Annotated in this window: 40 protein-coding genes, 1 tRNA gene, 1 rRNA gene, 3 pseudogenes and 1 riboswitch; of the genes and pseudogenes, 43 read left to right on the top strand and 2 right to left on the bottom strand. The window is 41.6% G+C overall.

Going from position 1 to position 55,868, the window contains the following annotated elements; genetic code table 11:
- The 26 genes from ACTQ1L_RS13340 to ACTQ1L_RS13215 form a co-directional block, all read left to right on the top strand.
- Positions 1–102 (top strand): 23S ribosomal RNA (locus tag ACTQ1L_RS13340); the annotation flags it as partial.
- A gap of 287 nt (positions 103–389) precedes the next feature.
- A complete protein-coding gene (locus tag ACTQ1L_RS13335; protein WP_441367646.1) occupies positions 390–1,805 on the top strand; it encodes a uracil-xanthine permease family protein in 1,416 nt (471 codons plus the stop codon).
- A 185-nt stretch (positions 1,806–1,990) separates the two neighbouring features.
- Positions 1,991–3,016, top strand: coding sequence for a lysylphosphatidylglycerol synthase transmembrane domain-containing protein (locus ACTQ1L_RS13330; RefSeq protein ID WP_441367645.1), 1,026 nt, complete (start codon positions 1,991–1,993; stop codon positions 3,014–3,016).
- Between the two features lie 126 nt (positions 3,017–3,142).
- Positions 3,143–4,183 (top strand): GGDEF domain-containing protein, encoded by a 1,041-nt coding sequence (locus tag ACTQ1L_RS13325; protein ID WP_441367643.1) that lies wholly within the window; start codon positions 3,143–3,145, stop codon positions 4,181–4,183.
- A 183-nt stretch (positions 4,184–4,366) separates the two neighbouring features.
- A tRNA-Leu gene (locus ACTQ1L_RS13320) sits at positions 4,367–4,449 on the top strand.
- A 198-nt stretch (positions 4,450–4,647) separates the two neighbouring features.
- Entirely contained in the window at positions 4,648–6,564 is a 1,917-nt protein-coding gene (locus tag ACTQ1L_RS13315) for an LTA synthase family protein (protein ID WP_441367649.1), read from the top strand.
- The gene (locus tag ACTQ1L_RS13310) at positions 6,564–9,152 is read left to right on the top strand and encodes a YfhO family protein (protein WP_441367642.1); all 2,589 of its coding nucleotides are present in this window, start codon (positions 6,564–6,566) and stop codon (positions 9,150–9,152) included. The genes ACTQ1L_RS13315 and ACTQ1L_RS13310 overlap by 1 nt, the downstream gene beginning before the upstream one ends.
- Positions 9,153–9,194: 42 nt before the next feature.
- Positions 9,195–9,752, top strand: a complete 558-nt coding sequence (locus ACTQ1L_RS13305) for an FKBP-type peptidyl-prolyl cis-trans isomerase (RefSeq protein ID WP_441367640.1) — start codon at positions 9,195–9,197, stop codon at positions 9,750–9,752.
- Positions 9,753–9,770: 18 nt separating this feature from the next.
- A complete protein-coding gene (locus ACTQ1L_RS13300; protein ID WP_321110364.1) occupies positions 9,771–11,714 on the top strand; it encodes an SUV3 family DEAD/DEAH box RNA helicase in 1,944 nt (647 codons plus the stop codon).
- Between the two features lie 94 nt (positions 11,715–11,808).
- Positions 11,809–12,270 carry an acyl-CoA thioesterase gene (locus tag ACTQ1L_RS13295; RefSeq protein ID WP_022293702.1) on the top strand — a complete coding sequence of 154 codons (462 nt, stop codon included), beginning with the start codon at positions 11,809–11,811 and terminating at the stop codon, positions 12,268–12,270.
- A 4-nt stretch (positions 12,271–12,274) separates the two neighbouring features.
- Positions 12,275–14,065: an aminopeptidase P family protein gene (locus ACTQ1L_RS13290; protein WP_441367637.1), complete on the top strand. Its 1,791-nt coding sequence runs from the start codon at positions 12,275–12,277 to the stop codon at positions 14,063–14,065.
- A 75-nt stretch (positions 14,066–14,140) separates the two neighbouring features.
- Positions 14,141–16,852: a DNA polymerase I gene (polA, locus tag ACTQ1L_RS13285; protein ID WP_441367636.1), complete on the top strand. Its 2,712-nt coding sequence runs from the start codon at positions 14,141–14,143 to the stop codon at positions 16,850–16,852.
- Positions 16,830–17,471 (top strand): dephospho-CoA kinase, encoded by a 642-nt coding sequence (gene coaE, locus ACTQ1L_RS13280; RefSeq protein WP_441367648.1) that lies wholly within the window; start codon positions 16,830–16,832, stop codon positions 17,469–17,471. Before polA ends, coaE begins: the two co-directional genes overlap by 23 nt.
- A 5-nt stretch (positions 17,472–17,476) precedes the next feature.
- On the top strand, positions 17,477–19,777 hold the full coding sequence (pilM, locus tag ACTQ1L_RS13275) for a pilus assembly protein PilM (RefSeq protein WP_441367634.1): 2,301 nt from the start codon (positions 17,477–17,479) through the stop codon (positions 19,775–19,777).
- A 1-nt stretch (position 19,778) separates the two neighbouring features.
- On the top strand, positions 19,779–20,582 hold the full coding sequence (locus ACTQ1L_RS13270) for an MBL fold metallo-hydrolase (RefSeq protein ID WP_441367632.1): 804 nt from the start codon (positions 19,779–19,781) through the stop codon (positions 20,580–20,582).
- Between the two features lie 22 nt (positions 20,583–20,604).
- Positions 20,605–20,889 carry an ACT domain-containing protein gene (locus ACTQ1L_RS13265; RefSeq protein WP_012742407.1) on the top strand — a complete coding sequence of 95 codons (285 nt, stop codon included), beginning with the start codon at positions 20,605–20,607 and terminating at the stop codon, positions 20,887–20,889.
- A 43-nt stretch (positions 20,890–20,932) separates the two neighbouring features.
- On the top strand, positions 20,933–22,297 hold the full coding sequence (locus ACTQ1L_RS13260; RefSeq protein ID WP_117714270.1) for a PFL family protein: 1,365 nt from the start codon (positions 20,933–20,935) through the stop codon (positions 22,295–22,297).
- 105 nt (positions 22,298–22,402) lie between these two features.
- A riboswitch (ZMP/ZTP riboswitch) is annotated at positions 22,403–22,479 on the top strand.
- A gap of 119 nt (positions 22,480–22,598) precedes the next feature.
- Positions 22,599–23,312, top strand: coding sequence for an IMP cyclohydrolase (locus tag ACTQ1L_RS13255; protein WP_109257032.1), 714 nt, complete (start codon positions 22,599–22,601; stop codon positions 23,310–23,312).
- Positions 23,313–23,371: 59 nt separating this feature from the next.
- Positions 23,372–24,550 carry a phosphoribosylaminoimidazolecarboxamide formyltransferase gene (locus ACTQ1L_RS13250; RefSeq protein WP_308496180.1) on the top strand — a complete coding sequence of 393 codons (1,179 nt, stop codon included), beginning with the start codon at positions 23,372–23,374 and terminating at the stop codon, positions 24,548–24,550.
- A gap of 119 nt (positions 24,551–24,669) precedes the next feature.
- A complete protein-coding gene (locus tag ACTQ1L_RS13245; RefSeq protein WP_441367630.1) occupies positions 24,670–28,131 on the top strand; it encodes a PD-(D/E)XK nuclease family protein in 3,462 nt (1,153 codons plus the stop codon).
- Positions 28,128–31,739 carry a helicase-exonuclease AddAB subunit AddA gene (gene addA, locus ACTQ1L_RS13240; RefSeq protein WP_441367629.1) on the top strand — a complete coding sequence of 1,204 codons (3,612 nt, stop codon included), beginning with the start codon at positions 28,128–28,130 and terminating at the stop codon, positions 31,737–31,739. Before ACTQ1L_RS13245 ends, addA begins: the two co-directional genes overlap by 4 nt.
- Before the next feature lie 52 nt (positions 31,740–31,791).
- Entirely contained in the window at positions 31,792–32,055 is a 264-nt protein-coding gene (locus ACTQ1L_RS13235; protein WP_308655696.1) for a glyoxalase, read from the top strand.
- Positions 32,056–33,060 (top strand): peptidylprolyl isomerase, encoded by a 1,005-nt coding sequence (locus ACTQ1L_RS13230; protein WP_441367628.1) that lies wholly within the window; start codon positions 32,056–32,058, stop codon positions 33,058–33,060.
- Positions 33,061–33,106: 46 nt separating this feature from the next.
- Positions 33,107–33,631 carry a phosphatase PAP2 family protein gene (locus tag ACTQ1L_RS13225; RefSeq protein ID WP_441367626.1) on the top strand — a complete coding sequence of 175 codons (525 nt, stop codon included), beginning with the start codon at positions 33,107–33,109 and terminating at the stop codon, positions 33,629–33,631.
- A gap of 45 nt (positions 33,632–33,676) precedes the next feature.
- Positions 33,677–34,468, top strand: coding sequence for an SH3 domain-containing protein (locus ACTQ1L_RS13220; RefSeq protein ID WP_441367624.1), 792 nt, complete (start codon positions 33,677–33,679; stop codon positions 34,466–34,468).
- A gap of 21 nt (positions 34,469–34,489) precedes the next feature.
- The gene (locus tag ACTQ1L_RS13215) at positions 34,490–35,881 is read left to right on the top strand and encodes a hypothetical protein (RefSeq protein ID WP_441367623.1); all 1,392 of its coding nucleotides are present in this window, start codon (positions 34,490–34,492) and stop codon (positions 35,879–35,881) included.
- A 120-nt stretch (positions 35,882–36,001) separates the two neighbouring features.
- Here ACTQ1L_RS13215 and htpG read toward each other — a convergent pair whose 3' ends face one another.
- Positions 36,002–38,107: a molecular chaperone HtpG gene (gene htpG, locus ACTQ1L_RS13210; RefSeq protein WP_441367621.1), complete on the bottom strand. Its 2,106-nt coding sequence runs from the start codon at positions 38,105–38,107 to the stop codon at positions 36,002–36,004.
- Between the two features lie 299 nt (positions 38,108–38,406).
- On the opposite strand from htpG, the gene ACTQ1L_RS13205 reads away from it, so the two are divergent.
- The 14 genes and pseudogenes from ACTQ1L_RS13205 (at position 38,407) to ACTQ1L_RS13140 (ending at position 51,371) form a co-directional block, all read left to right on the top strand.
- Entirely contained in the window at positions 38,407–38,793 is a 387-nt protein-coding gene (locus ACTQ1L_RS13205; RefSeq protein ID WP_015516775.1) for a thioesterase family protein, read from the top strand.
- Positions 38,777–39,742, top strand: a complete 966-nt coding sequence (locus ACTQ1L_RS13200) for a YihY/virulence factor BrkB family protein (protein ID WP_441367620.1) — start codon at positions 38,777–38,779, stop codon at positions 39,740–39,742. Before ACTQ1L_RS13205 ends, ACTQ1L_RS13200 begins: the two co-directional genes overlap by 17 nt.
- A 35-nt stretch (positions 39,743–39,777) precedes the next feature.
- Positions 39,778–40,734, top strand: coding sequence for a serine O-acetyltransferase EpsC (epsC, locus tag ACTQ1L_RS13195; protein ID WP_321112171.1), 957 nt, complete (start codon positions 39,778–39,780; stop codon positions 40,732–40,734).
- 909 nt (positions 40,735–41,643) lie between these two features.
- Positions 41,644–41,856, top strand: coding sequence for a FeoA family protein (locus tag ACTQ1L_RS13190; RefSeq protein WP_012742424.1), 213 nt, complete (start codon positions 41,644–41,646; stop codon positions 41,854–41,856).
- Positions 41,857–42,095: 239 nt separating this feature from the next.
- Complete coding sequence (locus ACTQ1L_RS13185; RefSeq protein WP_012742425.1) at positions 42,096–42,317, top strand: FeoA family protein; 222 nt, start codon at positions 42,096–42,098, stop codon at positions 42,315–42,317.
- A gap of 73 nt (positions 42,318–42,390) precedes the next feature.
- Positions 42,391–44,541 carry a ferrous iron transport protein B gene (gene feoB, locus ACTQ1L_RS13180; protein ID WP_441367618.1) on the top strand — a complete coding sequence of 717 codons (2,151 nt, stop codon included), beginning with the start codon at positions 42,391–42,393 and terminating at the stop codon, positions 44,539–44,541.
- Positions 44,542–44,712: 171 nt separating this feature from the next.
- A complete protein-coding gene (locus ACTQ1L_RS13175) occupies positions 44,713–44,850 on the top strand; it encodes a FeoB-associated Cys-rich membrane protein (protein ID WP_012742427.1) in 138 nt (45 codons plus the stop codon).
- A 103-nt stretch (positions 44,851–44,953) separates the two neighbouring features.
- Positions 44,954–45,199 (top strand): annotated as a pseudogene (locus ACTQ1L_RS13170) (transcriptional repressor); the annotation flags it as partial.
- A gap of 95 nt (positions 45,200–45,294) precedes the next feature.
- Entirely contained in the window at positions 45,295–47,016 is a 1,722-nt protein-coding gene (locus tag ACTQ1L_RS13165; protein ID WP_441367617.1) for an AAA family ATPase, read from the top strand.
- A gap of 229 nt (positions 47,017–47,245) precedes the next feature.
- Positions 47,246–47,647, top strand: a complete 402-nt coding sequence (locus ACTQ1L_RS13160) for a DUF3793 family protein (RefSeq protein ID WP_441367615.1) — start codon at positions 47,246–47,248, stop codon at positions 47,645–47,647.
- A gap of 22 nt (positions 47,648–47,669) precedes the next feature.
- Positions 47,670–47,963: pseudogene (locus tag ACTQ1L_RS13155) on the top strand (flavodoxin); the annotation flags it as partial.
- 382 nt (positions 47,964–48,345) lie between these two features.
- Entirely contained in the window at positions 48,346–49,506 is a 1,161-nt protein-coding gene (locus tag ACTQ1L_RS13150) for an RNA-guided endonuclease InsQ/TnpB family protein (RefSeq protein WP_441367614.1), read from the top strand.
- 199 nt (positions 49,507–49,705) lie between these two features.
- The gene (locus ACTQ1L_RS13145) at positions 49,706–49,891 is read left to right on the top strand and encodes a hypothetical protein (protein WP_055062602.1); all 186 of its coding nucleotides are present in this window, start codon (positions 49,706–49,708) and stop codon (positions 49,889–49,891) included.
- Between the two features lie 346 nt (positions 49,892–50,237).
- Entirely contained in the window at positions 50,238–51,371 is a 1,134-nt protein-coding gene (locus tag ACTQ1L_RS13140) for a tyrosine-type recombinase/integrase (protein WP_441367613.1), read from the top strand.
- A 174-nt stretch (positions 51,372–51,545) separates the two neighbouring features.
- On the opposite strand, the pseudogene ACTQ1L_RS13135 reads toward ACTQ1L_RS13140, so the two are convergent.
- Positions 51,546–52,412 (bottom strand): annotated as a pseudogene (locus ACTQ1L_RS13135) (IS1380 family transposase); the annotation flags it as partial.
- Here ACTQ1L_RS13135 and ACTQ1L_RS13130 point away from each other — a divergent pair.
- The 3 genes from ACTQ1L_RS13130 (at position 52,320) to ACTQ1L_RS13120 (ending at position 55,747) form a co-directional block, all read left to right on the top strand.
- Positions 52,320–53,411 (top strand): DNA polymerase Y family protein, encoded by a 1,092-nt coding sequence (locus tag ACTQ1L_RS13130; RefSeq protein ID WP_441367611.1) that lies wholly within the window; start codon positions 52,320–52,322, stop codon positions 53,409–53,411. The pseudogene ACTQ1L_RS13135 and the gene ACTQ1L_RS13130 overlap by 93 nt on opposite strands.
- 339 nt (positions 53,412–53,750) lie before the next feature.
- On the top strand, positions 53,751–54,434 hold the full coding sequence (locus tag ACTQ1L_RS13125; RefSeq protein WP_441367610.1) for a hypothetical protein: 684 nt from the start codon (positions 53,751–53,753) through the stop codon (positions 54,432–54,434).
- A gap of 8 nt (positions 54,435–54,442) precedes the next feature.
- Positions 54,443–55,747, top strand: a complete 1,305-nt coding sequence (locus ACTQ1L_RS13120) for a glycoside hydrolase family 38 C-terminal domain-containing protein (protein ID WP_441367608.1) — start codon at positions 54,443–54,445, stop codon at positions 55,745–55,747.
- The last annotated feature ends 121 nt before the right edge of the window (positions 55,748–55,868 follow it).

Raw genomic sequence — 55,868 nt, 5'->3', positions numbered from 1 at the left:
AAGGAGTAAGACCCCTTGAAGACTACAAGGTAGATAGGGCAGAGGTGGAAGCATGGCAACATGTGGAGCTGACTGTTACTAATAGGTCGAGGGCTTAATCTGGTTAATAACTGAGAAAAACAAGTACAATGAAATACGGATTTTGCAGAGGTGTCTGCATAAATTTGGATTTGAATCGAGATGATTTTTTCGGTGTGGATTACAGAAAAACAAATCAAATTTGTATGAAGTTTTGAAGGTACAAACTTATTAAATATGAATTATTTAAGACATCCAATGAGATGTCTTTTTTTTGTGAAAAATAATAAAAAATAATGAAATAATAATTAAAAACTGCTATAATGTTTTCAGTTACTTATCGAAAATATTAATTTATTAAGGAGGTTGTTATGGAACAAAAGAAACAGGAGCCAATTCGTGATGCGAGGCAGCTTGGAAAGGCCAAGATGCTTATTCTTGGTTTGCAGCATATGTTTGCTATGTTCGGCGCAACAATTCTTGTGCCTATTCTTGTATCAGGATATTTTCAGAAGGCTTGTGGGGAGCCGCTTACCAGAGGTCTTTCTGTATCGGTTACCCTTTTTTGTGCAGGCTTTGGCACGCTTATATTTCATCTGTGTACAAAGTTTAAGGTACCGGCTTTTTTGGGCTCGTCATTTGCTTTTTTAGGAGGCTTTTATACTGTTGCAAATCTTGACAGTGGCATGTATGCAGATATGGCTGTCAATGATAAAGCAGCGTATGCGTGTGGTGGAATATTTGTTGCAGGTATGCTTTATTTTGTGCTTGCACTGATTATTAAGCTGGTTGGAATCAAGCGTGTAATGCGCTTTCTTCCACCGGTTGTGACAGGTCCTATTATCATATGCATAGGTCTTTCACTTGCCGGGTCAGCTATCAATAATGCTTCAACAAACTGGGTGCTTGCAATTATTGCGCTTGGAGTCATAATTATTTTTAATATTTGGGGGAAGGGCTTATTTAAGATTATTCCTATTTTAATGGGCGTAATTATTTCATATGTGTTTGCACTAATCATGAATGCTGCCGGGATTACAAATCCTGATGGTTCAACAATCCTTGATTTTACATCAATTGCATCATCTGCCTGGGTTGGAATACCTAAATTTCAGTTTATGAAGTTTGATATTACGTCAATCCTTGTTATGGCACCTATCGCTATTGCGACAATGATGGAGCATATTGGCGACATGTCAGCTATTTCTGCTACAGTAGAGCAGAACTTTATTGCTGATCCGGGGCTTCACAGGACACTTATAGGTGATGGAATTGCGACTGCATTTGCAGGGGCCATTGGTGGACCGGCTAATACAACATATGGTGAGAATACAGGAGTACTTGAGCTGTCCAAGGTATACGATCCGAGAGTTATCCGTATTGCTGCTGTTTTTGCTATTGCACTTTCGTTTATTCCAAAGTTTTCAGCCGTGATTTCCACTATGCCTTCAGCAATCATTGGTGGAGTTTCATTCATGCTTTATGGAATGATTTCAGCAATAGGAGTCAGAAATGTGGTTGAAAACAAGGTAGACCTGACAAAATCAAGAAATCTGATTATTGCGGGTGTGATTTTTGTATGTGGTCTGGGCTTTGGAGATGGACTTACATTTACAGTAGCAGGAACATCAATTACTCTGACAGCACTTGCCATTGCAGCAATTGCCGGAATTTTCCTCAATGCCGTTTTACCGGGAAATAATTATGAATTTGGTAAGAATCCGGATGGGGATGCCAGCCGTGGAGTATATATGATGAATACAGATGATGATGACGATGAGGTATAAAAAGAAAGTTATAACGATGAAATAAACAAATCAGAATAGGAATTTATTACAAATTTCATTAAACATTAAGAAGTCATTAACAATATTTTACTTGATAAAATCAGGTATATTATCTACAATAAACTGGTGTGGTGTTCTTTATAGGTCACGACACCAGTTTTGTTATTGGAAAGGTAATCTGTTTCATGGATAAGAAAAAAATATTCTGGGCAATTGCGTCAGTTTTTATAGCTGCTTTAAGTATATGGGCTGTTATATCACAAAGCAGGAATTTTTCATTTGATACATTGAAAAGCTTTATTTCGGGAGCTGATAAAGGCTGGCTTCTTGCAAGCTTTGTATGTACATTTGGATTTATCTGGTTTGAAGGATTTGCGCTTGTCAGAATTGCAAGACATTTTGGATATAAGACCAATGCTTTGGATGGAACGGTTTATGGTGGAGCTGATGTGTATTTTTCTGCAATTACACCTTCTGCATCCGGGGGACAGCCTGCAAGTGCGTATTTTATGATGAAGGACGGCATTCCAGGATATGCGACAACAGTAGCATTACTTATCAATCTTGTAATGTATACACTTGCGCTTTTGACAGTCGGAATTTTATCTATAATATTTAAATATCCTATGCTTGAAAATTTTTCTGTTTTATCCAGAGTGTTTATAGGTATTGGAATCATAGTGCTTATATTTCTTGCCTTGGTTTTTTACATGCTGCTGAGGAAAGGAAAGATATTGTATGGCATATGTGATGCAATAATTCGTCTGATGGAAAAAATACATGTCATCAGACACGGTGATAAACTTAGAAAAAAACTTAAAAACACAATGGCTGAGTATCAGGAATGCTCTAACAGCATTACAGGACAGACAGGGTTTCTTGCAGAGATTTTTTTCTGGAATATGATGCAGCGTATGTCACAGCTTTTAGTCTCATTTATGATATTTATGTCTATGGGAGAGGGTGTGAAAAAGGCTATGGACGTCAGTGTGATACAATGCTTTGTTGCCATGGGCTCTAATTGTGTTCCGATTCCGGGGGCAATGGGGGTTGCTGATTATATCATGATTGATGGATTTAAACAGCTTGTGGGAGACAATGCAGCTAATATGGAGTTGTTGTGTAGAGGAGTAACATTTTATGGAAGTGTATTGACAAGTGCATTTATTATTTTAATTGGATATATGTTAAGAAGAGTAAGGAAAAAATAATTTGGTACTTTTGTGCAAAAAAAGGTTGTTAAAGCATGGTAATTGTGATATTATTTCTAATATAGCTATTGACATGTAACAATTATATTTATGAAATGTAGAAAAGTAGATAGAGGGTTTTTATAAATGGAGTACAGCGGTTCATCAACAAAGGAACAATCCTTTGTTCTCATGATGAATAAAACATTTCTTGCCATACATATTATGTTTTTCTTCCTGTTTACATCTATAGGTGTTGACCTGATGGCAGGAGTGAACATGATTAGTATATGTTTTTATTTTCTGGGATTTAATATTGCAAAATGCAAAAAAATAAATATATATCTGTATTTAGTGGCTGTAGAAGTGCTTATTCATATGGTATTAGCAGTTTTTAGTGTTGGTATGGAGTGCAATTTTCAGCTTTTTTTGATAGATGTAATGTATTATTTTTTCGTGTTGGATTATGTGATTAAGAGAAAAAAGAAGAAAGGCTACAGCGCAATCATCTTAAGCTGTATTTATTCAATTACGATTATTTTGTTGTATACATTTGAAGACATGGTAAATCCGATTTACAAGCTGGATCCAATGGTTATCAGGTGTCTTTCAATAGCGATTGTATCAATTGTATTGTTTTCAATTATTATTACCATGCTTGTTTTATCTAATTTTCTCGCTTCAACAGAAGGTGCTATGGAAAAGAAGGCGCAGTTTGATGCATTGACAGATTTGCCGAATCGTTTTTACATGATGGCACAGCTTAAAAATTTGTTTGAGACTAATTCGCAGGGGGGTTATTATCTTGCGATGATTGATATTGATGATTTCAAAAAGATAAACGATACCTACGGTCATAATGTGGGAGATGATGCTCTTAAGATTCTCTCACGTACTATTGTGGAGAAGGCCCGTGGAACAGAGCTTAAATACTGCAGATGGGGAGGAGAAGAGTTCCTGCTCCTTGGAAAATGTGTGAACGGAGAGGTTCCAAAGGATTATCTTGATGAAATAAGGATTGCTGTAAATGACAAAACGATTTGGACTTCTCTGGGCAGTGGCAAGATGACCGTAACCATCGGTGCGGGGAAGTATAAGGTTGGACAGGATTATAAGGAATGGATCAGTTTTGCTGACAAGCAGCTTTATGTTGGAAAATGCACAGGTAAGAATAAGGTTGTGTGTTGAGATATAATTCAAGGCCTTCATATATATTGTTAAAGACACATATTAAAGATTTTATCGAAACAATAAAATTTATAATAAAATTTATAATGAAATTTATATTGAAATTACAAATTCATAATGAATTTACAAATTTTAGTTGCATGAAGTCAATAACTGTGATAGAATATTGACTGTTCGTAAGATGCCGGCATGTCGGAATGGCAGACGATGCAGACTCAAAATCTGTTGGGCGCAAGCCCGTGTGGGTTCAAGTCCCACTGCCGGCACTATTTGTAAAACCCCGTAAATCCAAGATTTTCAGTAAAATCAAGGGTTTGCGGGGTTTTTCTTTACTTACAATCTTTCAAAAAATTAAAGAAATTAGGGTACTTTTAAGAAAAATTTGCCCCAAAATTGTACCCAAAAAGGTACCCAAAAATCTGCCATATAGGCTGTAATACCAGATAGCAAACAGGAGCATTATGATGATAAAAAAGATTTATAAAAAATATGAAATTATATTCAATGTTATATTTTTCTCGATTTTCCCGATTACGGCTTTTTATCTTATGGAGTTCTACGAACATAATCCATTTGAAGAAGTCAGATTTATGGCGGGATTTTTTAATATTATTTTGTTTGAGCTGATTGCCTGGATTCTTTATTTTGTTACGGGCAGGGCGAAATGGGCACTTCGTGCAGTTTTTATCGTGGCCATGGTTTTTGGACTGATTAATCATTATGTTATGCTTTTCCGCTCGACTCCTTTTGTTCCATGGGATATTTTTTCAATTGGTACGGCGACAAGTGTTGCATCCAATTATGATTTCGCACCGACTGCAGGAGTAGTTGTTGTTACAGTTATATTTATAGCTCTTATTATGCTTATGCATTTTGTTGATTTCAGAATTAAGTGGAAATTCAGGTTCAGACTAATTCCGACAGTGCTTGGATTACTTGCGCTGTGTCTGTTTGTGAATGCCCTGCAGGATGAGGATTTCCAGACGGACAATTACCTGTATCCGTTTCTATTTACACCTGCATATATGACAAAGGTGAATGGAATGGCAGTGACCTTTGCGATGGATCTTAAGTTTGTGGCGGTTGATAAGCCTGATGGGTATAGCAGACAGAAGGCTAAGGAGCTGCTTGACAGCTATGCCGGTACAGATGATAATTCAGATGAAGCTGCCGCCTCAGATAATTCTGCCACTATAGATGAAGAAGCTGATAAAGATAATGCAACTAATAATGCAGCTAATAATACTGCAATTACAGATAAAAGTGATTATCCGAATATTATAGTTGTGATGGATGAGGCATTTTCAGACCTGTCAGTGCTCGGTGATTTTGATACAAATACAGACTATATGCCGTTTGTGCACAGTCTTGAAAAGGGCAATGAGAACACTATAACAGGATATCTGAATACGTCTGTATGCGGTGGAAATACCGCCGATACCGAGTTTGAGTTTCTGACAGGAAATACGATGGCTTTTCTTCCGGTAGGAAGTATTCCTTATCAGCAGTATATCAAGAGCACGACACCTTCCCTTGCAAGCTATTTAAAAAGCATAGGCTACGCAACGTATGCACAGCATCCGTACTATGGCAGTGGATGGAACCGGGATACGGTCTATCCTCTTTTGGGATTTGACAATCTTTCGTTTATGCAGGATTATTCTAATCAGAGGTTTGTGCGCAAATATATAAGTGATGAGACATCCTTTGACAGGATTATTGAGACCTATGAGAACAAACCGGATGGTCAGCCGGCATTTATATTCAATGTCACTATGCAAAACCATGGTGGATACACGGATACATACTACGGCTTTGACAATACGGTGACAGCTGATAAGCTCAATAATTCTGCGCTTGACCAGTATCTTTCTTTGATTAAGCTGACAGATGAGGATTTAAAGAGCCTCATTGAATATTTCTCAAATGTGGATGAGAAAACTATAGTGGTATTTTTCGGTGATCATCAGCCAAATGATACTGTGGCAGGCTCTGTTCTTGCAGCAAACGGCATGGATTATAATAATTTATCAAATGAAGAGCTTAAGCTGCGCTATCAGGTGCCGTATGTTATCTGGGCAAATTATGATATTGATGAGGCGGAAGGAAAAGACACGAGTGTTAATTATCTGGCTGCAAACGTACTTAAAGCGGCAGGTGTGCCGACAAATAACTATCAGAGCTTTCTGCTAAAGCTGCAGGAGGAGTATCCAATTATATCAGCGGTACGCATGGATAAAACTGCAGATAAGACATCAGATAAAGCATCAAATAAATCAGACAAGGCAACCGGCAGCAAAAAGAAGCAGGCCGATTCGGATATGCTAAACGATTATAAGCTTTTGCAATATTACAGACTGTTTGACTGGGAGGATAAGTGATGAATTTTGTTAAAAAGCATCCACTTTTGACAGCGTTTTTAATTCCGTTTTTCATATGTATAATCATCTGTATAGGAAATGGTGTATATCCATTTGGCGATTACTGCCTTTTGCATATGGATTTGTATCACCAGTATCTGCCTTTCTTTAATGAGCTGTGGGAGAAGCTAAGAAATGGTGCGAGCCTCATGTATACATGGAATATCGGGCTTGGCAGTGATTTTGTATCGGTATTTGCCTATTATCTGGCGAGTCCATTAAACTGGCTTGTGGTGCTTTTTCCAAAGAGCCATATTATTGAGTTTATTGAACTGCTTATCATTTTTAAGATTTCGCTTAGCGGAGCAACATTTTTCTATTTTTTGAAGGAGCACTTTGTGCTTCTTGGAAAGGATAACAGGTATCACGATAATACATTTGTGCCGGCATTTGTTTTTTCTACGGCATATGCGCTTTCCGGATTTGTAGCTGCGTATAGCTGGGATGTCATGTGGATGGATGTTGTGGCAGTTGCACCGCTTGCGATAGTAGGACTTGAGAAGCTTGTGCGGGACAAAAAGCCGGTGCTTTACTATGTATCACTGGCACTTTGTATATTGTCAAATTATTATCTGAGCATCATGCTTTGCATCTTTTTAGTATTCTGGTTTGCATGGCTTTTCTTTACGCAAAAGGGCGGTAAAATGGCTGCAATTGTGAGATTTGCCGTTTACTCGCTTTTGGCTGGAGGCACTGCGATGGTGCTAATCATCCCGGAGCTTATCATTTTAAGCTACAGCGGTTCGTCGGGCATCGAGTTTCCAAAGCAGATAGAGTGGTATTTTAATCTCTTATCAGAGGTCGGCAGGATGTGTACGACAGCAAGCGTCTATGAGGGTGCAGAGAACTGGCCGAATCTGTATGCCGGAGCTTTTAGTGTGATGCTTTTGATACTGTTTGTGCTCAACAAAAGGATTAATTGGAAGAAAAAAATAGCTCCTATATTGTTTGTGTTGTTTTTCATGGCAAGCTTTGCCAATAAACAGCTTGACTTTATATGGCACGGACTGCATTTTCCGGATTCGCTGCCTGGCAGACAGTCGTATCTGTATGCATTTCTTGTATTGACCATAGGCTATGCTACAGTAAGAAAGTGGCGTGGCATAAGACTGTGGCATATTGGCGTGGCAGTGGTATTTGCATCGGCGCTTATGGCAGTAAGCACGATGTTTGCCGATGAGGATGTGACAGAGTATTATGCAGTTATCATAAGCATATTGTTTGTTGCGCTGTACGGCATTATGACAGTACTTTTAAAGCTTGCAGCAAGGAAAAACAGGGAGCTTTTGATGGTCATAACATGCGGTATTGCGATTGTGGAGCTGGCTGTCAATATGGCTGTGACAGGACTTGGATGTACCGGCAGAAGCAGCTACAATGCCAATGTGGACGATATGCAAAAGGCACTGGAGCTGGCAAAAGAGGATGCAGCTGACAACGATGTACCATTTTACAGGGTTGAGGATACAGGCCGACTTACTAAAAATGATGACACACGATACGGCTATGCTTCTGGAACACAGTTTTCTTCCCTGATGAATATAAATGTGAGCCATTTCTATCAGGCTCTTTATATGGAGGGAGGCAAGAATTTCTACTGCTATAACGGTGCCACACCTGTCACGTCAGCCATGCTTTCGGTCAGATATATGGTTACAAAATCAATACAGCCACAGAATGAGCTGACTACACTTGTGGGAAAATGTGGAAATCACTATCTGTATCGGAACAACTACACGCTTCCGCTTGGTTTTATGATGGATGAGGGAGTGATTGATGAGTGGAAGCCATCATCGTCATCGAAAATCTATTCGATTAATTCCATTGGCAGGCTCCTTGGCGCAGCAGATGATACGCTGACCCTGACAGAGTGCACTCAGGATGAAAATCCGGGAACTACGACTCTCACCTTTGACCATGACGGATATTATTATGCAGCATACGATTCGTGCAGCACTGACAGTCTGACATTCAGCCACGGAGAGTATGAGACCACATACTCGAAGACCACTCACAGGTATCTGTTTGACCTGGGATATGTGAAGGCGGGGGAGACAGTTTCCGTCACAAACACTGATGCCGATGCTGTGAGGTTTAATGTATACGAACTTTCCATTGCTGCAGTTGAGAGTGCTTACAATACACTCAATGAGCAGACACTCTCGGTGGATGATTTTTCAGATACACACATAAGCGGACACATTGATGTGAAACAGGCAGGACAGCTTGTGCTTTCTATTCCGAGTGAAAAGGGATGGACTATGAAGGTGGATGGGAAGGATGCAGAGTATGAGGATTTTTCAGATACCTTTGTGAGCATTCATATGGATGAGGGAGAGCATGAGATAGAGCTTTATTATGAGACACCGGGGCTTAAGGCAGGTGCAGCTATAAGCGCAGGCTGTGTGGGCGTCTTTCTGCTGCTTTTATTGTTGCGTCAAATAGTTAAGAGACGCAGCCGTTTAAAGCGAACAGTGACAGATAGCGAATGCACTGACAGACAACGCATACTGTTCATTTATGCGAAACACAGAATGTTCAAATTGTAATAGTATAATTCAATAATAAAAATAAAACAGGAGATTAAAAAAATGAACAAACAAAACAAAAAAATCGCACAGGAAAAAAGAAGAATCGAGAGAGAGAAGGCAGAAAAGAAGGCAAAGGTTGTGAATCTGCTGAAATTCTGGGTGCCGGTAGTGGCAGTCGTTGTGGTAGTCATAGTGCTAATCTGGGCTGTTGCGACATCGGGCGGTTCATCGTCAAATGGCACTGATGGTACGCAAGCTGCATCACAGACCACAGAATCTCAGGCATCCGAGACACAAAGCAGTGATTCACAGACCGAGGCAGCAACACTGAATACAGAGACTGACACGGTTGCGGCAAACGGAGATAAGGTAAATATTGACTACACCGGATATATGGACGGAGAAAAATTCGAGGGTGGAAGCACTGATGGACAGGGCACAGACCTCGTGCTTGGCTCAGGCAGCTATATAGATGGCTTTGAGGACGGGGTGGTAGGTCACAAAGTGGGAGAAACCTTTGATTTAAACCTGAAGTTTCCGGATGATTATAAGGCAAATACAGAACTAGCCGGAAAGGATGTTACGTTTGAGGTGACTCTTAACGGTGTATATAAATAAAGAGGATAACACACATATATGGAAAAATCGTTTGAAGAGGTACTGGTACAGTTTTATGTTGACCAGTACAGGGAGAATGCGAAGAGAAGTACAGGTAAGCCTGTAAAGCTGGCACACTATATTCACAGGCTCAATAACAAAGCAAAATCAATTAAATATGCGCGATTTTCAAAAAATGAGACTGTGGCACTCAACAAGCTGCATCAGGAAATAAAAAGGCTTGCATTGATTACCTATTATTCCAACAATAAAAATGCAAGGCAGATTTTAAATAGAGAAATCCTTCCGCAGCTCGTCAGAGTGGATATGGAGCAGTTTGATGAGAAGGAGGCAGAGTATCTCACAGAGGATTTTCTAAAGCTTTTGCGCAAGGAGTATATAGGGGCGATATGTACCAGAAGCATGAAAGAGCTTTATAATGAGTACCGCAGCAAGGAGCTTAGAAGAGAGATTGTCACGCTGGTTCCGGCACGGCCTGAGCTTGAGTTTCCAAAAGCACAGAGCATGAAAAGGCACTTCATACTTCATATAGGCCCGACTAACAGCGGTAAGACATATCAGGCGCTTGAGAGGCTTAAGCTGGCGCAAAATGGAGTTTATCTGGGGCCGCTTCGCCTTCTGGCACTTGAGGTATATGAGAAGATGAATGATGCAGGCATACCATGCACCATGCTTACAGGCCAGGAGTGTCTTGAGGTATCAGACAGCAGAATTATAGCATCGACAGTGGAGATGCTTGACTGTGATAAGGAATATGATATCGCAGTGATTGATGAGGCACAGATGGTTGCAGATGATGACAGGGGACATTCGTGGACCAGGGCAATTCTTGGTACACTTGCTGGAGAGATTCATATATGCATGAGCCCGGTGGCAAAGGATGTAGTCATTCATCTGATTAATCTGTGCCACGACGAGTATGAGATAAGGGAGTATGAGAGAAAGACTGCGCTAAAGCTGGAGGATAAGCCGTTTTCATTTCCGCAGGATGTGAGAGAGGGCGATGCCTTTATCGTGTTTTCAAAGAAGTCGGTACTCAATATAGCAGGGCGTCTTGAGGAAAACGGCATAAAGCCAAGTGTCATATACGGAAGTCTGCCACCGGAAATAAGGCGCAGGCAGATGACGCTTTTTAATGAGAAAAAGACACAGGTTGTCGTGTCAACAGATGCGATAGGAATGGGACTCAATCTGCCGGTCAGAAGAATTGTATTTCTGGAGGTGGAAAAGTTTGATGGAGTATCAAGACGTCCGCTTGTCATCTCTGAGATAAAACAGATAGCGGGCCGTGCAGGCAGATTTGGTCTGTATGATACAGGTTATGTGACAGCTTTGGGACAAAAGAATCTGAATTATCTGAAGAATACGCTAAATATACCGGAACAGGATATTGATATAGTAAGTCTTGGCTTCCCACAGGTGCTCCTTACAATGGATGCGCCGCTTGATGCGATAATTAAGCTCTGGCATGAGGCAAAGCCATCAGCACCGTTTAGGAAAATCAATGTCGATGAGATATTGTTTTTGTATGGATATGCGTATAAGGAGCGATACTTTATCGCAGATTTTGATGACAAATATCTGCTTTATAAGATGATTACATGTCCTATAGATATAAAGGACAGGGAGCTTGTCAGACAATGGCTGCGCTACTGCATGTCGTATACATCTGATATCTCTCTCGACAAGCCTGATAAGCATTCAAAGTATCAGGGGCTCATGAAATACGAATCCTATTACAAAAAACTTGATTTGTACTATCAGTTTTCAGTCCGCATGGGCAAAATTGTGGAGGAGGACTGGCTTGAAAACGAGCGCGACAAAACACAGGCAAAGATTATGCAGCTTCTATCAAAGAACAAGGATGAGTATATCATCAGATGCCGGTATTGCGGCAGAATACTTCCGATTGGAAATTCACGCAATATATGCAGAGACTGCTACAGCATGATACGCAGGTAGCAGCCGGTTTATATTTTACGGTCAAGTCGTTGAATTTAGCTGTCCAATGTGGCATAATAGAAATAAGACCAAAATATGAATGGAGGAAGTTTTTATGGCAAACAATGAGTTACAGATTGCCGGCTCACAAGGTGAACTTAGAATTCGTCCTTACGAGCACCACGCAAAGTATTATGAAACAGATCAGATGGGTATAATCCACCATTCAAACTATGTCAAGTGGATGGAAGAAGCAAGACTTGATTTGATGGATCAGATAGGACTCAACTACAGGCAGATGGAGGAGATGGAAATCATAAGCCCGGTGCTGTCGATATCGGTAGAGTATCACAGTATGGTACATTTCGATGATACGGTCGTCATATACACAAAGCTGCTTAAGTATAACGGAATCAAGATGGAGCTTGAGTATGTCATGAAGGACAAAGAGACAGGCGAGCTTCGAACTACTGCAAAAAGCAGCCATTGCTTTTTGAACAAATCCGGCAAACCAATCTCATTAAAGAGAATGTATCCGGAATTAGATACAAAATTTTTTGAATTTAAAGAGGCATAATAAAATGATACAGGATAGATTAAAAGCATTGAGAAGCGAGATGGCAAAGAGGGGCATCTCGCTGTATGTGGTACCTACTGCTGATTTTCATGAGTCAGAGTATGTAGGAGAGCATTTTAAGGCACGCAAATATATTACAGGCTTCACGGGCTCAGCAGGAACCGCAGTCATCACTATGGATGAGGCAGGTCTATGGACAGACGGCAGATATTTTGTGCAGGCGGCTGCGCAGCTTAAGGATACCACTGTAAAGCTCTTTAAGATTGGCGAGGAGGGCGTACCGACAGTTGATGAGTATATAAAGGATACTCTTTCGGATGGCGGTGTAATAGGCTTTGACGGCAGAGTGGTAAATGCCGCATGGGGCAAAAGGCTTTCTGAAATTGCAAAAGAAAAGCATGGCAGCATGTATGTAAATGAGGATCTGATTGACCTTATATGGACAGACAGGCCTCCTATGTCAAAGGAGGCTGTCATGATTTTTGACAATAAATATACCGGTGAGGATATAAGTTCAAAGCTTAAAAGAGTCAGAGAGCAGATGGCACAAAAGGGTGCAACCCTTCATCTGATGTCATCACTTTACGATATCGCCTGGCTTTTAAATGTCAGGGGAGGCGACATAAGCTATGTGCCTGTAGTGCTTTCATACCTGGCACTGTCACAGGACAGCTGCATATGGTTTTTGCAGGAGGAGGTTGTGACAGAGACTCTTAAGGCATACCTCGATAAGAATGGTATACAGACAAGACCTTATGATGATTTTTATGAATATGTGAAGCATATTGATGAAAAAGAGACAGTGCTTTTAAATACATCGATTGTAAATTACCGCATCTGCGACAGCCTGCCGGATGGTGTTAAGGTGATTGATGCGGAGGATCCTACAGTTGTCATGAAGGCCGTAAAGAATGAAGTACAGCTTGAAAATCTGCGCAAGGCGCATTTAAAGGATGCAGTTGCGATGTGCAAGTTCATGTACTGGCTTAAGACAAATATAGGTAAGATACCTATGACAGAGATTTCGGCTTCAGATTATCTTGCATCGCTTAGAGCTGAGCAGGAGGGCTTTCTTGATTTGAGCTTTGCCACAATATGCGGATATGCTGATCATGGTGCTATTGTGCATTACTCTGCAACAGAGGAGTCTGACAGGCAGCTTAAGCCTGAGAGTCTTCTTTTGGTTGATTCAGGCGGACATTATCTGGAGGGAACCACAGATATCACGAGAACCTTTGCACTAGGCCCGGTGACTGACGAGATGAAGGATATGTTTACGAGAGTGTGCTGCTCAAATATGAACCTGGCAAATGCAAAGTTTAAGGAGGGCTGCTCGGGACTAAACTTTGATATTCTGGCAAGAGAGCCTTTCTGGGAGATTGGCATGGACTACAATCACGGCACCGGACACGGTGTGGGCTATGTGCTCAATGTGCATGAGGGACCAAACAGCTTTCACTGGAAGCAGTACCCGGGTAGAACTGCAGAGCGTGTGATAGAAGAGGGAATGGTCACTACAGATGAGCCGGGCATCTATTTAGAGGGCAAATTCGGTATTCGTACAGAGAATGAGCTTATCTGCCGAAAGGGCGAGAAAAATGAGTATGGCCAGTTTATGTATTTTGAGAATCTGACATATGTGCCTATAGATTTAGATGCGATTGATCCAAATCAGATGACAGACAGGGAAAAAGGATACCTGAATGCTTATCATGCGAGAGTTTATGAGCTTGTTTCACCATTTTTGAATGATGAGGAGGCCCAGTGGCTTAAGAAATATACAAGAGCTATTTAACGTTACTGCCTGCACTGCAGTGTGACCGGCAGCGATTACAACAATATTATAATTGACAGTAAGGAAAGTATCAAAATGAGTGAAAAGCTTGTACTTATAGACGGACACAGTATTTTAAACAGGGCATATCACGGGCTGCCTGATCTGACCAATTCGGAGGGGCTTCACACAAATGCAGTCTATGGATTTTTGAATATCATGTTCAAGATTCTTGACGAGGAAAAGCCTGACTATCTGATGGTGGCATTTGATGTGCATGCACCGACGTTTCGCCACAGGATGTTTGATGCGTACAAGGGCACGAGAAAGCCTATGGACGAGGAACTCAGGCAGCAGGTGCCTATGATAAAGGAAATGCTTAACGCTATGGGCATTAAAATCGTGGAAAAGGAAGGCTATGAGGCCGACGATATACTTGGAACTTTATCTGTCAGGGCAGAAAAGGCCGGTATGGATGTCGCCATCATTTCCGGAGACAGAGACCTTTTGCAGCTTGCGACTGACCATGTCATGGTAAGGATTCCAAAGACAAAGAAAACAGGAACCGAGATAGAAAACTACAATACAGCAGATGTTATCGAAAAGTACGGCGTCACTCCAAAGGAGTTTATCGATGTAAAGGCTCTGCAGGGAGATACGTCTGATAATATTCCCGGTGTACCCGGTATCGGCGAAAAGACAGCAGGCGCACTTATAGCAAAATATCACTGTATAGAGGCAGTACATGAGGACGCTGAGAATGTAAAGCCGCCAAGGGCTTCAAAGAATATAGTAGAGTATTGGGAGCAGGCGCTTATGAGCAAGGAGCTTGCGACAATCATACTTGATGCGCCGGTTGACTATGAATTTTCTGATGCAAAGCTTAGTGGCGGAGTAGAGTCACTCTACACTGAGGAAGCCTTTTTACTGTGCAAAAGATACGAATTCAAAAACATGCTGTCACGGTTTAATGTGGAGGCTCCTAAAAACAATGCCGAGGAGCATTTTGTGGTAGTAAGGGACTTAAAGACTGCTGAGAGTGTGTTTGAGAAGGCAAAGGACAAGGAGGTCGCTTTTGCGGTAGTACCGGGAGAGTCTTTGGGAAACAGCGAAAGTGATGGACAGCTAAGTCTGTTTTCGGAGCCGGTTTCGAACGATTATCTTGCTGTTTCGATTTGTTTTTCAGAGGAGGACATTTATTTTATCTGTACAGGTGATGAGATTTCAAGCAGCTTCCTGGATGAAAAAATAAATAACCTGGAAGTAAAGTCATGGATATCACCGGATTTAAAGACAAATCTGCACAGATTTAAGAGCAAAGAGATAAAGGCAGATGACAGAGGCAGATATTTTGACATGATGGTGGCTGCATACCTTATCAATCCACTTGTCGGGGAGTATCCCTATGATGCGGTTGCAAAGGACTATCTGGGGCTTATGCTCTCATCTAAAAAGGATTATCTGGGAAAGCTTGATTTTACTCAGATGATGAAGGAGGATGAGAAAAAGGCAGTGGACTGTGCCTGCTACGAGGTGTATACTGCCTGGAAATCAAAGCCGGTTCTTTTGCAGAAGCTAAAGGAAATGGATATGCTTACTCTTTACAGAGATATCGAGCTGCCACTCGTTTTCGTGCTGTATGATATGGAAAATGAGGGTATAAGGGCTGATGGAATAAAGCTAAAAGAGTATGGAGACAAGCTTGCTGTTTCAATAGCTGAGCTTGAAAAGAAAATATATGAGGCAGCAGGTGAGGAGTTTAATATAAATTCGCCAAAGCAGCTTGGAGTCATTCTATTTGAGAAGCTTGGTCTGCCAAATGAAAAGAAGACAAAGACCGGTTATTCGACTGCGGCAGATGTGCTTGAAAAGCTGGCACCTGAGTATCCGATTGTCGCGGATATATTGGAATACAGACAGCTCACAAAGCTAAAGAGCACATATGCTGACGGACTTTCGGGATATATTGCATCCGATGGCAAAATCCATACTACCTTAAATCAGACAATCACTGCGACAGGTCGTCTTTCAAGCACAGAGCCTAATCTACAGAATATCCCGATAAGGATTGAGCTGGGCAAGCTTATCAGAAAGGTATTTCTGCCTGAGGAGGGAGATCTGTTTGTTGACTCAGACTACTCGCAGATCGAGCTTCGGGTGCTGGCAGCGCTTTCAGGGGATGAAAGGATGATAGAGGCCTTTAAGAATGGTCAGGATATCCACAGAAGTACAGCATCCCTTGTGTTTGACACACCGTTTGATGAGGTCACAGACCTTCAAAGACGAAATGCAAAGGCTGTAAATTTTGGTATCGTATATGGCATCAGTGCGTTTGGCCTGTCTAACGACCTGGGGATTTCAAGGAAAGAGGCACAGGGCTATATAGACAGCTATTTTGTCAAATATCCAAAGATTAAGGAGTTTTTGGATCAGACGGTTTTGGATGCCAGGAAAAACGGCTATACAAAGACCATGTTTGGACGTATCAGACCGATTCCTGAGCTGAACTCGAGCAATTTCATGCAAAGACAGTTTGGAGAGAGAGTTGCGATGAACTCACCTATTCAGGGTACAGCAGCCGATATCATAAAGATTGCCATGATACGTGTGCATGACAGGCTTCTTGACGAGGGCTTAAAGTCAAGGCTTATCCTTCAGGTGCATGATGAGCTTTTAATTGAGACAAAGGAAGCTGAAAAGGATAAAGTGATTAAGCTTCTGGAGAAAGAGATGCGTGGTGCGGTGGACATGAAGGTATCCATGGAGGTGGGCACCGAGTGTGGCTATGACTGGTATGATGCGCATTGATGACAGAAAAGGAAACAGTATGATTTTTATAGGAATAACAGGTGGTGTAGGTGCCGGAAAATCGGCAGTGCTTGGCTATCTTAAGGAACTTGATGGTGTAAGGGTCATGCTCTCCGATGAGATAGCACATGAGCTGATGGAGCCGGGAAGCGACTGCTACAACAGATTAAAGGAATTGTTTGCGGGCGAACCGATATGGCTTGAGGACGGGCATTTTGACAGACCGGCACTTGCCAGAGTGATTTTTTCGGATAATAAAAAAAGAGAGCTCCTAAACGAAGTAGTACATCCGGCAGTAAAGGAATATGTGCTTAATGCAGTTAAAGAGGCAAAAAAAGAAGGTCTTTTCATGCTTGTGCTTGAAGCAGCACTCCTTATAGAGGAGGGATATGGTGAAATATGCGACGAGCTGTGGTATATTTATGCAAGCGAAGAAGTCAGAAGAAAAAGACTTAAGTCATCAAGAGGCTATTCAGATGAGAAGATTGACAGCATCTTTGCAAGCCAGCTTAAAGAAGATGAGTACAGAAGGCACTGCAGGGAGGTTATCGATAATGACGGAGATATCGAAAACACGATAGCTTCAATAAATAAAGCGCTTAGCAAATACAAGGAGTAGTGGAAATGAACAATGTATTCGGTTTGGATATTGGTACAAGAAATGTCGTAGGAACTGTTGGTTATCAGACTGATGACAAGGAATTTGTGGTTGCAGCACAGTATGTCAGGGAGCATGAGACCAGAGCCATGCTTGACGGTCAGATACATGATATAGGCAGGGTGGCAAAAACCATTAAGGAAGTAAAGGATGAGCTTGAAAAACAGATAGGACAGCCTCTTGAAGAGGTGTGTATAGCGGCCGCAGGACGAGTATTAAAGACTGTCACGACACATGTGGAGTATGAGTATGCACAGGAGTCTGTGGTGACAGGTGAGGATATACATACGCTTAATCTGCTTGGTATAGAAAAGGCACAGGAGGCACTCAAGGAGGTTAACGATACAAGCTATAAGTTTTACTGTGTGGGATATTCTACAGTAAAATTCTTTTTAAATGATGAGGTGTTTATCAGCCTTGAGGGTCATAAGGCAAACAAAATAGGCGAGGATATCATAGTTACATTTCTGCCTGAGGATGTGGTAGACGGACTGTATGCGGCAGTGGGACAGGCCGGGCTTAGTGTAGCCAATATGACATTGGAGCCTATCGCCGCTATCAATGTGGCAATTCCAGAGAACTATCGTATGCTTAATATCGCACTTGTCGATGTGGGGGCCGGAACGAGTGATATATCAATCACAAGGGACGGAAGTATTATTGCCTACGGCATGATACCGCATGCAGGAGATGAGCTGACAGAGGTTATCGTGCAGCATTTTCTCGTGGATTTTAACATGGCTGAGCACATAAAGCTTCAGTCTACGACCGGGGATACGGTTACATACAAGGATATCATGAGTATCGAGCACACGATTCCGGCAGAGGATGTGTGGGAGGTGGTGTCACCTGTTGTTGACAATATTGCTCATGAGGTATCGGCTAAAATAATAGAACTAAACGGTGATAAGACAGTAAGCGCCTGCTTTGTAGTCGGAGGCGGAGGCAAGATACACGGCTTTACGGAAAAGCTTGCGGAAGACCTTGACCTGCCGGAGGAAAGAGTCGCTCTAAGAGGTGAGGAAGTGCTTGGCGATGTGACTTTTGAGCAGGAGGATATTAAGAAGGATCCGCTTCTTGTCACTCCAATTGGTATATGTCTGAATTATTATGACCAGAGAAACAATTTTATCATGGTCAGATTCAACGGTGAGAGAATAAAGCTCTATGACAATAACAGGCTTACAATAGTCGATGCGGCGCTTCAGGCGGGATTTCCAAACAATGAGCTGTTTCCAAAGCGCGGCACACCGATAAACTTTACGGTAAACGGCGTGGCAAGGCTTGTAAGAGGCGAGGCCGGAGAGGGCGCAGTGGTGACCATGAACGGAAAGCCAGCAAGCATCAACACACCGCTTGAGCCAAACAGTGAGATAGTCATCGAGCCGTCCACAGCAGGAGAGGCAGCAGTGTATAAGATATCGCAGCTTGATGAGTACAATCATTCTGTCATTACATTTGTCATAAATGGCAGAAAGGTATCATGTCCAAGGTTTGTCCAGGTAAACGGAAGGCTTGAGCCGGAGGATTACAGCATCAGGGAAAACGATGTGATTGAGACAAGAAATTACTATACAGTGCGCCAGATTGCGCAGTTTATGGATCTCGTTATTGACACAGACCAGATGATATTTGTAAACAATGAAGAGGCGGATCTCGACACTCTTGTATATGAAAATTTCTCTGTTGAGTGGAAAACAGATGAATATGGTGTTGCAAGAATCGACAATAACACTTATAATGACACACAAGAGTCTGATACAGATGAGGCTTCGGTCACGGATGAACATGATGAAAATGCTGACTCAGTTCACGAAAAAACGGATGCAGATACAAATGATGCTTCGGTCTTAGCAGAGCCGGATGTAAACAGCACAGAGTCAGACAACACAGTGTCCAGAACATCAGAGCAGATGATGAATCAGGTGCTCGATGAGCTGCATGATGATTTTGCTAAAGAAGCTGAAGTATCTGCTGTGCCGGAAAACGAATTGCCGGAAAATGAATTGCCGAAAAATGATATACAGGAAGAAATACACGAAGAAGACTCATCAGAAAATACAATTACAGTAATTGTAAACGGTGAGCCTGTAGAGCTGTCCGGCAAGGATACATATATATTTGTCGATATATTTACCCATATCTCATTTGATTTACAGGCAGGAAAGGGCAGGGCAATAGCCACTGTAATAAATGGCAGGGATGCCCAGTTTTCCGAGGAGCTTCATGAGGGAGACCAAATAGAATTATACTGGAAAGAGAATTAACATGTTAGAATTATGCAGCATTGCCAGCGGCAGCAGTGGAAACTGTATATGTGTGGGCACAGATGATTGTCATGTGCTCATAGACGCGGGCATCAGCGGTAAGAAAATAGAAAACGGACTGAATGAATTTGATATGACTGCCACAGATATGCAGGGCATTCTTGTGACGCATGAGCATATAGACCACATCGCAGGGCTTGGTGTCATGGCAAGGCGCTATCATATTCCGATTTATGCCACAAAGGCCACAATCGGTGCCATAAAATGTACCAAATCCGTTGGAAATATAGATGATGAGCTGTTTCATCCTGTTGAGGCAGGCGTCGATTTTACAATAGGCGATATAGAGTTTGAGCCGCTTCACATATCACACGATGCGGCTGATCCTGTCGCGTACAGGTTTAAAAATGAAAATCATGCGATGGCGGTCGTGACAGACCTTGGCACGTATGATGACACACTGGTTTCAAAGCTTCAGAACCTTGACGGACTGCTGCTTGAAGCCAATCATGATATAAATATGCTCCAGACAGGGGCGTATCCTTATCCGCTCAAGCGCAGAATCATGGGTGACAGCGGGCACTTGTCGAATGAGAGAAGCGGGCAGTTGTTATGCGAGCTTCTTCATGATAAATTTGGCTCAGTAATACTGGGACACCTTAGTAAAGAAAACAACTACGAAAAGCTGGCGTATGAAGCTGTCAGGCTTGAGGTCACAATGGGAGACAATCCATATAAGGCAAGTGATTTCCCTATGTATGTGGCTAAGAGAGACAGGGCATCAGACCGCATAGCCGTAGAATAAGAGAACAGGAGAATAAGTTGTTATGGATAACACAAAGAACAAAGTAATCATCACAGTTGTCGGAAAAGACACAGTAGGAATCATCGCAAAGGTATGTACATATCTGTCAGAGGGCAGTGTAAACGTGCTTGATATCTCACAGACTATCGTTTCAGGTTATTTCAACATGATGATGATTGTTGATATGGCAAATGCTACAGCTTCATTTGCAGAGATTTCTGACCAGCTTGATGCACTTGGAGAAGAAATTGGTGTAACAATAAAGTGTCAGAAGGAAGAAATCTTTGAGATGATGCATCGAATCTAGTTTAGCATAAAAATGTCATACACAGTTAAAGGAGAACAGCAAAATGATTAATATTGGTGAAGTAATTGAGACCAATGACATGGTGGAGAAGGAAAATCTTGACGTGCGTACAATCACACTCGGTATCAGCCTGCTCGACTGTATAGACTCAGACCTTGCAAAGGTAAATGAGAATATCTACAACAAGATTACAACACTTGCAAAGGATCTTGTGGCAACAGGAAAAGAGATAGAGAACAACTACTGTATCCCTATCGTAAACAAACGTATTTCAGTTACGCCTATCGCCCTTGTCGGTGGTGCGGCCTGCAAGAGCTCAGAGGATTTTGTTACCATAGCAAAGACACTCGACAAGGCGGCAAAAGAGGTAGGTGTCAACTTCATCGGTGGATACTCAGCACTTGTGTCAAAGGGCATGACAAAGGCGGATGAGCTTTTAATAAAATCAATCCCTCAGGCAATGCTTGAGACAGACCTGGTATGCAGCTCTGTAAATGTTGGCTCTACAAAGACCGGAATCAACATGGATGCAGTAAAGCTGATTGGCGAGATGATAAAGGAGACAGCAGAGGTGACAAAGCACCTTCCTGTATCAGGCTGTGCCAAGTTTGTTGTATTCTGCAACGCTCCTGATGACAATCCGTTTATGGCAGGAGCCTTCCATGGTGTGACAGAGGCAGATGCCATCATCAATGTAGGTGTCAGCGGACCGGGAGTAGTAAAGACTGCCCTTGAAAAAGTAAGAGGCGAGAACTTTGAGGTGCTCTGTGAGACAATCAAGAAGACAGCCTTCAAGGTTACTCGAGTAGGACAGCTCGTGGCAAAGGAGGCTTCAAAGAAGCTTGGAGTACCATTTGGAATCATAGACCTTTCACTTGCACCTACACCGGCTATCGGAGACTCTGTAGCAGATATTCTCTGCGAGATAGGCTTAGAGAGAGCCGGAGCTCCGGGAACAACAGCAGCACTTGCACTCTTAAACGATCAGGTGAAAAAGGGCGGTATCATGGCATCCTCATATGTCGGCGGCCTCTCAGGTGCCTTTATTCCTGTATCGGAGGATCAGGGAATGATAGATGCCGTAAATGATGGTGCACTCACTCTCGAAAAGCTTGAGGCTATGACCTGTGTGTGCTCAGTGGGACTTGACATGATTGCAATCCCGGGCGATACAAAGGCCACCACAATTTCAGGAATTATCGCAGATGAGATGGCTATCGGTATGATAAACCAGAAGACAACAGCCTGCAGACTGCTTCCAGCAATCGGAAAGGATGTAGGTGATGTGGTAGAAATCGGAGGACTCCTTGGAAGTGCACCGGTTATGCCGGTAAACAGATTCTCTTGTGATGCATTTGTAAACCGCGGTGGAAGAATCCCGGCACCTATTCACAGCTTTAAAAATTAGTAAATAATGGCATTGTTTACAAGCATGTACTTATAAGAATAACTTATAAGTACATGCTTATTTTAAAGTGGTACTTGACAATGACAAAAATACATGCTTAAATAAAGACAGTTATATGACTGACGGAAGTGGATAACCGCATGGAGTATAACAGTTGATTGCCGACCGTCTGGGCGCACATTTATATAAGTTTCATGCAGAGCTTTATATTATTATGTGTGTTCAGACGGTCTTTTTTATTCCGGCAGGCCCGAGTAATTTGGGGATGCAGACCACATTATCAGAAAACATGGAGGATGACATGGAAAGAGTATCATTAGCAAAGGAATTATCAAGCACAACATACCCTGGCAGAGGTATCGTAATCGGCCGCACAAAGGATGGTAAGAAGGCTGTAACAGCATACTTTATCATGGGCAGAAGCGAAAACAGCCGCAACAGAGTATTTGTAGAGGATGGCGAGGGCATCAGAACACAGGCATTTGACCCTTCAAAGCTTGAGGATCCAAGTCTTATCATTTACGCACCTGTAAGAGTGCTCGGCAACAAGACAATTGTCACAAACGGTGACCAGACAGATACTATCTATGAGCTGATGGACAAGCAGCAGACATTTGAGCAGGCATTAAGGACAAGAGAGTTTGAGCCTGACGCTCCTAACTATACACCAAGAATTTCAGGAATCATGCATATTGACAATGGCGAGTTCAACTACGCTATGTCAATCTTAAAGAGCAACAACGGCAATCCTGATGCATGCAACAGATATACATTTGCATACTCAGCACCGGTTGCGGGAGAGGGACATTTCATCCATACATATATGGGCGATGGAAATCCACTGCCAAGCTTTGAGGGTGAGCCTACATGGGTAGACATCGATGGAGATATCGACGAGTTTACCAATATGGTATGGGAGAACCTTAACGAGGACAATAAGGTATCACTTTTTGTAAGATATATTGATATCGCAACAGGCGAGTATGAGAGCAGAATCGTAAACAAAAACAAATAAAACACTATATAAACGGTCAAATATACAAGATAAGCAGATAAAAACAGGAGAACAGAAAAATGCAGGAATACGAATTAAAATACGGATGTAACCCAAATCAGAAACCGGCCAGAATATTTATGAAGGAGGGAGAGCTTCCTATAAAAGTGCTTAACGGCAGAGCCGGATATATCAACTTCCTTGATGCCTTTAACGGATGGCAGCTTGTAAGAGAGCTTAAGAAGGCAACAGGTCTTCCAGCCGCAACATCCTTCAAGCATGTTTCACCTGCAGGCGCAGCAGTTGGACAGCCACTTTCAGATGTGGAGAAAAAGATTTACTGGGTTGATGATATGGATATTGAGTTTACACCGCTTGCAAATGCATATATCAGAGCAAGAGGCGCTGACAGAATGTCATCATTTGGTGATTTTATTTCACTTTCAGATGTATGTGACAAGAGCACTGCACTTGTAATCAAGAGAGAGGTATCAGACGGTGTTATCGCACCGGGCTACACAGACGAGGCTCTTGAGATTTTAAAGGCTAAGAAGAATGGCAATTACTGTGTTATCGAGATTGACCCGACATATGAGCCGGCACCTATCGAGAGAAAGGATGTATTTGGCATCACATTCGAGCAGGGCAGAAATGAGCTTCATATTGATGATGATTTCTTCTCAAATATCGTGACAGAGAACAAGGAACTCACAGAGCAGGCTAAGATCGATCTGGCAATCTCAATGATTACTTTAAAGTACACACAGTCCAACTCTGTATGCTATGTAAAGGGCGGCCAGGCAATCGGTATCGGAGCAGGCCAGCAGTCTCGTATCCACTGTACCAGACTTGCAGGTTCAAAGGCAGACAATTGGTGGCTTCGTCAGTCCCCACAGGTGCTTGGACTTCAGTTCGTGGATGGTATCAGACGTGCAGACCGCGACAATACTATTGACCTTTATATCGGTGAGGATTATATGGATGTGCTTGCAGAGGGCGAGTGGCAGAAGTTCTTCAAGGTAAAGCCGGATGTATTTACAGCAGAGGAGAAGAGAGCTTGGCTTGACAAGAATACAGATGTAGCACTTGGCTCTGATGCATTCTTCCCATTTGGTGACAACATTGAGCGTGCGCACAAGAGTGGCGTGAAGTATGTAGCCCAGCCGGGTGGTTCTGTGAGAGATGACCATGTTATTGATACATGTAATAAGTACGGTATGGTAATGAGCTTTACAGGAATCAGACTTTTCCATCACTAATCACAAGGTATAGCGGTTATTAAGCTGAATTGAAGCACAATAAGTGATTCAATAATAGGAGACTTCATGATATAATTACAGTATACATTTTATACAGTAGTTAATCATGGAGTCTTTTTATGTCATTACAGTTTATCACAGGTAATTCAGGAAACGGAAAAACAAAATATCTATTTAACAGGGTATTGAAAGAGGCAAAGGCAAATCCGAGGGATAATTATCTCATCATAGTGCCTGAGCAGTTTACAATGCAGACGCAGAGACAGCTTGTGGATTTGTCGGAGAACAAAGCCATAATGAATATAGACGTATTAAGCTTTAAGCGTCTGGCATACAGAGTGTTTGATGAGCTTGGAATCACGAGGCTTACGGTGCTGGAGGAGACCGGTAAAAACCTGGTGCTCAGGAAGCTCGCGGGCCAGGAGGCGGATAAGCTTGGTGTGATAGGCAGAAACTTAAACCGTATCGGCTATATAAGTGAGGTGAAGTCGCTCCTTTCTGAGCTTGTGCAGTACAATATATCGCCACAGGATCTGGAAAAATATATTGCCTCCGGCAGGCTTTCAGATACGCTTTCCGGTAAGCTTAAGGATGTACTTGTTCTGTATGAGGCATTTGAGAAGTTCATGCAGGACAAATATATCACGGCAGAGGAAATACTTAATGTGCTCTGTGATGTGGCAGAGGAGTCTACTATTCTTAGGAATTCAGTCATTGCATTTGATGAATTTACAGGATTTACACCTATACAGAATCAGCTCATGAAAAAGCTCTTTCTCATTTCAAAGAAAATATATGTCACACTCACAATTGACTGTCGTGAGGACATTTTTAAGAGCAGGGGCATGCATGAGCTGTTTGACATGCCCAAAAGGACAGTAAAATCACTCACTGAAATGGCAGCGTTTTATGGAATAGAGGTCGAGGAGCCAATTATACTTGATAAAAACTACAGATTGGCAGAAAATGAAGAGCTAGGCTTTATGGAGCAGCAGCTTTTCAGAAAAAGCAGGCATGCCTTTGAAAAAGCACCAAAGCACATTCATATAGATTGTCTGCGTGATCCAAAGCAGGAGCTGACAAAGATAGCCAGAACTATAAATGAGCTTGTCAGAAACGAAAACCTGCGTTATCGTGATATTGCGATAGTCACGGGAGATGTGAATACATATGCCGGTTATGTGCGGGAGATATTTGACAAATACAATATTCCATACTTTATCGATGCTACACAGGAGATACTTTTTCATCCGTTTATTGAGTTTATCAGATCCATTCCGGATATTGCGGCACAGAATTTTTCCGCTGATTCGGTGTTTAGATTTTTGCGGTGCGGGTTTTGTGAGCTTTCGGACAGTGAAATAGACATACTTGAAAACTACGTGCTCGCCTGTGGTGTGAGAGGCAAAAGCGCATGGGACAAAAAGTGGGTCAGGCTGCCAAAGAATAAGGCGTGCTATGACCTTGAGCTTTTAAACAAAAGCAGGGAGTATATAATTGAGCTTCTAAAGCCGGTATATCAGGTGTTTTCCGATAAAAACTCAAAGGTTAAGGACTATGTGCTGGGGATATATAATCTGACAGTTTCACTTGATATACCTGATAAGCTTGCAAAAAAGGAACAGACACTGCTTGAAGCAGGAAATCAGACCGCATCAAAGGAATACGGACAGATATACAAAATAGTCATGCAGCTCTTTGAAAAATATGTGGCGGTGCTTGGTGACGAGTGCATGGATGCTGAGGAATTTACACAGATATTGGATGCAGGGCTTGATGCAGCAGAGGTGGCAGTCATACCGCCGGGATACGACACAGTGACCATTGGAGATATTGAGAGAACGCGTCTGACCAATATAAAGGTCATGTTTTTTGCAGGTGTGAATGATGGGATTGTGCCAAAGGCAGCAGGAAGAGGCGGCATCATATCACAGTATGAGAGAGAGGCGCTTAAGGAGATGGATATAGAGCTGGCGCCGGGTGCCAGGGAGCAGGCGTTTATACAGAGGTTTTATCTGTATCTGAACATGACGAAGCCATCTAAGGAGCTTTATATCAGCTACATCAGGCTTGACAGTGAGAAAAAGGCTGCCCAGCCTTCGTATCTCATAGGTATATTAAAGGGAATGTTTCCAAAGCTTGTGGCGACGGAAACAGAAGATGTAGAGCAGCTTGTGGATCTTTCAAGCAAAAGAAGTGCCATGGACTATCTGCTGTCAAACGAGGTGGATGACAGATGGTGTGAGATTGCGGCAGCATTGCTGCTTTATGATGATACAGCTGCGGATGATGAGGCCGGTAATGAGGCAGATGATAAAGGATATGTTAAGGAAAATGAAGTGGAGCGGCTCATTGAGGCAAGGTTTGAGCATTATTCCAAGGATCCGATAAGCCGTAATGTGGCAAGAAGCATATATGGCAGGCATATGGAGGGCAGCATCACGCGTTTTGAACAGTTTGCAAGGTGTGCATATGCTCATTTCCTGAACTATGGACTGAGACTTAAGGAGCGCGAGGAGAGCGGATTCTCATCACTGGATATGGGAAATATATATCATGAGGCACTGGAAAAATACAGCAGGAAGCTTGATAAAGAAAATGCTGACTGGTTTAATGTGTCTGATGAGCTGCGAAAGGAGCTTTCCGATGAGTCGATAGATGAGGTGATCAACGAGTATGCAGCCTATGGAATATTTGATACGGCGGAAAGCCTGCACACGGTCAGCCATATGAAGGCAGTTTTCAGACAGACGGTATGGGCACTCACGGCTCAGATACGCAAGGGCAGCTTTGTGCCGGAGAAGTTTGAGTTTGACTTTTACGAGAGTCTTGATATGGAGGGGGACGTCAGAGTTGATATAAAGGGAAGGATAGACAGGACTGATACCTATACCGACGATGGCAGGATGTTTATCAAGGTGCTGGATTACAAGTCCGGAAAGACAGTATTTGACCTGGTAAAGCTATATTATGGAACACAACTGCAGCTTGCTGTGTATATGGATGCAGTGATGTCGCAAAAGGAGGAGGCACTGCCTGCTCTTTCTGTGGAGCCTGGAGGAATGCTGTATTATCACATAGATGATCCTGTGATAGACCTTAAGGATGTTCCGCCGGACGAGGAACTATCAGAGGATGATATCAATCAGATGATACTCAGGCAGCTAAAGCCGGACGGACTCATCAATTCGGATGAAAAGGCATATAGGGGCATGGACAGCGATTTCGAAAAAAGCTCGGATGTCATTCCTGTCACCTTAAAAAAGGATCAGACGCCAAATGCATATTCAAAGGTTGCATCAGGTGAGGAGTTTGAGGTAATAACGCGCTTTGCGCGCGCAAAGCTTAAGGAGATTGCAAAAGACATCTATGACGGCTGTGTGGATGTCAATCCTATAAAGAACAAAAAGATGGATAGCTGTGCATATTGCGCGTTTGAGTCTATATGCAGGCATGATTCAAGGCTGCCGGGATTTGCCGACAGAACATATAACGGTGATAAAAAGGATGATGTGCTTGACCGTATGCGCACACAGACGGCGGCGCTTGAACACAAAAATGAGTATGGAGACAAGTCATGAGTGTAGAATGGACCAGTGAACAGAAAAAGGTTATAGATTTAAGAGACAGGGATATACTTGTCTCAGCGGCAGCAGGCTCCGGCAAGACAGCGGTGCTTGTTGAGAGAATCGTAAACAGAATATGTGTGGACAATCCCCCTGTGGACATTGACAGAATGCTTGTGGTGACTTTTACAAAGGCGGCTGCAGCAGAGATGCGTGAGCGTGTCAGCCGCGCAATAGAAGCAAGACTGCAAAAGATACCTGACGATGAAAATCTGCAAAAACAGGCGACACTTGTCCACAATGCACTTATCACGACAATTGACTCATTTTGCCTTTTTGTAGTGCAGAACAATTTTTCGCAGATTAATCTGGACCCGGATTTCAGGATAGCGGACCCGGCGGAGCTTAAGCTTATGCTAAAGGATGCGCTTTCGGAGGTGTTTGAGGAAAATTATAAAAGACAGGACAATGAGGCATTTCTGAACCTGGTGGATACATACAGCAAGGGACGGAGTGATGCAGCAGTCAGAGAAATGATAGAGGCTATATACTATAAGGCAGGAAGTTCATCCTGGCCTAAGAAATGGATTAGCGGCCTGTCAGGCTTATATGAGGTGGCATCTGTAAAGGAATTTGAAAGGTCAGAGGTGATAAAGGAGCTTACAGACTACTGCAGGGTTTTGATTTATGAGGCTGTGCAGGAGCTTGAGCAGGCAAGAAGTCTTGCGTTAAGTACCGCAGGACTTGAAAAATATGCCATAACACTAACGGATGATTTAAAGCTTTTTGAGGGTCTGGATGAGGCAGAGGATTACAGCAGCTTACAGGCACTTGTGAAAAAAATAGCATTTGGCAGGATTGCCATAATAAAAAAATTTGACGGCGATGCGAAGCTCAAGGATAGAATAAAAACTATGCGCGATGAAGCCAAAAAGAAGGTGGATGGCATACAGAAGAAGTATTTTGGCATGTCTATTGAGCTTATGTACGAGCAGCTTGTGAGACAGAAACCGTTCATTGATGAGCTGATTCGACTTTCCCTTGAGTTTTATGAGGTGATGGAAGCAAAAAAAATAAAAAAGAGAGTGTTTGATTTTGCTGATATTGAGCATTTTGCACTGCGTATTCTTGTTGATGAAGATACACTCCTGCCTACAGAGACGGCGAAGGATTTTTCAGCTCATTTTGAGGAAATCATGATAGATGAGTATCAGGATTCAAATCAGGTGCAGGAGGATATTTTAAGGGCTGTATCGGGAGAGTGGCATGGCAAAAACAATATGTTTATGGTGGGCGATGTAAAGCAGAGTATATACAGGTTCAGAATGGCCCGTCCAGAGCTTTTTATGGAAAAATATAATTTGTACACGACTGATGACAGTGAGCATCAGAGGATTGACCTGCACAAAAATTTCCGAAGCAGAACTCAGGTATTAGATTTCACTAACGACATTTTCTACAAAATTATGTCAGCAGATTTGGGCAATGTGCAGTATGATGATGACGCAGCGCTGTATCCGGGCGCAGGCTATCCTGAGGCAGATGATGATATGAAGCCGGAGCTTCTTTTGGTGGATTACAAGGACGAGGAGCTTTCAGATATTGTAGAGGATGAGGAGGGGGATAAGGTTCAGCTAGAGGCTTTGATGATAGCAAACCGCATAAAGGAGCTTATGGCCTGCGGCAAAGTAACAGACAAGGAGACAGGGGCGCTTAGAAGTCCGCAATACAGGGATATTGTCATACTGTCCAGAAGCGTTGCAAGCTGGGGCAATACGGTATCACAGGTGCTCAAGGACTGTGACATTCCGGCACATGTTGAGTCAAATACGGGATATTTTTCTTCTTATGAAATACAGGTGATTTTGTCGATGCTTCGTATACTGGACAATCCACTGCAGGATATTCCGATGGCAGCAGTCCTTGCATCTCCTATTGTCGGGCTTGATGATGAGGAGCTTGCACAGATTAAGGCATTTTATCCCGGGGAGAGTTTTGCTCAGGCGGCACTCAGGGCAATGGCAGGCGAAGCTGACTATGAGGACGAAAAGCTTAGGCACTTTAATGAGGTTTATGGAAGGCTGCGCGCGGCAGTTGCTGATACACCAATCCATGAGCTTTTGTATATGATGCTTGGTGAGACCGGCTTTTACAGCTATGCCTCTGCCATGCCGGCAGGCAAAAAGCGCCGACAAAACATAGATATGCTTATAGAAATGGCTGTGTCATATGAAAAAACAAGCTATAAGGGACTGTTTCATTTTGTGAGATATATAGATATACAGCAGAAATATGAGATAGATTACGGTGAGGCTGATACGGCAGGTGAGAATGATGACGTGGTGCGCATTATGACCATACATAAGAGTAAAGGATTAGAGTTTCCGATAGTGTTTGTATCAGGGCTTGGTAAAGGCTTTAATATACAGGAGCTTAAATCAGACCTTGTCATACACAGTGATTTGGGGCTTGGGCTTGTCGAAAAGACAAAAAGTCCAAGGACGAAAAGACCATCTCTTGTGAGAAATGAAATAGAAAGCCGCATCAAAAGAGAAAATTCAGGTGAGGAGCTTAGAGTACTCTATGTGGCTTTGACAAGAGCAAAGGAAAAAATTATACTGACAGGTGGTATTTCAAATGCGCAGAAGGCATTTGAAAAATATCGCGGAAATGTCAATAAGGGGCAGCCGATAAGCTTCGGACAGAGGGAGAGTGCGGGCTGCTATCTGGACTGGATAATTCCCGCAATGCTGTCTTATCCTGATAAATACACGGTTTCAACGGTAGATGCCACAGAGTTTGCCACCAGAAGGGCTGTTGATATGGCTTCAAATGATATATCAAAGGCGGCTCTAGCCGACAGAATATCAAAAGTCAGTAAGGAAATCACAGAGAAAATAGCAGCAGACTTTGATTTTGAATATGCATACGCTTCGGATATAAGCAAAAAGAGCAAATATTCAGTATCAGAGCTCAAGCACGATTCAATGGTGGAAAAATATGACAGCACAGAAAAAGAGGCTGAAATTCCTGAGTTTCTGCAGGAAGAGAAGGACATATATGTCCCATCGTTTGAGCAGAATACGACAGATATCAATCCCGGAGCATTGCGAGGCACTGCAATGCACCGCGTGATGGAATGCCTGGACTTTAAGAGTATATGTGGCATTGATACATCAGACAGAGAAGGTGTAGGCACGTTCGTGAAGCAGGAGCTGGACAGAATGCTTGAAAAGGGGCTTATCGCGGATGAAATGTATAGGCTTGTAAATCCAAAGCTGATAGAGGGTTTTGTGGCATCAAAGGTAGGACAACGCATGGCAGAAGCTGCTGCAAGAGGCGATTTGTTTCGTGAGAAGCCATTTGTCATGGATTATGACGGAGTGCTGGTGCAGGGAATTATAGATGCGTTCTGGCTGGAAAATGATAAAATAGTGCTTCTTGATTACAAAACAGACAGAGTAAATGAAGAGCATGAGCTTGTAGACCGCTACAAGACACAGCTTGATTTGTATGCGGATGCGCTTGGCAGGATATTTTCTGCGGGTGACAAAAATGCAGAGATTAAGGAAAAGCTTATATACTCATTCAGATTGCAGAAAAGTATTGGCATTGATAAGTAATATATTATATAATAATCTAAGCTTATAAACATATTCACAGGGAGGAACTTATATGTACGAGTATGACGAAGAGGTATTAGATACATTTTTGGAGAATCAGTCACAGCTTTTTCCAGAGAATGTTGCAGATACACCGGAGGCCGCAGAGGAATTTCTCGAGGACTGTATGGCTGTCGTATGTAAAAATATAAAGGATGTAAGAGACTATTTCGATGAGGCAGGGGCTGACATATCAGGCATGTCCGATGATGAGCTTATTGAGCAGAGCGAAGTGTTTTCTCTTCCGAGCGGCAGATTTCTCATCGTGGAAGGATAAATGAGACTGATGAAATATTTTAAGAAAATTGCGTGTGTACTGCTTACAGTCGTAACAGTTCTTACAGGCTGCAGCATCGGCGGCAGGGAGATTGTGATGGACATCAACAGCTCGAGCGGGCACACGCTTTTGGTGATAGACAAGAAAAAATGTAATATAACCGAGGCAAAGCTGTATCTGGCAAACTACAAAAATCTTTACGGAGATGTGTATGGGGTGAACCTTTATAAAACAAAGGATGCTTCAAAGGTCGAAAAATACGTAAAGGATGTCACTGTAGACGAGCTTGCCAGAGTATACTGTATGGTTGCGATAGCCGGTGAGAAAAACATAGCTCTGAATGACAAAGAAAAAAAGGCAGTTTCAGATGCCGCAAAGGAATATTATAAATCTCTTTCGGATGCTGAGCGTGATTTTATCGGGGCTTCGCAGGCTGATGTTGAGGAAGCATATGACAATTATGCCATTGCAAAAAAGCTGTACAATTCCCTTGCAAAGGGCGTGGATACGGAAGTGAGCGATGATGATGCGAGAGTTATGCACATTCAGAAAATATTTGTAAAGGACGCAGAAAAGGCTGAGACAGTAAAGGAAAAGCTTGCGTCTGGAGATGATTTCGCAACGGTTGCAGGTACCACAAACGAGGATAACCAGACAGATGTCTATGTGGACAAGGGCATGCTTCCGGATGAAGTAGAGGCAGTGGCATTTGAATTAAACGATGGTCAGATCTCTGATATGATAAAGACCGATGATGGATATTATTTTATCAAATGCATATCAAAGCTTGATGAGGAAAAGACAGATAAAAACAAAGAAATAATACTGCAGCAGAGAGAACAGGAGCAGTTTAACGATGACTATAACCGCTTTGTCAAAAATGCAGACTTTGAGCTTAACAGCCAGCTATGGGATTCGATAGATATTAAAAATGAAAACTATCTGAAAACCAACTCATTTTTTACTATATATAATAAATACTTTGAAGCTGATGATAAGCAGTAGGTTCTGACTGCTATGCAAAACTTCAAAAGAATAGGAGCGTATAAATATGGAATGGGAATTTGACTTCCTATATGCACTTCAGGGTATAAGGACTCCGTTTCTGGACAGAATCATGGCACTTTTATCCACTCTTGGAAACGCAGGAATACTGTGGATTGTGACAGGAGTGGTGCTGTGCATCTCAAAAAAATACCGGCGCGGTGGCATGCAGATGCTTTCAGCAGAGCTCTTAAGCTTTATAGTTGGCAATCTGATAATAAAAAGCCTGGTCAACAGATTAAGGCCTTGCCAGATAGACGAAACAGTCAGCCTTATAGTAATGATACCGTTTGATTCGTCATTTCCATCGGGCCACACGTTAAACGGCATAACAGCAGCAGTAACACTGATGTTTATAGATAAGAGAATGGGAATACCGGCGCTTGTGCTGGCGATACTCATTGCTTTTTCAAGGATGTACAACTTCATGCATTTTCCGACGGATGTGCTTGCGGGAGCTTTGCTTGGAGTGGTGTCGGCTGTGTTTATGAATTATGTGTTTAAGCACAAAATACCGGAAAAACAATATTAGTACACAAATATTGTGGAAACGGTTTAATATAAAAGTGAGGTATATATGAATAAAAAAAGTTATTTAATAGCACAGATTATTGCAGCAGGCTGCATGATATGTGCATGCGGAGCCGGACCGGATGGGACAGAGACGGCTTCTGATACAAAGCTTGTCTTAACCGGATATACTGTTGAAAATGATACAATGACAACTGAAAATCCGGATTCGGCAGAAACAAATGATAATATTAATTTTTCCAATGCAGCATTAGGTGATGTGCAGACAGAGAATGTCAGATTGAAAAAATCAGCTGTGATATACACAAAACCCGATGCAAATGCTTCACAGCTTGGAAGCCTTGATAAAGGAACCAAAGTAAAGGCAATTGGCGAGGCTGATGCAAACGGCTGGCTGATGATTGATTATAACGGACGTGCAGCATATGTGGAGGCGGATAGAGCCGGTGTATCATCAGATGCAGATGATGCGGATAATATAGATAATGATGATGCTTCCACAGACAATAATGAGGATAATGGAGCAGCTGAAAGCAGTGGAAAAAACAAACATAAGAAGAAAGATAACACCTCTGATGTGTCAAACAATGAAGATACAAATAGCAGCAATCAGGCAGGTGAAGGTGCAGCTTCAGATAGCACAAAAACAGAAATAAAGCCTTCGGAATCAGAAACGACTAAAACGGAAGAAAAAGATCCTGGACAAGTAGATAATAAAGATGAAAAACCATCAGAAAATCCTGGTACAGGTGAACCCACAGAAGATGATAAAGATCCTGATATAGGTGATCCTTCAGAAAAAACAGAATCAGATAGTCAAGACCCAAAGGGTGAATAAAAATTTTAAACGAGGCAAAAAATGAAAAATTTATTAAACAAAATAGTATTAATAATAGCAGCTTTCTGTCTGACAGTCACATTATTTTATAATCCGGCAGATGTATATGCAGCATCAGGAAGTGTGACATTTGGTTCAGAAAGCTATGAAGCAGAAAATAATTCACAGTTTCAGATTGGCGTATATCTGAAAGCAGATTCCGGCATGGGTTCTTACCATGTGGAGCTTGAATATGATAATTCACGGATGGATTACGTTTCAGGTGCAGAATCAGAGGCAAATGGCGTGATTACAATGGAAGGAATCGCTGTCTCAAATGAAGTCAAATACATGCTTTCATTTAAGACAAAGAGCGGTGGAAATGCATATGTAAAGATTAAAAATGCAATAATATACACATCAACCGCAGGAAGTACAGAGAAGCTTGAGATTTCACAGCTACCGGAAGCAGCAATTAAGATTTCAGGAGAGGACACAGGAAGTCCAAGACAGGAGGAACAGACGCAGCAAACACAGTACACAGGTCCGTTTGAAACGGATGTGCCGCATCTTGAGCCTGCAATAAAGATGAACAACACAGAATATTATGTTGTTGATTCTAATCAGTCAGTATCTGAGGAAATAGGATGGAGCTATAAACTTGTTCCGGGGAAGCTTGGAAATCTGGATGTGATGTTTATTTCGAATGAAGAAAATGATATTTTTCTGCTTGGATTGGTCAATGCAAATGGAGAGACTAGTCTGTACAGCTACAGCAATTCAAAAAAACAGCTATTTGATTGCAAGTCTTTGCAGATGGGCAGCACAACCTATATTTATACATCCCCATATGCAAGTGATAACTTACCAAAGGGAATGACTGACCGTGTTATTAGCCATAACGGAATTGTGTATGCGGTTAAAAATGATGGTGAAACTGGTTTTTATACGGTTGATTCTGGAAAACTAAAAATTTGGAATTCACAAAAAACGCCTGAAAACACGAAAATTACAATAATAAAGAAAGCTACTTTGGGTGTAGTTCTTATTCTTGTCATATTGGTTGCACTGTATTTTATGATTAAAGAAATAAAAGCAGTAAAAAAGAGACGTGGATTAGACTTTGATGATGATGAAGATGAGCTGGAATATGATGATGACGATGATGATCCGTATGCCGCAGAGTTTGAGATAACGGATGATGATTCGGATGAGGACGATTTCAGAGTTAATGTGAATTTTGATGATTTTAAATCAAACACGGATGATGAGAAAGATGAAGATAAGTTCGAACGTGAGATAGATTTTACGGGTTTCATATCAGATGATGATAAAGACCAGGATGATTTGGAATCGGATGATGACGAAGATCCGGAAGATAGTACAGCGGAAGATGATACAACAGAAGATGATACAACAGAAGATAACGATTGATAAGTTTATAAATTTATAGAATTACAAAATTACAGTGTAAGATAAACAGAAAAACAGGAACTAACATTTTAAAAATTAGTTCCTGTTTTAATTTGTTTATGAGAGTATTAGTGTATGCTTTTATTTTGTGAGAAGAAGCATGATATCATTACTTCTCTTTACAAATTTAGTCATCTGGTCAACTGAAAGCGGCTGGTTAGAAAGCATTGCAAGGTCGTAAAGCTGCTCAGCAAACATTGGAACATGCTCAGAATCCTTGTTGTCTAAGATGTACTTTACAAGCTCGTTGTTGGCATTTAATGTGAGTGTCTGGTCAGCGGCAAACATGCTTGGATCCATTCCACCCATGCCTCCGGCTGCGTACATCTTCATCATATCCTGCATACGTCTGCCCTGTTCTGAGAGTGTGAGCACAGATGCTACATCTGCGTTCTTCAGGTTCTCTACCTTTACAGTAAGCTTGTCGTTGTTCAAAGCCTTCTTGAATACCTCTGAGAGAGTAGTGGTTGCCTCTGTGAGGTCTGCACCGGATTCATCCTTGAGAGACTCTGTGAGGTCTGCATCTATTCTCATGAACTTGTAGTGGTCATTTCTCTGCTCAAGCTGTGTGATGAATGATGTATCGATATTGTGGTCAAGGATAACAGCGTTCATGCCCTGCTCCTTGAACAGCTTGATATACTGACCCTGCTGTACTACATCTGTGACATAGTAAACTGTATTTTTCTCAGGTTCCTTGTTTTCATCAGTGTTGGTTGAGCTGTCTGCATTTGCATCAGTATTGTCAGCTTTCTTTGTATCATCAGAAGCATCGGCACCTTCTGCATCTGTTTTTTCATCCTCCGCAACAGGTGCGAGCAGCTCAGGAAGAGTCTGATACTTGTCATTGATGTCCTTGAAAAGAATATAGTCGTTTATCTTGTCGCAGAACTTCTCGTCCTTTAAGCAGCCAAACTTGATGAATGGGCTGATATCATCCCAGTATTTCTCATAGGCTTCCTTATCTGTCTTGCACATACCGATGAGCTTGTCAGCTACTTTCTTGGTGATGTACTCAGAAATCTTCTTTACGAAGCCATCATTCTGGAGAGCAGAACGTGATACGTTAAGCGGTAAATCAGGACAATCGATAACACCCTTAAGGAGCATCAAAAACTCAGGAATGACCTCTTTGATATTGTCTGCGATAAATACCTGGTTGTTGTAAAGCTTAATAGTTCCCTCGATTGAGTCGTACTCTGTGTTGATCTTAGGAAAGTAGAGGATACCCTTTAAGTTGAAAGGATAGTCCATATTCAGGTGAATCCAGAAAAGAGGCTCCTTGTAGTCTAAGAATACCTTTCTGTAAAACTCCTTGTATTCCTCGTCGGTACACTCATTCGGGTTCTTGGTCCAGAGTGGGGTTGTATCATTGAGCGGAACAGGGCGCTTAACGATTTTGAGCTGATCCTTTGCAGGAGAGACCTCTACCTGCTCCTTCTCGCCCTTGTCATTTTCTTTTTCCTCGTACTTGGCGTCTTCATGGATTTCCTCGATGACAGTGTCAGTGTCACGCTTGTCGTCCTTGTCTATTGTCTCGTACTCCTCAGGAGCATTTTCCTTTGCAAGGTAAATCTCTGTAGGCATGAAAGAACAGTACTTTTCGATAACCTCACGTGCGCGGTACTCATTTGCGAACTCAAGACAGTCGTCGTTTAAGTAGAGAGTAATCTCTGTTCCGATGTCGTCCATGTCGCCATCCTCCATGTTGTACTCTGTGCCACCGTCACATGACCAGTGTACAGGTGTAGAGCCCTCTTTATAAGAAAGAGTATCGATTGTTACCTCGTCGGCTACCATGAATGCTGAGTAGAAGCCGAGACCGAAATGACCGATAATCTGGTCATCATTTGACTTGTCCTTGTATTTCTCGATGAAGTCTGTAGCACCTGAGAAAGCGATACGGCTTATGTATTCCTCAACCTCATCAGCTGTCATACCAAGACCGTTATCTATAATTTTTATTGTTTTTTCGTCAGGGTTTACGAGTACCTGAATCTTGCCCTTGTAGTCTGCAGGAAGGGAATATTCACCCATCATGTCGAGCTTTTTGAGCTTAGTGATGGCATCGCAGCCGTTTGAGATGAGCTCACGATAGAAGATATCGTGGTCTGAATATAACCATTTCTTTATAATAGGGAACAGGTTGTCGCTGTCAATTGAAAGATTGCCGTGTTTTTCTGTCATTTTTACACACTCCTTGTTTTTTATTTTATATTTACACCGCGGTTATGGGCTGTGAGGTTGCGGTGTAGCAGCCAGTAATTCCTCAGAGAAAATAAGCATAATAAAATAATAGTTCGCATTATCGGAAAAGTCAATAGAAAATTAGCACTCAAAAATAGTGAGTGCTAACAAAATGACAGAAAACCGCGTGAATTGGGCATTTTTGGAATTGTGAAAAGTTTATAAACTTATTTTTCACTGGACATTGTGGCGTAAAAATGCTAGGATTTATTTTATAATATAGATATAAGGAGACTGATATGTTACAGGCAGGTATTAAAGGTAAGAAAGAGATTACAGTGACTTTGGATAAGACAGCGAAGGCTATGGGAAGCGGCACGATGGATGTGTTTGCTACTCCGGCTATGATTGCGCTGATGGAAAATACAGCTTTTGAGAGTGTTGCGTCTGAGCTTGAGGAGGGAAGTGGTACTGTCGGTACTGCACTTGATATTAAGCATGTTTCGGCTACACCGGTTGGCATGAAGGTGACCTGTGAGTCGGAGCTTGTGAAGGTGGATGGTAGAGCACTCACTTTTTCTGTAAAGGCTTTTGATGAGGCAGGACTCATTGGTGAGGGTACTCATGAGCGTTTTATAGTATTTGAGGAGAAATTCCAGAAGAAGGCAGATGACAAAGCAAAGTAGAACGGATTTAGGTAGTAAAACACCGGAAATCAAAACGGAGAAACGTAAGGCCGTAGGTGGTGATTGTAAAGAATCTAACATCGAAGGAAAAAGTGCGAGGAAATACAGCAGAAGATGGGATATCATTGTGACAGCCTTTGATTTTGTGACCAATTTTTCAGAGAGCTCTATTTCTGCATACGCAGGGCAGGCAGCCTTCTTTTTGATGCTGTCGTTTTTCCCGTTTTTATTGTTTTTCTTTTCGTTGCTGAGCTGGACACCGCTTACAGAGGCTGATTTTTTGATGTGGGCCAGCTCGTTTATTCCGGAGTCGTTTGGTGACATCATGAAGGATCTGGCTAGTGAGGTGTATGCCAGCGGCACAGGCAGGCTTTCTATCACGATGATTACAGCCGTGTATTTAAGCTCAAAGGCTTTTATTTCGTTTCAGCTTGGACTTGATGATATGTACCATGTGAAGGAAAACAGAAATTTTATTTTGCGGCGCATATATTCGGTGATTTACAGTATCGTTTTTGCACTGGCGCTCATTTTTTTACTGGGTATCGTGGTGTTTGGAAATAAGCTGAGAAAGTTGTATTTTTCGAATGTTCATCATATAATTGGAAGTATAATAGGCAGTGTGGTCGATTATCGTCTGGTAATCTGCATGCCGGTGCTTATTTTATTTTTCTGGGTGATTTATGTGTTTCTGCCAAACAAGAAGCATAGGGCAAAGTACCAGCTGCCGGGAGCGGTATTTGCGGCTGCTGCATGGATGATTTTTTCGGGAATCTTTTCTGTGTACGTGGATAAATACAATAATTATTCTTCATTTTATGGCACAATGACCACTATTGCGCTTATAATGGTATGGTTGTATGGTTGCATGTATGTGCTTTTCATAGGCGGTATAATAAACCGCACATGGGAGGAGCGTATGGATGCCAAAAAATATTATAATAAATAGTTACAATAAATAGTAAATTCGGAGGCTTCGAATATATGGATAATAATAAAGAAATGATAGAAGGGCTTGTATCACAGATACTTGACGATTATCATGATGACAAAATCATAAATCAGCAGGCACTATTTTCACAGCCAGACAAGGAGGCTGTTTGTGATCTGCTCTCAAAGCTTATTAAGATAATGTATCCGGGCTATTTCAAGGGCACAAGCTTCAGATATTACAACCTGGACAGCCAGATTGCTGTTCTTTTGGAGGATATCATGTACAATCTGCGCAAGCAGGTGGTGCTTGCCCTGCCGCAGAATCCTAAATACAGGAGCTTATCACATCACGAGCTTGTAAATATGTCTGGGAAAATCAGCAATGATTTCTTTAAAAGGATTCCAAAAATCAGAGCTTTGGTGGAGACTGATGTGGCTGCGTTTTTTGACGGAGACCCTGCAGCCTACAATTACAATGAGATTATCCTTTGCTATCCGGGACTGCTTGCAATCACTACAAACCGTATAGCCCATGAGCTACATCTGCTTGGAGTACCGCTCATCCCGCGTATGATGACAGAGTACGCACACAGCAAGACCGGTATTGATATCCATCCGGGTGCCACTATTGGCAAGAATTTCTTTATTGATCACGGAACAGGCATCGTGGTCGGTGAGACCACGATTATCGGTGACAATGTCAAGGTATATCAGGGCGTGACTATCGGAGCACTTTCTACCAGAGGCGGTCAGAAGCTAAAGGGCGTGAAGAGACATCCTACTATCGAGGATAATGTCATCATCTATGCAGGGGCTTCTATACTTGGTGGTGAGACTGTCATCGGAAGAGGTGCTGTCATCGGAAGTAATGCATTTATCACCTCATCTATCGAGCCGGGGGCTCGTGTGAGCATCAAAAATCAGGAGCTTTCCATCAGAACAGGAGAGCGAAAGGAGCTTGTGGCCAGCGAGATGGAGACTGATTCGAGCTGGTTTTACGTAATATAATATTATAATATACTTTTTGACTGAGGTCGGTACGCGCGGCCCGGGCACCGGGTGTCGCACACGTACTCTCCTGCAGACTACGCTTTACAGTTAATACACTGTATGAATTATGCTTTTTAGGGTTTCTATGTTTGAAGAAACCGTCGAACCGCGCCGTCCATGGCGCGTTTCTCCTCGCTCCTGCGTCCTTGCAGGAGCGTTTCTGCGTTTTGTGGGCATAATTCTAACAGTATCTAAACTGTTTCGCTATGTGCCTGCAGGAGAGTACGTGTGCGCCATCGGTGCCCGGGGCGCGCGTACCGACCTTCAGTCAAAAAAGTATATTTATTAAGTAGGACTAAATTAGCATAATGTACAATAGCCATAGGTTGATAGCATAGTAGGCAGGCCCTTGTGGAGCTGTAATCCATAAAACTTTTAAAACAGCTCCCAAAATCAACCCAAAAGCCGAAAAAAATCCAGAAAAAAGTAGCTGAAACCGCAGAAATTCCCAAAACAGCTCCCAAACCCAACCCAAAAGCCGGAAAAAATCCGAGAAAAAAGTAGCTGAAACCGTAGAAATCTCCAAAACAGCTCCCAAACCCAGCCCATAAGCCAGAAAAATTGCGTGAAAAAGAAGCTGAAATTGCAGAAAATCCTATCAAGCATAATTTCGTACAGTATCTTAGCAGCGAAGCGTAGCGAACGCGAGAGTACTAAGCTGGTGAGACTCCGCGAGCAAGCCCGATGGTACCGAGTCTTGGGACCCGCACTATTAGCCACAACTGAAAAAAGTAAGAAAAATCTAAAAAATATTATTGACATCTAAGTAACGTTAGAGTATACTAACAGCCGTAAGAGATACCGAATGATGTTTTTATCATTAAAGACATGAAAAGAAGTGAAGAAAAGACGTGAAAAGAGGTAAATATGATGCCATTATCAATGAGTGGTGCCGGGGAGGCACAGATAATCAAGAAAATCGGCGGAAAGGAAGAGGTGAGATCTTTCCTTGAGAAGCTGGGCTTTGTAGTAGGCACAGAGGTGACTGTCATCTCAGAGATAGCCGGCAATATGATAGTCAATGTAAAGGGCGCCAGAGTAGCAATCGGCAAGGATATGGCAAATAAGATCATGGTCTGATATAACAATGTAACAGGCATGTATATAACAGGCATGTATATAACAGGCATTTATATAGCAGGCATGTATATAGCAGGCATGTATATAGCATGTATGACATATATAACACATACAACACATGCAGCAATGTGCTGTATAAGCTGTAATCATTTAAGATTTAAACGACTTTGTATATGATATTATGCAAACGTTTATATAAATTTTTAAACAACAATAAAATTAAAAAAGGAGTAGTCAGCATGAAGACATTAAAGCAAGCCAAAGTAGGCGAGACAGTCAAGGTTGTCAAGCTCACAGGCCAGGGCGCAGTCAAGAGACGTATCATGGATATGGGAATTACTAAGGGTGTTGAGATATTTATCCGCAAGGTGGCACCGCTTGGCGATCCGGTAGAGGTGACAGTGAGAGGCTATGAGCTATCACTTCGTAAGGACGATGCCTCTATGATAGAAGTAGAGTAAATTTTTTTTGACTATAGGTTAGTGAATACAAACTATAGACAGAATGAGCAAACAAAAATAAGGAGATAAAAACATGGCAGTAAAAATTGCTCTCGCAGGAAACCCGAACTGCGGAAAAACAACACTGTTCAATGCCTTAACAGGTGCCAATCAGTATGTTGGTAACTGGCCTGGTGTTACAGTTGAGAAAAAAGAGGGAAAGCTTATCGGTCACAAGGATGTAGACCTGGTGGATTTACCGGGTATCTACTCACTTTCTCCATATACTCTCGAGGAGGTTGTTGCAAGAAATTACTTAATCGGAGAGCAGCCTGATGCGATTATCAATATCGTGGACGGAACAAATATCGAGCGTAATCTGTATCTGACAACACAGATTATCGAGCTTGGTATTCCGGTGCTTATGGCTGTCAATATGATGGACATTGTAAGGAAAAACGGAGACAAAATCAATATCAAAGCACTTGGAGAGAAGCTCGGCTGTGAGGTTGTTGAGATTTCAGCTTTAAAGAAGACAGGAATCAAGGAGACTGCAGAGAAGGCAATCCAGATTGCAAAGTCAGGTAAATCCGTTCAGAGGGTACATCACTTCGCAGATGATGTGGAGAGCACAATCGCAGGCATCGAGGATAAGCTTGGTCTTGCAGTAGCAGAGAACCAGAAGAGATTCTTTGCAATCAAGCTTTTAGAGCGTGACTCAAAGATTTCTGAGGTATTAAAGAGTGCTCCAAATGTAGACGCAGAGATTAAAGCTCTCGAGGACAAATACGATGATGACACAGAGAGTATCATCACAAACGAGAGATATCAGTACATATCTTCAATCATCGGCTCATGCGTAAAGAAGGCACGCGCCGGAAAAGAGACAGTATCAGACAAAATTGATAAGATTGTTACAAACAGATTTTTGGCACTGCCTATTTTCGCACTCATCATGTGGGCTGTATATTATGTTGCAGTATCATCACTCGGTGGAATTGTAACAGACTGGACAAACGACACACTCTTTGGTGAGTGGATTCAGCCGGCAGTACAGACATTCATGGAAAATGTAGGCTGCTCTGAATGGCTCGTATCACTTGTAGTTGACGGTATCATCGGAGGTCTTGGTGCACCTATCGGATTTGCACCACAGATGGCTATCGTATTCTTATTCCTCTCAATCCTTGAGGACTGCGGATACATGGCACGAGTAGCCTTCATCATGGACAGAATCTTCCGTAGATTTGGTCTCTCAGGAAAGTCCTTCATCCCATTCCTCATCGGATCAGGATGTGGTGTACCCGGAATCATGGCAACACGTACTATCGAGAACGAAAAAGACCGTCGTATGACAATGATGACAGTAACAAATATCCCATGTGGAGCAAAGCTTCCGGTTATCGCACTTATCGCAGGCTTTATCATGGGTGACGGCTGCTGGTGGATGGCACCTCTTATGTACTTTGCAGGAATCGGCCTCACAATCATCTACTGTATCATTTTAAAGAAGACAAGAGCATTTGCAGGCGAGCCTGCACCGTTCGTAATGGAGCTCCCACAGTATCATATTCCTTCAGTAAAGGGTGTGCTGTTACACGTATGGGAGAGAGTATGGGCATTCCTCAAGAAGGCCGGAACAATCCTCTTCCTCTGCTGTGCAGTTATGTGGTTCCTTTCAAGCTTTGGCATTCAGGATGGCGCATTCGGACTTGTTGACACAGAAAACAGCTTACTCGCAGTAATCGGATCTGCAATCGCAGTTATCTTTGCACCACTTGGATTCGATACATGGCAGGCAGTTGCATCATCACTCTCAGGCTTTGTGGCAAAAGAGGGTATCGTTTCAACAATGGGTGTGCTCTCAGGACTTGGAGAGGTAGAGGAGTATGCAGTAATCATGCATGATCAGTTTGCAGCATTCTTCCCAACGACAATAGTAGCAGTATCATTCTTGCTGTTTAACCTGTTTGACTCACCATGTCTTGCAGCTATCTCAACAACCGCAAAAGAGCTTAACAACCGTAAGTTCTTCTGGTTTACAATCATATTCCAGAACGTTTCAGCTTACTGTGTAACACTTATGTTCTACCAGATTGTGGGACTTTGCATAGGTGAGGTAGCCTTCAACTTCTGGACAGTAGTTGCATTTGTACTCCTTGCAGGTGTATTATACTTATTGTTCAGAAAAGACCCTAATAAGGCAACAGTAAAGAGCACTTCATTTGCGGCATCAAACGTGTAACGGTTTTTAAATGAGAATCAATTTGGAATTTAACACAGCAGACCTCATAGCAGTCATAGTTCTTCTATGCCTGCTGGGGCTTGCCGTAAAGATAATAATAGGATTTTTCAAGGAAAAGAAATAATGCAGTAGTATATTTAGTAGCATTTGTAGTGAATAGGAGATGATGACATGCTGGCTGATATCATTGTAATTGCAATTCTCGTAGTGATAGTTGCACTTGTAATCAGGACAATAATCAAATCAAAGAAAGCAGGCAAGAGCCTGCAGTGTGGAATGGACTGCAGCCATTGCAAGGGCTGTCATTAATCCACGGTATGGTGTGTATGAAGCACAGGATGGGCATTTCTTGGAAAGAACTCATCTGCCGATTAAGCTGCATCTGCCGGCATCGGTAACGATAGGAGGATGTATGTCGAAAGAAGCAATAGAGCAAAAAGAGGTAATCGTTGGCAAGCTAAAGGACAGCGGATGCAGGATTATAAAGCAGAGACTTATTTTACTTGATGTAATCCTCGAGGGCGAGTGCGGAAGCTGCAAAGAGATTTATTACCGGGCATCGAAGATAGACCACTCTATCGGGACTGCTACGGTGTATCGAATGATCAATACGCTCGAAGAGATTGGAGCGATTGACCGCAAAAATATGTATAGAGTGCAGGTGTCCTAAGCCTGGTTTTATAGGAATTGTAATTTTTAGAAAAATCCGCTATACTAGAATGAGTATAGCGGATTTTTTTAGTGGAGGCTTTTATGATGAACACGATGAAGTTACCGGTCGGAATCGATGATTTCAGAAAACTGCGGGAATCAGATTTTTATTATGTGGACAAGACAAGGCTCATAGAGCAGATATTACAAAGCTGGAGCGAGGTGACTCTTTTTACAAGACCGCGCCGCTTTGGAAAAACTCTCAATATGAGCATGCTTAAGAGCTTTTTCGAGATTGGTACTGATAAATCGCTGTTCGATGGTCTGTATATTTCGGGGAATAAAGAGCTTTGTGAAGAATATATGGGAAAGTATCCGGTCGTTTTTCTTTCCCTGAAAAGTGTTGAGGGTACATCATTTGATGAGGCAAGATACAGGATTATTGAGCTTATCAGCAGGGAAGCAGAGCGATTTAAGTTTCTTAAGGATAGTGAAGGGCTTTCTGAAAATGATAAAAATCGCTATAATGCAATTATTTCAGTGAATGACGGAAAATATGCCATGGACGAAAAGCTCCTTATATCCAGTCTGCAGGTTCTGTCGCAATTGCTGTTTACACACTTTGGACGTAAAGCAATTATCATTGTAGATGAGTATGATGTCCCTTTGGACAAGGCATTTCAGAATGGATACTATAATGAAATGGTCTCACTTATCAGGGGAATTTTTGGAATGGCCCTTAAAACCAATGAATTTCTGCAGTTTGCAGTCCTTACGGGCTGCCTGCGCATATCCAAGGAGAGTATTTTTACAGGTCTTAATAATTTTAGGGTCATGTCTATTACAGATGCGAGGTTTGACGAGCAGTTTGGGTTTACGGACAATGAAGTGAAAAAGCTGCTCGAGGATTATAATATGTCCATGCATTATAATGATATAAAGGAGTGGTATGATGGGTATCATTTTGGCAAGGCTGATGTTTACTGTCCATGGGATGTAATCAATCATGTGGACCGTCTGTGTGATGACAGCGATATAAGACCACAGACATATTGGATAAACAGCAGTGGAAACAGTCTGGTGAGAAGGCTCATCAGTAAAGCTGACTCATCAACAAAGGATGAAATAGAGCGCCTTATTGCAGGCGAGACAATTGTAAAGAGCATTCGACTCGACCTGACCTATGATGAAATAGAAAGCACTATAGACAATATGTGGAGTGTGCTATTCACCACAGGATATCTTACAAAGGCAGGAGATGTAAAGCTGCCGGATAGCGAAAGCTATGCATATAAGCTTGTAATTCCAAACAAAGAGGTGAGAGAGGTATTTATCCTTCAGATACAGGAATGGTTCAAGAGTGTGGTGGCAAATGATAATGATACTATGAAGCTTTTATCAAAGGCAATTATTGATAAGGATGAGACAAAGATTGCAAAGCAGCTCAATATTGTGATGGGACGTATGATAAGCATACTAGATACAAAGGCACCTGATGATATGAAGGAGAACTTCTACCATGGACTGCTTCTTGGTTTGCTGCGAGGAAGTAATCCGGACTGGCTGATTAAGTCAAATCGTGAGTCGGGAGACGGTTTTAGTGACATAATGATTTTGCCGGAAAATCCGGATGCAGGAATTGTAATCGAGGTGAAGTATGCAAGGAATATAAAGGAGCTTGATGCGGCCTGTGAGATTGCCATGGCACAGATTAAGGAAAAGAGATATGATGAGGCTCTTCGTAATGAAGGCAGATGTGATATTATAGCGTATGGCATTGCTTTTAGCAGAAAGCGTTGCAAAGCATTGGGGGAGAGGCTGTGATATATCAATAGGTACAATTGTTATAATAAGTGAATTAATGAATTGTATAAAAAGGAGAACGGCAATAAGGAAAGCACACTGAGAATTAAAGATTCTTAGTGTGTTTTTTGTTGCAATTAATTGAGAATAAAAAGTGTAAAAATGGCAAAAAAATACTTGACATATAGTATAGGTGTAAGTAAGATATATTTAACTTAGGTTAGAAATAACTAACATGAAAGGAGCCAAAATGTGTCAGGAAGTATTTCAGATTGCTATGAGCATGGATTTAAAGAGCGTGGAAATGCAGCTTGCCCTCCAGTGTGCCCCACTAATTACAGGAGCGAGAATTTCAAATATGCTCATGATAGACAGCGCTGATGAGAGTGCCATGAGAGTGATTCTGAGGGCTTCCGGGATATCGCATTTCAGGCTTGCAGCAAGGAATGAGAAAACCGCCTTCCTCTTATTCCGCAGGAGCCTCTTAGAAGCATATCTGAATAATTCAGAGGCTTTGGACATACTAAAGAAAGCGGGATATGAGGATTTTGAAAAGGCGAAGGAAAGTGTCATACAGCTATTGGCCGAGGATATAGATATGAGGCTGATACTGGAAATATATAAAGAAGAACCGCAGCAGATAGCGGTATAGGAGGAATTAAAATGAGCAAAATAAATCAGAGACAGCATTCGCACTCGGATGCCCTGCAATGGGTGCAGAGGTACTTGAGGAGGGCGAGATGGAGCCGTTTGTCACAGAGCTTGAGGGCTGCGTGGCAGGCAAGACAATCGGTCTGTTCGGTTCATACGGATGGGGCGATGGCGAGTGGATGCGCGACTAGGTAGAGCGAATGACAGCAGCCGGAGCTACAGTGGTAGGCGGCGAGGGTGTTATCTGCCAGGATGCACCGGACGATGATGCAAAGACAGCCTGCGAGGAGCTTGGAAAGAAGCTGGCAGCGGTATAAGCACAATATGCAGAAACTATAATGACTAATTCGTTATTCGCAGATATTTAAACATTTCTATAAATATTTGCATGTGGTCGCGACAACAGGAATGGCCACAAAACAAAATGATAGATCACCAAATATTTGGTTTTCTATAAATATATTTTATCTCCGCAAAGTATAAACTTTGCTCCTAGTGTAAATCTGGGCCGGCGAACTTCCCATTCGCCGGCCCGCTCTCTTTTTAATGACATTTGGGCTATTGCATTGGATGGAGTTATTATTATATAATATATGTCATAGGTTCCTGGGTGCTTTATTTCCGCCGAACTAAGTGCTGAGGAAAAAATGATATGCTGGAGAATGAGTTCAATATCAAAATGGAAAGTGATAGAAAGGGATGAGGAAATTGTTCAAGAGCTTCAAAACGGAAATAAATCCGACAGTCGAGCAAAAAGTCAAGATTAACAAGACTATCGGCACTTGTAGATACGTCTACAATTTCTATCTCAGTTACAACAAAACTTTACACGATAAAGGTGAAAAGTTTATGACTGGCAAGAGTTTCAGCGTATGGCTCAATAATGAGTACATTCCTAATAATCCTGATAAAATATGGATTAAAGAAGCATATTCAAAAGCTGTAAAAAAATCTATTGAAGATGGCTGTACTGCATTTACAAGATTTTTCAAACATCAAAGTGCGTTTCCTAATTTCAAAAAGAAAGACAAGTCTGATGTAAAAATGTATTTCGTAAAGAACAATCCTAAAGACTGTAGATGTGAGAGACATAGATTAAACATACCCACTTTAGGTTGGGTGCGCATTAAAGAAAAAGGTTATATACCAACAACTAAAGACGGATGGAAAATCAAAAGCGGTACAGTATCTATCAAAGCAGGCAAATATTATGTGTCAGTTCTTGTAGAAATTCCCGATGCTAAGATTGCTAATAATAGCAATGATGGTATGGGCATTGACCTGGGTTTGAAAGACCTGGCGATTGTTTCTAATGGTAAAACTTATAAAAATATTAATAGGTCAGCAAGAGTTAAGAAATTGGAAAAGAAATTGCGCAGAGAACAAAGATGCCTCTCACGCAAATATGAGAATTTAAAGAAAGGAGAGTCCACTCAAAAGAATATACAAAAACAAAAGCTCAAAGTGCAAAGACTTCATCATAAAATAGATAATATCCGTACTGACTATATCAATAAATCAATAGCCGAGATAGTGAAAACCAAGCCATCTTATATCACTATTGAAGACTTGAATGTATCAGGGATGATGAAGAACAGACATCTATCAAAAGCCGTTGCATCACAAAAGTTCTATAAATTTAGAACTTCGCTTAAAGCTAAGTGTGATGAAAATGGTATTGAATTAAGAGTCGTAGACAGATGGTATCCGTCATCCAAAATATGTCACTGCTGTGGTGCTATCAAGAAAGATTTGAAACTTTCAGACAGAATATACCGTTGTGATTGTGGCTATGTCGAGGATAGGGATTTTAACGCTGCTCTTAATCTAAAAGATGCTTTAACTTACGAGGTTGCATAATCAACGCAAACGTAAGTATGTACTGTGGGCTATCGCAGGAATTTACGACTGTGGAGTGTACAAGAACTTGTGAGTAGCGTATTGTTTACAATCGCCAAAGCATACACAATGAAGCAGTAAGAAGTATCCGCAAGGACTTTAATTTCTCGATGTGTTTGAGAATATTTAAACACATTTTGAGTGGCAGTTGTTGAAATCTATGTGTAATCTCAGTCAAGGAATAAAAGAACAAGGAATCGAACAAGGACGAAGAGAAGAGCGAATTTCTACATTGGTGACCTTCTTCAAAAATGATGGTACTGTAGCTGCAGCAAAACAAATGCTTAATTCGTCAGATGAAGACATTAAGATTGCTAAGGAACGTCTTTCGATGATTGAAGAGTAAAGATACAAGAAAACACCTCTATTGCAGTGCAATGGAGGTGTTTTTTTGCTATTGTCTAATCAGAAAGAATGTAATAAAAAATTCGCAGATTATTACAATCTGCGAAAATCACCTCGGTTAAAAAACACTAGATATATAATAAAACTTAAGTCGTTTTATGTCAACTATTGTATCTTTTTTTGTATCTTTTTACATTTTTAAGGGAATATTGGGATGTATTTTATATATTTTTTTGTTTTAGATGGTCAAAATTGTGGTCAGAAATAAAACAGAAGATATTATATGGAGTTAATATTCTTCTTCCTATAAATTATATATACATATATATTTTAAGGAGGAAACAGACATGTCAAGAAGAGGAACCAACATCAGAAAGAGAGCCGACGGACGCTGGGAGGGGCGCTACTACATAGTAGACACAGCCGGTAGTAAAAAGTGCAAATCGGTATACGGCCACAGCTATAAGGAAGTAACAGAAAGGCTGCTTACAGCAAAAGCTGCTTCACTTAATCAAACAGCAGCCCACAAGCATTCCGCTATCACCGTAAAAGAAGTCGCTGAGAAATGGCTTGAAAGTATAGCATCCAGCCGGAAGTGCTCTACCATTCAAAAGTATTCTACTATATACAACAAATATATCAAACCGAACTGGGGAGAAAGCGTCATAGATCAGTTAAATCAGAATGAAATACTCAAGGAGCTACCTGAGACAGCCGGTGAGAGCATTACAAAGAGCATACTTTGTATATTCAATTCTATCCTTGCATATGGAACTGCCACATACGGCACCGGAGAAATTCATCTGTCATACAGGGCAAAACGTTCATCCGTCACATCCTCAAACAACATAAATACAATCAATAAAACAGACCAGCAAAAGCTAATCGAGTATCTTCTTACCGAGCTTGATATCTATAAGCTCGGTATTTTATTGTGCCTTTTTATGGGGCTGCGTTTAGGAGAAATTTGTGCCCTGAAATGGGAAGATATCGACATGATTAGTCGCACTCTGCATGTCAATCGCACAGTGCAGAGACTTCCGGTAGATACTGTACACACATCCGGTTCATTACAAAATAACCACACAGCCACGAGAAAGACTTCTTTATATATAGATTCACCAAAGACTTCAAATTCACTTCGTGAGATTCCTATCCCGGACTTTATATATGACAAGCTGTCAGATTATTATAACACTTCAATAAAAGGTGACTCTTATTTTCTAAAGAAAAATCAGCCTATGGATCCTCGCACTTATCAGAATAGATTTCATATCTATTTAAGAGAAGCAGGTATCGGGAATACTCACTTTCATGCTCTGCGCCACACCTTTGCCACAAACTGTATCAGCAGCGGCGCCGACGCTAAGAGTGTAAGTGAGATTCTTGGACATTCCAATGTAAATATTACATTGAATCGCTATGTGCATCCAAATCTGGAGACCAAGCGCTCCGCAATCAATTCTATAGTTATCCCATAAATGGTCAGAAAAATGGTCATATTTATATAAAACCTGAATCCGTGAAGTTCCATTTTTATAAAAAATAGCCTATGATTGTAGTTATATTTTATAGACTGCACACTAATTACAATCAATCATATATGTCAAAAGGGCACACCCCCCTTTGAATTTCAATAACCAGTTTATAATGACTTATTGACTGCACAATTCACAGAAATCTGCAAATATATGCCGCCATACATTACTCTTCCCAAGTCCCATAATGAGTTGTCTGGCGTGGGATGTTATATGACATGTCATCATAATAAGATTGCTGATTACCGTATGCAGGCGGCGACGTTTTACATCTCGTTTCTGCCTTGGAGCACGACCTCCAATTGTCCCCTGACCAATCATGCGAAGGATATTATATGCCATGATCGCCAGTTCCAAAATAAGTGCATTCGTGTTGAATTTACCAGACGGCAAACGTTCTAAATCCATATCTGTTTTTATTTCACTGTGGAATTGTTCGCATTCTCCATGTGCATGATACAGATTAATGATTTCCTGGTCATCTACGCCTAGATTTGTCCACCATGTTTCAACTTCGATGTCTGGTATCAGATAAAACTGACCATTTTTATCTATGGTTCGTTCTGTTATCTCATAACCGGCACGAAGCGTAAATTCGTTATCAAACTGCTTACTGGTTACTGTTTTCCAGTCGCTTCCCTTATAAACTGTTTTACCATCACGAGGATTTTCGATATTCTTGCAAAATTGCTTTGCCATATCAAACCAATCCTCTTTACTCTCACGACGAAGATTTCTCTTGATTATAAAATAGCATCCGCTGTCCATTAGTACCGCTACATTGTCAATGGAATCATTGCCGGAATCCAGACGAATGAGCAATGGTTGATCCGTCAGCTTTTTACATAATTCAATCGTTTCCTGTAAAAATTCAACAGTACCCTTTTGACAATGCTGTTTTCCTTCGCGAAGTTCAAAATTAATTGCATATCCTTCTGTTCCGATATAAGCCATCATAGGCGCATATCCATCAAAACAGGTATAGTTGTAGCAAAATCAATACCTGCAAAAAAGTACGGTGTTACAACAGGAGAACCAATGGCGATGGCTATCCGCAAATGTCCTGATATAGTAAGCGTCCCGGCTGATTTTGATTTGTACGTAAAATGCTCACACGCATTTAAGGCTATATGCAGTGAATATACTCCGGCAATGGAATCTTTTTCAATAGATGAGGTATTTCTTGACATGTCAGGGATGAAGAATATATATCCTGACCCGGTTGCGACAGCCTGCCAGATTAAAGACCGAATAAGGGATGAGCTTGGATTTACGGTGAATGTAGGAATAGGAAGAAATAAGCTCTGTGCCAAAATGGCAAGCGATTTTGAAAAACCGGATAAGGTGCATACTCTTTATCCAGAAGAGATAAAGGCTAAGATGTGGCCACTTCCGGTAGGGGAATTATTCTCATGTGGCAAGGCGTCGACCCAGAAGCTTTTGAATGCCAGAATATCTACAATCGGGGATTTGGCACAGGCTGACCTTGGGCAGTTGAAATATCTTTTAGGAGAAAAGACTGCTATACAGCTTAGTAATTATGCAAATGGAATAGATGAATCCCCTGTACAGCCAGTGCGTGAGGAGGCAAAGGGATATTCGGCAGAGACAACAGTTGAAGAGAATTTAGAGACAACTGATAGCATTAATAAAATGCTTCTGGCACAGGCAGATGTGGTTACGGCAAGAATGCGTGCTGAGGGGGCAAAGTGCAGGTGTGTTGGCGTCACATTTAGAACAACAGAGTTTAAAAACAAATCACATCAGAGAAAATTACCGGAGACAACAGATGTTACAGAAGTAGTTTACAATGTTGACAAGGAACTGATTGAGGAGAGCTGGGATGGACAGCCTCTTCGTCTGATTGGACTATCTATAACTGACATAGATAGAGATGGTTTTGAACAGATGTCCCTTATTGTTGATGAGCGGAAAGAGAAGATGAAAAAACTAGATGCTGCGCTTGATAACATCAGGGGCTGATTTGGAGATGAAAGTGTAAAGAGAGCAAGTACTGTAGATGTAGGAGCACGAATAAACAGAAAGCATAAAGCTGAGGGGAAGATATTTAACGATAAAATTTAATGGGCATAAGCAACATTACTTTATTAAGAAAGAATTATAAGAAATGACCATAATAAATCAAAATAAAGATAAAAAATGGTATATCATGGGAGGTTACAAAGATGGTATTTCTTAGGCAACGATTGGGGAAAGTGATTGAGAATCTCGAGTCACTGATTTATAGCGCGCCTTATCCGATTGGATGGAACTAAGATTTTAACACATTTTTCGCCTACGGCAGATTATGTGCAGGGACCTGTGGAAGGCGGTCCGGGAACAGCGCATTTTACAACCTATAATTCGCTCCTTAATCCCTCTCAGGTAAAAGGTAACTGGAAGCGTTATACACAAAAAGAGCTGCATAGTGATTCACTAATGGCATTTGGTTTTGGAGATGGAGGCGGTGGACCAACAAAGAGAATGCTTGAGAACTGCCGTCGAATGGAAAAGGGAATACCGGGATGTCCAACTACAAGACAGAGTCATTCACTGGAATTTTTCAAAAAGCTTGAAGCAGATGTAGCTGGCAGCAGATTCTTACCTAAGTGGGTAGGGGAGCTTTATCTTGAGTTCCATCGAGGAACATATACCTCAATGGCTCGCAATAAGCGATACAACAGAAAGTCAGGGTTTGCATACCAGAATCTTGAGCTTTACAGCAGTATGGCAAAAGCACTGTTAGGAATGCAGTATCCTAAAGCACAGTTACAAGATGCATGGGAAGTAATTCTTAGAAACCAGTTTCATGATATCCTACCAGGTTCATCAATAAAAGAAGTGTATGATGAATCAAAGAAGGAATATGACGCAATCTTAGATAAGGCTTCAGAAATGACTAATGAAGTACTAAATACACTTGTGGCAAGCATTGACGCAGATAAAGGGGATGTTGTTATTTTAATCCGAACAGCTCAGAAATTCCTTCTCTTGTGTGCATCTTAGAAGATGAAGTGGAAAAGATTTTTGCGGATGTAATATCTGATAACACTAATATGTCTTATGCATTAGAGGAGAATGTGAGAGATTGTAATTGTGCCTGGGATGAGTCAGTTAATGCAGGCATACATGATGATATTTGTGAAAAATGTTCAGGACAATATCTTCTTCAAAAGACTGAGGACGGATATATTGCAATCGTTGATGGAATTCCGGCTAAGGGATATAAGACCTTTAAGATTGTACAGGCTAAGGCAGCTCCGTCATTTAGATTATCAGTCAATGGCGCGGATACACCATACTATCATGTTACATTAAATGATGCAGGACAGTTTACAGGCATTTACGATAAGAAGAATCAAAGAGAGATTATTCCAGAGGGCAGGGTGGCAAACCAGATTATTACATATGAAGATAAGCCACACATGTTTGATGCGTGGGATATAAATAATTATTACACAGAGAAATCATGGGAGGTTAATGAGGTCTCGTCTATAGAAGTTATAGAAAAGGGACCGGTAAGAGGCTGTATCAGAATAGAGAGACCATACCTTGATTCAAGGATAGTGCAGTATATCTATTTTTATAATGAGCTTGACAGAATCGATATAAGAAATGAAATAGACTGGAGGGAAGAACAGATTCTTGTGAGAGACTATTTCCCAGTAGATATTCATGCTAATGAAGCTACTTTTGAAATCCAGTATGGAAATGTAAAGAGAGCTACACACAATAATACATCATGGGATTATGCAAAGTTTGAGGTCTGTGCCCATAAATGGCTGGATGTCAGTGAAGATGGATATGGTGTATCAATATTAAATGATTGTAAATTCGGATGCAGTGTAAAGGACGGCGTGATAGGACTTTCAATGCTTAAATCAGCAATTTATCCTAATCCTGATGCTGATAAGGAACATCATAGCTTCTGGTATTCAATTGCCCCGCATTCAGGGGATTTTAAGCAGGGAAGAACTGTTGATAAGGCATACAGCCTTAATAATCCATTATGTGCACTTGTTAAATTAAATGACGGTGGAGCTTTATCTAATAAGTTCTCTTTGGTGACTGTGGAGGAAGAAAATATTGTAGTAGAGGTAGTAAAAGAGGCAGAGGAAAGCAAAGAATTAGTTATAAGAATGTATGAGTGCTTCAACAGAAGAGGTAAGGTGCATATTCGCATCGGAATACCTTTTGAAAGTGCAAAAGAGACTGATATGCTTGAAAATAACGGGCAGGTATTAACCGTTAGTGATGGAGTTATTACAGCTGATATGAAGCCGTACGAGATTAAGACTATCGTGGTTAATGTTTGCTAAAAAAATAAGATAAACCTGAATTATTCACGGAATAACAGCATCAGCAGCTGAATTCCGCGCAGTTACTGTATTTTAATTGAATATTGCTTTTCACCTATTTAGTGAATAGAAAAAGACCACT

Origin of the sequence: Agathobacter sp. LCP21S3_B2, assembly GCF_052118705.1 — a bacterium.
Taxonomy (GTDB): domain Bacteria; phylum Bacillota; class Clostridia; order Lachnospirales; family Lachnospiraceae; genus Roseburia.
This window is presented reverse-complemented; position numbering and strand designations above follow the sequence as displayed.

What these genes read in the sequence shown, in the direction of transcription:
- ACTQ1L_RS13305 (WP_441367640.1), top strand. Translation starts at nt 9,195, where the DNA reads ATGAACAAACAAAACAAAAAAATCGCACAGGAAAAAAGAAGAATCGAG.
- ACTQ1L_RS13330 (WP_441367645.1), top strand. Translation starts at nt 1,991, where the DNA reads ATGGATAAGAAAAAAATATTCTGGGCAATTGCGTCAGTTTTTATAGCT.
- feoB (WP_441367618.1), top strand. Translation starts at nt 42,391, where the DNA reads ATGGCAGTAAAAATTGCTCTCGCAGGAAACCCGAACTGCGGAAAAACA.
- ACTQ1L_RS13245 (WP_441367630.1), top strand. Translation starts at nt 24,670, where the DNA reads ATGTCATTACAGTTTATCACAGGTAATTCAGGAAACGGAAAAACAAAA.
- ACTQ1L_RS13200 (WP_441367620.1), top strand. Translation starts at nt 38,777, where the DNA reads ATGACAAAGCAAAGTAGAACGGATTTAGGTAGTAAAACACCGGAAATC.
- ACTQ1L_RS13145 (WP_055062602.1), top strand. Translation starts at nt 49,706, where the DNA reads ATGTGTAATCTCAGTCAAGGAATAAAAGAACAAGGAATCGAACAAGGA.
- coaE (WP_441367648.1), top strand. Translation starts at nt 16,830, where the DNA reads ATGACTGGTATGATGCGCATTGATGACAGAAAAGGAAACAGTATGATT.
- ACTQ1L_RS13160 (WP_441367615.1), top strand. Translation starts at nt 47,246, where the DNA reads ATGTGTCAGGAAGTATTTCAGATTGCTATGAGCATGGATTTAAAGAGC.
- ACTQ1L_RS13325 (WP_441367643.1), top strand. Translation starts at nt 3,143, where the DNA reads ATGGAGTACAGCGGTTCATCAACAAAGGAACAATCCTTTGTTCTCATG.
- ACTQ1L_RS13295 (WP_022293702.1), top strand. Translation starts at nt 11,809, where the DNA reads ATGGCAAACAATGAGTTACAGATTGCCGGCTCACAAGGTGAACTTAGA.
- ACTQ1L_RS13205 (WP_015516775.1), top strand. Translation starts at nt 38,407, where the DNA reads ATGTTACAGGCAGGTATTAAAGGTAAGAAAGAGATTACAGTGACTTTG.
- ACTQ1L_RS13130 (WP_441367611.1), top strand. Translation starts at nt 52,320, where the DNA reads ATGCTGTTTTCCTTCGCGAAGTTCAAAATTAATTGCATATCCTTCTGT.
- ACTQ1L_RS13310 (WP_441367642.1), top strand. Translation starts at nt 6,564, where the DNA reads ATGAATTTTGTTAAAAAGCATCCACTTTTGACAGCGTTTTTAATTCCG.
- ACTQ1L_RS13270 (WP_441367632.1), top strand. Translation starts at nt 19,779, where the DNA reads ATGTTAGAATTATGCAGCATTGCCAGCGGCAGCAGTGGAAACTGTATA.
- ACTQ1L_RS13215 (WP_441367623.1), top strand. Translation starts at nt 34,490, where the DNA reads ATGAAAAATTTATTAAACAAAATAGTATTAATAATAGCAGCTTTCTGT.
- ACTQ1L_RS13230 (WP_441367628.1), top strand. Translation starts at nt 32,056, where the DNA reads ATGAGACTGATGAAATATTTTAAGAAAATTGCGTGTGTACTGCTTACA.
- ACTQ1L_RS13265 (WP_012742407.1), top strand. Translation starts at nt 20,605, where the DNA reads ATGGATAACACAAAGAACAAAGTAATCATCACAGTTGTCGGAAAAGAC.
- ACTQ1L_RS13165 (WP_441367617.1), top strand. Translation starts at nt 45,295, where the DNA reads ATGATGAACACGATGAAGTTACCGGTCGGAATCGATGATTTCAGAAAA.
- ACTQ1L_RS13225 (WP_441367626.1), top strand. Translation starts at nt 33,107, where the DNA reads ATGGAATGGGAATTTGACTTCCTATATGCACTTCAGGGTATAAGGACT.
- ACTQ1L_RS13300 (WP_321110364.1), top strand. Translation starts at nt 9,771, where the DNA reads ATGGAAAAATCGTTTGAAGAGGTACTGGTACAGTTTTATGTTGACCAG.
- ACTQ1L_RS13140 (WP_441367613.1), top strand. Translation starts at nt 50,238, where the DNA reads ATGTCAAGAAGAGGAACCAACATCAGAAAGAGAGCCGACGGACGCTGG.
- epsC (WP_321112171.1), top strand. Translation starts at nt 39,778, where the DNA reads ATGGATAATAATAAAGAAATGATAGAAGGGCTTGTATCACAGATACTT.
- ACTQ1L_RS13150 (WP_441367614.1), top strand. Translation starts at nt 48,346, where the DNA reads ATGAGGAAATTGTTCAAGAGCTTCAAAACGGAAATAAATCCGACAGTC.
- ACTQ1L_RS13185 (WP_012742425.1), top strand. Translation starts at nt 42,096, where the DNA reads ATGAAGACATTAAAGCAAGCCAAAGTAGGCGAGACAGTCAAGGTTGTC.
- ACTQ1L_RS13250 (WP_308496180.1), top strand. Translation starts at nt 23,372, where the DNA reads ATGCAGGAATACGAATTAAAATACGGATGTAACCCAAATCAGAAACCG.
- ACTQ1L_RS13175 (WP_012742427.1), top strand. Translation starts at nt 44,713, where the DNA reads ATGCTGGCTGATATCATTGTAATTGCAATTCTCGTAGTGATAGTTGCA.
- ACTQ1L_RS13235 (WP_308655696.1), top strand. Translation starts at nt 31,792, where the DNA reads ATGTACGAGTATGACGAAGAGGTATTAGATACATTTTTGGAGAATCAG.
- htpG (WP_441367621.1), bottom strand. Translation starts at nt 38,107, where the DNA reads ATGACAGAAAAACACGGCAATCTTTCAATTGACAGCGACAACCTGTTC.
- ACTQ1L_RS13335 (WP_441367646.1), top strand. Translation starts at nt 390, where the DNA reads ATGGAACAAAAGAAACAGGAGCCAATTCGTGATGCGAGGCAGCTTGGA.
- addA (WP_441367629.1), top strand. Translation starts at nt 28,128, where the DNA reads ATGAGTGTAGAATGGACCAGTGAACAGAAAAAGGTTATAGATTTAAGA.
- ACTQ1L_RS13315 (WP_441367649.1), top strand. Translation starts at nt 4,648, where the DNA reads ATGATAAAAAAGATTTATAAAAAATATGAAATTATATTCAATGTTATA.
- ACTQ1L_RS13260 (WP_117714270.1), top strand. Translation starts at nt 20,933, where the DNA reads ATGATTAATATTGGTGAAGTAATTGAGACCAATGACATGGTGGAGAAG.
- ACTQ1L_RS13255 (WP_109257032.1), top strand. Translation starts at nt 22,599, where the DNA reads ATGGAAAGAGTATCATTAGCAAAGGAATTATCAAGCACAACATACCCT.
- ACTQ1L_RS13220 (WP_441367624.1), top strand. Translation starts at nt 33,677, where the DNA reads ATGAATAAAAAAAGTTATTTAATAGCACAGATTATTGCAGCAGGCTGC.
- polA (WP_441367636.1), top strand. Translation starts at nt 14,141, where the DNA reads ATGAGTGAAAAGCTTGTACTTATAGACGGACACAGTATTTTAAACAGG.
- pilM (WP_441367634.1), top strand. Translation starts at nt 17,477, where the DNA reads ATGAACAATGTATTCGGTTTGGATATTGGTACAAGAAATGTCGTAGGA.
- ACTQ1L_RS13190 (WP_012742424.1), top strand. Translation starts at nt 41,644, where the DNA reads ATGATGCCATTATCAATGAGTGGTGCCGGGGAGGCACAGATAATCAAG.
- ACTQ1L_RS13290 (WP_441367637.1), top strand. Translation starts at nt 12,275, where the DNA reads ATGATACAGGATAGATTAAAAGCATTGAGAAGCGAGATGGCAAAGAGG.